Raw genomic sequence first — 57,671 nt, 5'->3', positions numbered from 1 at the left:
TTGGTACTGCCGGACCAGGGCGTTGCGGGGCTCGGTCAGGATCCGGACCAGCGCCTCGCGGTTGAGGCTGCGGACGTTCGTGATCACCGGCAACCGGCCGATGAACTCGGGGATCAGGCCGAACTTGAGCATGTCCTCCGGCATGACCCGACCGAAGATGTCGTCGGTGGAACGCTCCGAGACCGATCGCAGGTGTGCGCCGAAGCCCAGCCCGCCCTGACCGGTCCGCGCCTCGATGATCTGGTCCAGCCCGGCGAACGCGCCCCCGCAGATGAACAGCACGTTTGTGGTGTCGATCTGGATGAACTCCTGGTGCGGGTGCTTACGACCGCCCTGCGGCGGCACGTTCGCCACCGTGCCTTCCAGGATCTTGAGCAGCGCCTGCTGCACGCCCTCGCCCGAGACGTCCCGGGTGATCGACGGGTTCTCCGACTTGCGGGCGATCTTGTCGACCTCGTCGATGTAGATGATGCCGGTCTCGGCCCGCTTGATGTCGTAGTCGGCGGCCTGGATCAGCTTGAGGAGGATGTTCTCGACGTCCTCGCCGACGTAGCCGGCCTCCGTCAACGCCGTCGCGTCGGCGATGGCGAACGGCACGTTCAGCATCCGGGCCAGCGTCTGGGCCAGGTGTGTCTTGCCGCACCCGGTGGGCCCGATCAGCAGGATGTTGGACTTGGCCAGTTCCACCGCGTCGCCCGAGCCGGGCCCGGCGGCGCCGTCGGCCTGGATCCGCTTGTAGTGGTTGTAGACCGCGACCGCGAGTGCCTTCTTCGCCTGGTCCTGGCCGACCACGTACGAGTCGAGGAACTGGCAGATCTCCATCGGCTTGGGAAGCTCTTCCCACTTCACCTCGCCGGACTCGGCCAACTCCTCTTCGATGATCTCGTTGCAGAGGTCTATGCACTCGTCACAGATGTAGACCCCGGGCCCCGCAATGAGCTTCTTGACCTGCTTCTGCGACTTACCACAGAAGGAGCACTTGAGTAGGTCGCCACCGTCGCCGATCCGTGCCACCTACGTTCTCCCTGCGCTCATCGGCCAGCCCTGGAAGGTCAACTGGCCTGCGGACGGTACACCCCGTCGATCTTCGTGCCGGCCGGTCCCGACCGGCGGTGGCGGTGCAGAACCGACGTTACCCGCTGCGCGAGGTTTCTCCGACCCCCAAAACGGGTGTGTCAGAGGCCGACCGCCGTATCGCCGCCCGGCCGGCCTCTGACCCGAGTTGATCAGCTCGAGGCGTTGGCCGCGAGAAGACCCTTCTTTCGGCTGGTCAGGATGGTGTCGACCAGCCCGTACTCGCGCGACTCCTCGGCCGTCATGAACTTGTCACGATCGATATCACGACGGACCCGCTCAACCGGCTGGTTGGAGTGTCGGGAGAGCATCTCCTCCAGCTGCGTCCGCATCCGCAGGATCTCCCGGGCCTGGATCTCGATGTCCGAGCCCTGCCCGTACCCGCCCTCGGTGGCCGGCTGGTGAATGATGATCCGCGAGTTCGGCAGCGCCATCCGCTTGCCGGGCGTACCGGCGGCGAGCAGCACCGCGGCGGCACTGGCCGCCTGCCCGAGGCAGACGGTCTGGATGTCCGGCCGGACGTACTGCATCGTGTCGTAGATCGCCGTCATGGCCGTGAACGAGCCACCGGGCGAGTTGATGTACATGATGATGTCGCGGTCCGGGTCGGTGCCCTCCAGGGTCAGCAGCTGGGCCATCACGTCGTTGGCCGACGCGTCGTCCACCTGGACCCCGAGGAAGATGATCCGGTCCTCGAAGAGCTTGTTGTAGGGGTTCGACTCCTTCACGCCGTACGACGTGCGCTCGACGAAGGAGGGCAGGACGTACCGGTTGTGCACCGGTTCGAAACCGCCGGACAGCAGGTTCGGGTCAGTCATCGTCAAGCTCCTCAGCTCAGGGTCCCGGCGCCTTCCGGAACCTGGGTGGCTCCGGAAATCACCTTGTCGATGAAGCCGTAGTCCTTGGCCTCGGTCGCGGTGAACCAGCGGTCGCGGTCCGAGTCGGCCTCGATCTGTGCCTGCTCCTGGCCGGTGTGGTGGGAAACCCGCTCCTGGAACATCCGCTTGGTGTAGAGCATCTGCTCGGCCTGGATGGCGATGTCGGATGCCGTGCCACCCATGCCGCCGGACGGCTGGTGCATCATGATCCGCGCGTGCGGCAGGGCGTACCGCTTGCCCTTGGTGCCGGCGCAGAGCAGGAGCTGGCCCATCGACGCGGCCATGCCCATGGCGACGGTCGAGACGTCGTTGTCGATGAATTGCATGGTGTCGTAGATCGCCATGCCGGAGTAGACCGAGCCACCCGGCGAGTTGATCCACAGGTTGATGTCGCGCTCCGGGTCCTCCGCGGCGAGCAGCAGCAACTGGGCGCAGATGCGGTTGGCGACCTGGTCCGTCACCTCGCTGCCCAGGAAGATGATCCGCTCTTTGAGCAGCCGGTTGTAGACCGAGTCGTCGAGGTTGCCAATTGCGTCCCCACCGCGGGCTTCGATCACCCGCAGGGGCATAGCTGAGAAGTCTGAACCAGTCATGGCAGCCCTTCGCTCTCCGTGCCGTCTTACGCCCGACACTAACCGCTGACCGGGGTCGTAACGCCCCTGTCCGGGCACTGTTCGCTATCAGCGCAGTTGCCGCCGGAGGCGTACGCCCAGGGGTTTTGTCCGATCGGGCCCGGCCCGGAAAGGCCCGGGCCCGACGGTCGACCCCCGCGCGGCTCAGTGCTCGTGATCGTGGTCGTGTTCGTGGTCTTGATCTTCACCGCTCGCGGCGCGAAGCTCCTCCAGGTTGACCGGATTGCCCGCCGAGTCGGAGATCTTGATGCGCTCCATCACCATCGCGAGGGCCTTGCCCCGGCGGACGTCGCCGAAGACGGCTCCGGCCGCGCCGGAGCGGACGAGCTGGTCGTAGTACTGCTGAGGAGCCAACCCGGCACGCTGCGCCCGGTGCACGATCTCGTGACCGAACTCGTCGTCGGAGACCTGCACCTCCTCGGCGTCGGCCAGGGTGTCCAGGAGCAGCTGGATCTTGACGCCCTCGGTGGCCGCCTCGGTCAGCTCGGCGTCGATCTGCTCCTCGGTCTTCTCCTCGGAGGTCAGGTACTCCTCCAGGGAGGCGCCGATCCGCTCCAACTGGTCGACCATCGCCTGCTTGCGGTGCTCGACCTCCTCGCGGACGACGCCCTCGGGGGCGGGTACGTCGGCGGCGGCGACCATCTGCTCCAGGGCGCGGTCGCGGGCGGCGTAGATCTGCTCGACCTTCTTCGACTTGCTGACCCGCTCGCGGACGTCGCCACGGAGCTCGTCGAGGGTGTCGAACTCGCTGGCCAGCTGCGCGAACTCGTCGTCCAGGGCGGGAAGTTCCTTCTCCTTGACGGTACGGACCGTCACCGCGACGTCGGCGTCCCGGCCGGCGAAGTCGCCGCCAACGAGCTGCGTCACGAAGGTCTTCGACTCGCCGGCCGAGACGCCGACCAGGACCTCGTCCAGGCCCGGCAGGAGTTGCTTGCTGCCGACCTCGTGCGAGATGTTGGTCGCCGAGCCGCCCGGCACCTCCTCGCCGTCGACGGTCGCCGCGAGGTCGATCTGCACGTAGTCGCCGTCCTGGGCGGGCCGCTCGACGGTCTTCAGCGTGGCGAACCGCTCCCGCAGGCTGGCGACCTGCTTGTCGATCTCGTCCTCGTCGATCTGCAGCTCGTCCACGGTCACCTCGACCGTGGCGAGGTCGGGCAGCGTGATCTGCGGGCGGACGTCGACCTCGGCGGTGAACTTCAGCGAGTCACCGTCGTTGAACTCGGTGATCTCCACCTCGGGCCGGCCCAACGTCTTCACGTCGTGCTCGCGGACCGCGGCGAGAATGTTGTCCGGGATCGCATCCTGGACAGCCTCGTTGAGCACCGTGCCCCGACCGACCCGCTGGTCGATCACCGAGGCCGGTACCTTGCCGCGCCGGAAGCCCGGCACAGTGACCTGCGACCCGATCTCCCGGTACGCCTTCTTGAGGCTCGGCTCGAGCTCGACGAACGGCACCTCGATGGCGAGCCGCACGCGCGTCGGGCTCAGAGTCTCGACGGTGCTCTTCACAGGCGTACTCCTTGACGGATCTCGATCTTTATTCTGGGCCGGATTCAGCCCATCGAGTGTAGGCGAGCCGGCATGGCTGTCCGGCGGCGCGGGGTGACAGGAGCGCCCCGCGACGGCGGACGACAGTCGGGGTGGCGGGATTTGAACCCACGGCCCCTCGCTCCCAAAGCGAGTGCGCTACCAAGCTGCGCCACACCCCGTGGCGTGAAAGAGTGTATGCCGTCCCCTCGGGGTCCCGCCCGCCCGGTCTCCGCACACCGGCGCCGTGTCGTCCCAATCCAGCTTGATCTTGGCGTACGGCGACAGCCGATCTTGCCGTTGGACGGGCGCCCGGAAGTCGGGGTGGTGGCCGGATGAGGCGTCTGGTGGCCGCTCGACGGGATACCGGTATCCACCCGCCGGGGCGACGCGTTAGGCTGTCGGTCGCGTCGCGGGAGACCGGGACGAGCGCGGGCGTAGCTCAATGGCAGAGCTTCAGTCTTCCAAACTGACGGTGCGAGTTCGATTCTCGTCGCCCGCTCCACAGGTACCGGCCCAGGTCAACGGCACTATCGCCGAGCCGGGGCCGTTCTGTTTCCAGCTCCTATCGATCTTGCGGGACATTCACGTGCCAGTAGCGCGCTTCGTGCCGTCCGGCGCCGCCTTCTTCGCTCTCGTAGGGCGCTCCACCTTGTCCCCGTCCGGGGAGGCTGGACGGTCCTACGACTGCCCGACGAGGAGATCCGCTCTCATGGAACCGACGGGCCACGCACTAGCACGCACTAGCTAGCATCCGTTCGCATGACCACGGGGAGTTGCACGACGGAGGTGACCCGGCGACGAATGCCCACCCTCGTCGTCGTCGGGTCCAGCCTGCTGCTGGCGCTGAGCGGCCTGGCACGGTTGGGGCAGGTGGCCGCGGAGGCGGTCAGCCAGGACGCGTACATGGCGGCGCACGAGCGGGTAGGCGCGCCGAGTTCGTTCGCCGCGCTGCCGATGATGTTCCTGATGGGCGTCGGCCTGGTCGTGTCGCTGGTCGCACTCGTCATCCTGCTGCTGGCGCTCGTCAACCTCGTCGGCAGGAACTGGACCCGGATCGTCACCTGGAGCATCGGCGGCGTGACACTGGCGGTGGCGGGGTGCTGGCGGGCCCTGGCCCTGATCCCGGCCCCTTCAGGAGAGGTCCCGGAGGTGACCGATTGGGACAGCGTCGAAGCGGTCGCCGGTCAGCTGATACCCGCGTGGGTTGACCCCGTGGCCGCCGTTACGGGGTTCGTGGCGTCGCCCTCGCTGCTGGTCGCCCTCGTCCTGCTCGCCCTGCCGCCCGCCAACGCCTTTTACCGGCGGCGCCACGTGGTCACCGACTGACCGAGGCTGCCCTTTCAACGGCGGCTAGACACCGGCGGCGCTGGTCCCATCGCCTTCGTTGCGGACCAGGTCGCGGGCAAGTTCGCCGACCAGCACCTTGGGCCGGCGCCGCAGCCACCATGGGTCAGCCGCACCGAACGGCCAAAAGTCCGCACCGTCGTCGACGGTTACCTCGCGGAACTTCTCGTCCAACTGATCCACAATGACTTGCCAGTTCGCCCGCACGGGCTCGGTGAGCAAGGGCAGCGCCTGATCAAGCCAGTCGCGGCAGGTCAGGTCACTCCTGTACTCGTCGACACACCAGTCATAGCCTTCACGGATTTCCTCGATCAGTCCGGACCACCCTTCCACCATCTGAGGAAGGCTGGAGGCCCGTCGCCAACCCCGTTCGCGCAGCACTTCCCCTACGCGTAAGGCAGATTGGTAATCCTCGCGGCTGAGGTTCTGGCCCACCATCGTCCCATCATGCATCCACGGGTCACCTGACCCCAGCCTGACCCAGCGGCACGCGCAGCGGCCATCCCTACCAGAAGCAGCGACTCGTCCACAGCGCGAGGTGAACAGCTACCGGGATCGCGCCACCCGTTCTTCCGGACCAGGGTGACGTGTCAGGCACGTGCCAGTAGCCAGTACCCCGAATGGGCACGAGCGGGCACAACCTGTGACCAGCCCCACGTCCACGAGCAGGCGTTTCGGACATCCGGGCCGGTGATCTTCGTCCTTCCAAATTGACGGTGCGAGTTCGATTCTCGTCGCCCGCTCCACAGGTACCGGCCCAGGTCAACGGCATGATCGCCGAGCCTGGGCCGTTCTGTCTCCAGCTCTTATCGATCTTGCGGGCCATTCACGAGCCATTAGCCGATCCGGGCCGGTACGCCGGCTGGCCCGTCGTCCGGGTCGACATCCTTCCGCCGCTTCCGCATCGCCTTCCTGCTCTTGGGTTGGGCCTTGGCGATCCGGCGGTCCATGCCGGCGGCGATCTCCCGGTCCCGCTCGCTGTTCGCGTGCTGGTAGATGAGCGCGGCCCGCATGCTGGCGTGACCCATCCGGTGCATCAGGTCACGAGTGCTGGCCCCGGTCGACGCCGCCAGGTTGTTGCCGGCGTCCCGGAGGTCGCCCGTTCGGCCTGCTTGTGTCCTAGGTTGCGGTGACGGGCGAGACCTGCCGGGCTGTGGCGACATATGGAATGGTTCTGTCATGCCGATAGATCAGCACCTGCTCGTGGCCTTCACCCTTACCACGATCATCGCGATGGTCAGTCCCGGGCCGGACATGTTGTTCGTCTTAGGGTGTGGGATGCGCGGCGGTCCGCGTGCGGGCCTGCTCGCCACGGCAGGGGTGGCGACGAGCGAGGCCGTTCACGTCGCCGTGGCGGCCGCTGGGCTGGCCGCTCTCTTCGCGGCAGTGCCGACCGCCTTCACGGTGGTGCGGATCGTCGGAGGCGCCTATTTGATCTACCTTGGTGTGCAGATGATTCGGCACCGCAAGAGCGAGCAGAGCGAGTTGCCAGTTGTCGGCGGAGGCATTTCGGGCCGCCGGGCTTATCTCAGTGGAATGTTAACCAACCTACTTAACCCGAAGATGGTCACCTTCACGATTGCGTTCCTCCCACAGTTCATCAACCCACAACTGGGTCAGGTCTGGGCGCAGTTCGCGATCCTCGGCACCATTCTGATCGTCCTGGAGTTTATCGTCGACGGCACGGTGGGCGTGCTCGCAGGGCGGATCGGGGGATGGCTCCGTCGCCGGCAGGCCGCTCGCCGCCGAATCGACACAGCGACGGGAGGCGTATTCATAGGACTGGGCGTGCGACTGGCCGTCGAGCGATGATGCCCCTTCCAAGTCAGACAGGGTTGAGGGACGTCATCCGGCCCGAGTGGACGGAACGCCCGGGGGCCAGTAGCCGATGCCGCCAGCGATCACGAGCGGGCATGAACGCTCAGGGGCGACAGTCGCCGGGAGCAGGCGTTCCGGGCATCACAGCCCGTTGAGCGCGCTCTTCCAAACTGACGGTGCGAGTTCGATTCTCGTCGCCCGCTCCAGAGGTTCCGGCCCAGGTCAGCGACACTTCCGCCGAACCTGGGCCGTTCTGTTTCCAGCTCTCTTTGATCTTGCGTGCATTCGCATGTCAGTGGCGCGCTTCGTGCCGTCCGTTGCCGCCTTCTTCCCCCTCGGCGTTGAGAATCGCCCGCAGCAGCAAGGCGCCAGCGCGAGCGCGGCGCGCCGGCCAAGCACGCTCGGCCTGCTGGCGGCCTCCGGCCGGCGCGGCAACCGGCCACTGGGCCTCCTCGCTCTTCGCCTACGAGTCCCCAGCCCCCGACTACGAAGGTGTGTACTACAGATCGAGCTCAGTGATAAACGCCTCGATGGTTGGTGCCACTTCGACCCACCGCATCTTGCTGTCGAGGTACACCACCGACGGCGTGTCCACCGAACGGCGGAAGTCCAGTGCGAACGGCTGGTCCGAACCGAGGTCACCGAGCAGCAGCGACATTTGTGGATCGATGTCCCCGGTGGGCTGGCGGGATCTGGTGTGCCGATGTAGAGCTGCCGAAACTCGTCGCCGTAATCGATGTCATCGATCCAGCGGGCGTTCCGCCTCATCTGGTCGACAGCCAGGAAGACGGGTCCGTACGCGGGCTCGCCGAACATCCTGACGTAGATGTCGCTGCCGGCAGGCGCAGTCCACCTGCCTTGTCGCGCCACATCGACCAGCGCGGGCGGGACGGGCAGGCCGTCGGCGTGCACCGGCCGATGCTGGTAGCCGAGGCAGGCCGTGACGATTGCTCGGGTGGGAACTGGCGACCGTTCGGAAGTCACGTCGACAGGCTGAGGGCGGGTTTCCAGACCGGTGGGGTACTCACGGCAAGAAACTCCGACACCGCAGCGCATGGACGTACCCAGTATCTTCCCCTCGTGCATGAGGAACCGACGCCGGCAGGGTTCAGCAAGCGCGGGGCAACGTTCGATGACCTCGCTGCTTTCCTCCAACAGCCTGATCCCGGTGGGTACCCAGTCCAGGCCGTACGCGAGTGTGTCTGCCGCTCGTGCGGGGGCCGGTCGTTCGAGGTGGCCCTCATGGAAGAGGAGAGGGCTGCCCGGCGGACGTGCCTCACATGCGGGGAGAGCGAGTTCATCGCCGACAGCGAGGAGTACTGGGACGACGACACCGAGGTCGATCACTACTGTGCCTGCTCGTGCGGCGGTGAAGAGTTCGCGGGTGCCGTCGGGTACTCGCTGCGGGAGGACGGGGATGTCCGGTGGGTCTTCGTTGGCCTCCGCTGTCTGGCCTGTGGTGGGCTTGGCATCTACGAGGACTGGAAGATCAGCTATGGCCCAAGCGCGTTCCTGCTTGACCGGGCCTGAGACTCTTCCGCCTATTGCGAAATCTGTTAGCGCGAAACTTGTTTGCGGCTGGCCCCCCAGAGGCGCATGGATCATCCTCCTGCGAGGCTGAGGAGGTGGAACAGTCTGCGTGGTCCGATATTTCGGCGCTGGTGGCAGCAGCTCCGTATCCGGTGCAGGTGCTGCCGGCCGATCCTCAGCAGGCGGCGGCCTGCCTAGCGGCCTTGGAAATCACGACCAGGTCGTGGCTCGGGGCGGTGGTCGCCAACAGTGGCGGGCTGGTGATCGATCACGGTTGGCTTCGGGTGCTCGGGGGTGGGCACGACGGGCTGCCGGACGTGGTGGCCGAGATGACCCCTGGGGTTGGTCGCCTGGTCGTCGCTTTCGATGTGATGGGCGGGCAGTTCGCGTGGCTGCAAGCGGAGCCGGATGTGAGGCCGACGGTGCATTACTTCGGCCCGGAGGACCTGGCTTGGCAGGATCTTGAGCTTGGGTACGGCGACTGGCTGGAGGCGATGCTCGCCGGCGCCATCACTCAGTTCTATGAGGGCCTGCGGTGGCCAGAGTGGGAAGCCGAGGTGGCCAGCATCGCACTGGATCAGGGGATCAGCGCGTTGCCACCGCCCTGGACCAGGGAGGGCAAGGATCTTTCCGCGGTATCCCGCAAGCCGATCCGGCTTGCTGAACTCGTTTCGGTTCACCAGGATGCGGCGTGTCAGCTCGGCCTCCTCTAGCTTCCGGAACGCCAGGGCATCGGCGAAGGCGAGACATGCTGCCCGGCGGCCACACCTTTCAGATCCTCATCCTGATACCAGCCGCTACTGGTTCCAGAGGTCCTGGCCTTCGCGGCCGGAGGGGTCAAGGGCGAGGAGATCTTCGTAGAGGCCGTTGAGATGTCGTCTGGTGGTGTGGCCAGCAGGGCTGGTCTCGGCCAGTGTCCAGGACGGGAGCTCGGCAGTGGCCTGCGCGTCGTCGTCGAGGTGGTAGAGCATCGCGAACACCGCTCCGTAGGCCACCGCTCGGGCTAGCTGCGTGAGGTCGGTTTGGCTCGCTCCCGCTGCGAGGGCCCGCCTGGCGGCGGGGATGTTCGCGACGCCGTCGTGCCAGTTGTCGATCATCTCAGCCAGAATGACTCCGCCGACAATGTCCATCTGCCACAACCTCATCGGCACCGCCCGCTGCCACAGCCGCGCAATTGTCCGGTGCTACCCGGCCTGCCCCTGGACGGGTCAGGCCGGGTAGTCAGCCGCGCACTTCGACTGTTGGCGGATCTTCCCCGGTGTCATCAGCCGTTCCTCGTTGCTGCCCGCCTGATAGACGTACTCGACATCCTCGGGATTCGCGGTGGCGGGATAGGCCGGAACCTCCGCCACCGCGAACACGTCCTCCACCACGTGGTCGCCGCCGCTGTCGACGTGCAGGGTGACACCGACGAGCTCCGGCAGCCCGATGTTCGACCCGGCCGGCACCGTGGTGACCTGGTAAGCGCTGTCGTCGCCCAGCACGATCCGGCCCTCGGCCACCGACGCGTCGACCGGCTGCTCCACCTTCCAGTAGGTGAACCGGGTCGAGGCCGGATCGGGACTGGACTCCCTACCGAGCGCGTCGTTGTCGTACGCCTCGACCCCGACGATCCGCTCACCGTCGCAGAGCGGCGCGACGATGTGGATCTCCTCCCCGATCCGGGCCACACCGAAGCTGTAGTAGTCATGGCTCGGCAGCACGAACTGACAACCGGAGACCAGCAGCAGGATCGTTCCGGAAACCAGCCACCGGGTCAGGAGAAACAGTGGTATTCCCCGCCCCCGTCGCTGGCGAGTTCCGCCGACATCTCGAACCGGTTGCACTTCTGCCTCAGGATCCACTTGTCCGTCACCTCAGCTCCCAGGTACATGGGCCCGAAGAGCGGCCCGAACCGCTTCCACTGGGCGTCGCGGTGGAACTTCTCGTGCATGGCAAGCTCGGTGCCGACGCTCTGCGGGTTCTTCGACGTCACGAACGTCGTACCGTACATGGTGCCGCCCCTGGCCTTCATCGGAAGCCAGCCCTGCTGACAGACCCACAACTCGTGCCGATACGCGCATTCCCCGCCGGTCAGAATCGCGGCGCCGCGGAACTGCGCACCGGTCTGCTCGGCCTGCCAACCAGCTACGCCCAGCCAGGCCCCCTTGAGGGCGCCCAGCAGCGAATTCCTCTTCCCTCCGTCGCCCTTGTCCTTCGGTTTCGGCCTCGCCGGCGGGTGCGGCGCGGTCGGGGACCGTCCCGCGCTGGGGGACGGAGTCCTCGCCCGCTTCGGTCGCGAGGTCACCGTCCACTTGTTGTTCCTCAACACGAGCCGCTGGTTGTTCTTCCGCCAGTAGGCGTCCTCCTGGGCGCCACCGCCCTCGGTGGCCAGCGGAATGAGACCCGTGGGGTCGCTCAGGGTCACCGGGGAGTTGTTGGCGTAGGAATAGCCGTTCCACTGCTGGGGCTGGTCGGTGTCCTGCAACGGATCGACGGAGACGAACGCACCCAGGTTCGGGTCGTAGAACCGGGCACCCAGCAGAGCCAACCCGTTCGGGTCCTCGACACCACCGACGAAGCCCCGCTGCCCGGCCGACCAACTGCCTCCGGTGCCGCCGGCCCGCCGGGCGCCGTACGGGTCCGCGTACCGGACGGTCTCCACCCGGGTCACGGAGTTGACCGCCCACAGTGCCGTCTCGTGATGGTCGGCGGCGAGCCAGACGACGTCCTTCGTCGCCGTTCCGGTCGACGCCGTACGCGACGCCACCGTGTCACCCCCGTGCTCGTAGTAGCGGGTGGCGGTGGTGGCCCCGCCGGTGACAGTCAACTCGTGACCGAAGACGAACAGCGTCGCCCGGCCGCCCGGGTCGATCCGGGCGATCCGCTGCCCGTCGACGTCGTAGACCATCCGGGTGGTACCGCCGGGGCCGGTGATCTTGGTGAGCTTGCCCTGCGGGTTCCAGTCGAGGTTCTCGGTGACCCCGCCGTACGTCCGGCGCTCCAGGTTCCCGACGGCGTCCCAGTCGTACTTGTCGACCCGACTGCCGCTGGTGACCGTACGCACCGCGTGCGGCCGGGCGCCGTCAGCCGGGCCGTAGCCGTACGAGGAGACCGCTCCGGTACGTCGGTCGGTGACCGTGTCCCGGGACCCGGACCGGTGGTAGGTGTACGACGCCCAGTACGGCGACACGCCGCCCACGTCACCTGCCTTCGGCTCGGCGGCACAGGTGCTCACCGGCTGCGTCCAGGCCTGCGTCAGCCGGCGCAACCCGTCGTACTGGAAACACTGCACGTCGCTGGCGCCGGCCCGCGGCGCACCGTCGTTCTGTTGGGGCACGTTGGCCTGCGACAGCACGTTGCCGACCCGGTCGTACCCGTAGTGCACCGCGGCGACGTTGGTGACCGTGGCGTCACGGTCGAAGTAGAAGTCCGTCAACCGCCTGGTCGGATCGTCGTACACGTACGTCTGGTACGCCTGCGGCTTGTCCTCGACCCCGAGGGTGCGCTTCAGCACCTCCCCGTACGGCGACCAGGTGGCGTCGTCGACGTAGACGGTGTTCGTGCCCGACGGGTAGGCGGTGCCGACCACCCGGGTCGCCCTGCCGAGGTCGTCGTAGGTGTACGAGATCACCTCCCGCTCCAGCCCACCGATCTTGGGCAGGCTCCCACGGTCCGGCGAACCGTCCGGCCGGAAGGTGTAGGTGGCGACATAGGTGCCCGCCACCCCCTCCAGGCCCGGCATGGCCGGGATCACCGTCTCCTCGTCGGCGACCTGGTAGGAGTCGTCGTACTCGGCCACCTCCCGGGTGAACCGGTGTCCGTCGACGATCGTCACCCGCTTGGTCAGCTGCCCCTTGGCGACGGTGTCGTAACTCCACTCGGCGGCGAGTTGACCGTCGACCAGGCGCTTCGCCTCCCGCCCGAGATCGTCGTACTCGGTGCTGACCACCTCACCGAGCGGGTTGGTCGAGGAGATGAGCTGGTCCGCGTTGTTGTAGTCCAGCTTTGTGACGCCCTTGTCCGGGTCGGTGTTCGCTGTCTCCCGGCCGCGCAGGTCGTAGTCGTAACGCCAGATCTCGCCCTGCGCGCCGGTCACGGTGTCCAGGTCGCCCCTGGGCGTGTAGGTGTAGGTGGTCTTGTCGTAGTCGCCGGTCGGGGTGGCGCCGTGGTACTGCCGCAGCTCGATCTTCTGGTCGTGCACGTCGCTGATCGTGCTCGTCGCGGTACCGCCCAGCGGCGGGGTGACGGTGACCTGCCAGCCCCCGGTGGAACCGCCGTAGCCGGTCACGGTCTCCCACAGCAGCTTGTTCGCCGACCAGGTGCCCTCGTTGGTCACCCGGCCGACGCCGTCGTGGCTGAACGTCGTCCGGACCCGGTCGGCGCCCGGGTCGTCCCCGATCAGGTCGGTTCCGGGCGCGCCCGTCCGGTGGTTGGGGCCGGCGCGGTACGCCTCCAGACCACGGTCGTTGTAGCCGGTGGAGGTAACCAGCCGCTTGCCGCCCGCGGCGTCCGTCTGGGTCTGCACGGACCGGTGCAACGAGTCGAGCAGACTGACCTCGGTCCGGTAGCCACCGTTGGGGGTGAGCTGCTTCGTGGTGACCGCCAGCGGCCCGTCGGTACGGAGCAGGTAGCCGAACTCCATGTTCGGGGTCGCGGTCGCCGACCGGCCGGGCAGCCACACCTTGGCCAGCCGGCCGAGCGGATCGCGGGTCAGGACGGTCCGCTTGTCGTTGGCGTCGACGACGGCGGTCGGCTCGGCCCAGGCCGGCTGCAACGTGGTGGTCGTCTGGTGGCCGAGCGGATTGGTGCTGACCGTCTGGGTCACCGGTCCCGGTCCGGCCGGCGTGTAGGCGGTGGTGGTCACCTCACCCCGGGCGTCGGTCTCACTGGTCACCCGGCCCAGGTCGTCGTGGCCCCGCTGCACGGTGATGGCGTAGCTCGGCCCGCCCTCCCAGGTGTCGAGTTCCTCCTCCCGGGTGACGAGTCCCTCGGTCGGCTTGGCGCCGTGCACCTGCGACCCGTCGTGGTACGTCCGGACGTCCGAGACCACGTCGTCCGGCCGGGCCGTTGTCTGGCCGCAGTCCTTGGCCACCGTCTCCACCCGGGAGACGGCTTCCCGGATCCACCTGTCGTCGTTGGGAACGTAGGTGGTGCGGGTGCAGGTCTCGTCCCCCGGACGGCCGGTGTCGCCGAGTTTGGCGACGGTCTCCGGCAGTCCGTCGTTGTTGTAGCCGGTGCGGGTCTCGGTCCGGGCCCAGGTGCCCGGCGCGATCAGCTTGCGGGTCTTCTGCACGGCGGGGCCGGTCAGGTACGCCCGGTCCGTGCCGCCGGAGTGGGCGCGCGTGGCCGTCTCCCGGGTCCAGTACTGGCTGGTCGAGGCCTCGACGACAGTGTTCCCGTCGAGCTTCGCCTCCTCGAGCACGGAACCGGCCAACGCCCGGTGGTCGGGGTAGCTGTTGTTCTCCGAGTCACTCACCCGCACGCTGCGGGTGGAGCCGTCCGGCATCGGCTCGCCGTCCAGCCCACGGTAGAACCGCTTGCGGGTGGTCAGCGGCACGCCCCGGCCGGGCTCTCCCACCAGCGTGGTGACCTGCGGATAGCCGCGCCACTCCTGGTAGGTGCGGTGCTTCTTCTTGGTGAACTCGCTGTCGTCGTAAGCCCACAGCGCCGTGCTGCCGCCCCCGTCGGTGGAGTACTGGTACCGGGTGGTGATCGCGGGCTGGTCGGCGGTGCGGTCGATCTCGGACACCTCGGTGACGACGTACTTGTGGAACCAGTCCAGTTTCGGTTCCAGGTAGCCCGCCGGGGTCCAGTACACCGGATAGCAGCGTCGGGAGTTGTTCTCCAGCTTCGCCGGCACGTCGTTCGTGTCGCAGTCCGGCTCCGAGTAGGTGACATGGATGTCGGCACCCGCCGAGGTACGGATGTTCTGGATCCGCCAGCGGGAGAACAGCGCCGCGCCGGCCAGGGCGTTTGCCCGGTTGACCAGTTCCACCCCGGTGAACCGGATCGGCGGCTCGGTGGTCGTGTCGCCGACGTGTCCGGCGTGGACGACCTCCTTGAGCCACAGGGAGGCCGAACCGGCCACCTTCGGGGCCTTGAACTCGTGGTCCAGGCTCCACGACTCCACATTGGAAAACGACCCGCCGGACCGCACCTGGGTGGTGATCTTCGTGAGCCGCTTGGTGCTGAAGAAGACCGGCGACTGCTTGTTCGTGCACGGTGCCGCGGCACAGTCCCGGTCCCACGGGACGTCCGGCCAGTTCGCGTTCACCGGCTTGCCGTCCCGGTGGCACTCGGACACCAGGCAGCGGTTCCCGGTGCTGAACACCACCTTCGCGCTGGCCGGCACGCTCGGGTAGTCGGCGTGCAGCCCGTACTCGATTGTCGTCAGCTGGCCGCCCCGGGTGTACGACAGCCGGTTGTTCGCGTCGCCGGCCGCGCCGTAGTGCCCGAGCTCACTCGCGTAGGTGTACCGCACCGTGTTGCCGTGCACGTCCACGGCCTTGTCCAACCACCACCGCCACGCCTGCTGGCACGCCGACCCCTTGAAGGTGCTGGCGTGACAGGCCTCGCCCGAGTGGTTGCCGAAGACCGGAACGGTCCACCGCGAGTTGGCGGCGGCCTCGCCCGCGAAGAAGTACCGCGTTCCGTCCGGGGTGGTGACCGTCCAGCGCTCGGTGGTCGCCGCGCCGGCGGACGCCGGGCTGCCGGCCAGCTCGATCTTCCAGTTGTCGTCGTTCCGGGCCCGCCAGACACCCTTGGTGTCGTCCTTGAGCAGCGCCGTGCTGGTGCCGTTCAGCGAGATGCTGATGCTGGCGGACGTACCCTTCCAGCACTGGTCTCCGGTGGAGAGGTCCTTGTTGTTCGGGTCCCGGTCGTCGACCTTCGACCGGTCGTCGGCGCAGGCCGTGTAGGAGCGCTCGATGAAGCCTGGCGCGTAACCCCAGCCGTCGCCGGCCCAGGACGCCTGGTTGTTGGCCCCGGCCATCCGGCCGTCCACCACCTGGGACGAGTAGCCCAACGACACCGTGGGCAGCGGGCCCTCCGCCGGCGGCAGACGCACCGGGATCGAGTACGAGAAGCCGCCGGAACCGGACCCGCCCGTCCACGACCCCGCCGCCTTGAGGTCGGTCGCCGTGTAGTCGCCCTCCTCGGAGGACTCGTCGGCGGTGACCGCGAACACCGCGGACTCGCCGCCCGACATGGCGACCTGGGTCGACAGGGTGCTGGTCACGGTGTTGTTGGTCGCCTCTACCCGCTCCGTACGGCGGCACTGCGCCCGCTCCGGGCTGGTCACCGCACAGGCCGGCAGCCGCAGCAGGTTCAGCCGCTCGCCCCAGCCCGCGCCGTAGAACTGCCGGAACCCGGCGTAGTCGAGGGTGGTCCGCACCGTCCCGGCGTCACCGTCGATCACCACGACCGGGCCGCTCACGCCGAGCCGGCCGGCGTGCTGCTCGTCGAGCACCCGCACCCCGGTCCGCTCGGGGGCACGGGTGCCGGCGACGGCCGAGACCGTCACCGGCAGTCGCCCGGCGACCCCGCGGGCCGGGCGGCGCGGGTCGTCGTCGACGGCCAGACTGACCTGGCCGGCCGTGGGCCAACCCAGGTCTTTCGGTGGAATCCACCGGCCACCGTCGTCGGGCAACGGCGTCCGGTCGACCGGCACCGGCCGGCCCGGCTTCGCCGCGGCCGATTGGATCTTGCGGTCACCGTCGGGTACTTCGGCGGCCTGGGCCAGCCCGGGCGCGGAAAGGGTCGAGGCAGCCATCACCACGGTCGTGCTCAGGGCGATCAGCCAGCGGGGGCGGGAGAGGACAGGGTTCAGCTGCGACATGGCGTCTGCCTCACACGGGTAGGAGCAAGGGGCCGAGCAGGGGGTTCGGCGCGGGCCGGGCACACCGGCCCGCGCCGGAAATGATCTGGTCAGCCGGCGGCGAGGTCGGCGATCCGGTCGGGGTCGACGGTCGAGGTCCAGAAACGTACGTCGTCGACGACGCCACCCAGCGGCGACCATCGACCGCCGGCGGTGTCGCCGTTACAGCCGATCAGCGTCGGCCCGGGTGCCATCCAGGGGCTGGCGGGGCCGTTGGCCTCGCCCTCCAGTACGCCGTTGACGTAGAGCCGCACCTTGCCGGCGGCCAGGTCGTACACCCCGGCCAGATGCGTCCACTGGCCGAGGGCCGGGGGTTGCTTCGACCCGGCGACGTGCCAGGTGGGCGTTCCGCTCGCCGCGCTCGGCATGCCGAAGTGCCACCGGTTCGCGTCCGAGTTGTAGCCGAGGAAGAAGCCGGGGTACGGCCCCGCCGCCTGCGTCGCCACCGAGCGGTGCCCGGTCGTCTGGTCGATCACCACCCAGGTACTGACCGTGAACGAGGCGTTGGTACGTACCGCCGGTCCCGTCGTCTGGGCGCAGGAGCCGGCGGCCAGTTCCAGACCCAGCGCGCCGTCGCGTCCGAAGCCCCGGTCCCGGGTCCAGGCGTACGGCCCGTTGATGGTCAGGTTGCGGCCGTTTCCGGACACGTCGGTGAGGTACGTCGGGGTGTCGCTGGCCGGCCCGTCCAGCGGCCAGAGCGCCTCCAGCCGTACTCCCGGGTTACCGCCGTGCACGTTGGCGACCTGCGCGTCGGTCAGCGCGCCCCGCCAGGCCTTGACGCCGGACACCGTCCCGTTGACCCGGTCGACATGGTTTCCGGCGTACCAGGCACAGCCGACGGTCATCGCCCCACCGGCCCGCCACGGGGTCTGGTTGGCGGCCACCGATCCCGCCCGTACGCCGTTGACGTAGAGAACCATCTGGCGCGAGGTGGCGTCGTAGACGCCCGCCAGGTGCGTCCACCTGCCCACGTCGGCGGTGGCCGCCTGGGAAGACAGGATCATCTGGGCGTGGGTGGTCTCGCTGTCGCCCGCCATCATCATCAGCGACCAGTACGGCACGCCGCCGGAGTAGCGGGTTCCCAGGAACCAGCCGCTGACCCGGACGCCGTCCTGCCCGAGCACGGTCTGGTTACCGGTGCCGATCGCGGTCAACCTGACCCAGGTGGCAATCGTGAACGACTCGTCGGTACGCAGCACCGACGCCTCCGACGTCGCGCACTTCGTACCGTCCAGCACCATCGCGGACTCCGTCCGGCCGTACTGGTCATCGGCCCAGCCGCCGCCCGCCGGCAGCACGAGGTCGGTGGAGCGACCGGTCTCCTCTGCGCCGTTGGTGTGCAACTGCCAGTCGCCGACCAGCCCGGCGGGAAGTTCGGTCGCGGCGCGGGCGATCTGCGCGTCGGAGAGCAGTCCCTGCCAGACCCCGACGTGATCGATCCCGCCGATCAGCTGGTGCCAGACCGAGCCGATGACGCCCGCACAGCCGACCAGGAGCGGGCCCTGGGCGTTCCAGGGCGTGAACGGAATGGCACCCTCCGCGGCGAGCCGGCCGTCGAGGTACAGCCGCATCACCTTGGCGACCGGGTCCATGGTCGCCGCGACGTGTTGCCACGCTCCGAGCGGCGTCGCGGTGGACGCCGTGATCGTGGCAAACGTCGCGGCCTCGGCGTCGGAGCCGCTCAGCGTGAACTGCCACCGGTCACTCGGGCCGTTGTACCGCAGGTAGAACGACGACCGGGCCACCCCGGCCTGGGCGGCCAGGCTGCGGTAGTCGGACTTGTCGGTCAGCCTCGCCCAGCCGGCGACGGTGTACTCGGCGTCGGTGCGTACCCCCGACCCGGTCTGCGCGCAGCCCGTGCCGTTCAGGGCCAGTGCGGCGCCGGCATTGCCCCGGCGGTCGGTCCCGTAGCCGAGCCCGCTGCCGATCGTCAGATTCCGCCCTCGGCCCGAGTCGTCGAGCCCGTCACCGTCGAACCGCCAGGCGCCGTGGGACTGGGCCTCGGTGATCCGACCGGTGAAGAAGTCGAACGCCGTACGCGCCGAGTAGTTGCCGGCGTTGTCCTGCGCCCACACGTAGACGACGGTACGGCCGGCGGCCGGCGTGAACGTGATCGTCGTCGTACCGGTGGAGGCCTTGAAGGTCTGCTGTACGTCCACACCGATGCCGTAGGCGAACTGCTTCATCCCGGAACGGGCGTCCGACGAGGTGAACGAGAGCGTCACCGGCTGGCCGACGACCGGGGTGCCGGACGTCCGGGCGACCACGGGTGTCTCGGGGCCGGTGTGGTCGAGCCGGAAGTAGCAGTACCCGGTCCAGCCGGTCTCGTCGCCTTCGTCGACGCCCTTCACCCGCCAGTTGTAGTCGCCCTCGGTCAACGTGGGGGTGGTCCACCCCCGCTCGGCACCCGAGGTCGTCCCGGCGGAGAGGTGGTCGGCGGGGTTCGTCGGCCCGTTGATGTCGAACCCGACCTTCACCGTGCCGTCGCCGTCACTGGCCTTGCCGTAGAGCGTCGGCGTACGGCTGGTGATCCACGGTCCGGGGGAAGCGGCGCAGCCGCCGCCGGGTGCGGTCCGGATGGCCACCGGCGAGGTCGGCCTCGACTGGTACGTCGCCTTCAGTGTGACGCTCGCCGGGTCGAACTTCGCCCAGTGGCCTCCGCTCTCGCTCGCCATCCGGAATCCGAAGGTGATCGACGTGGCGCCGTTGTTCGCGTGCCGCTGGACGTGACCGCCGATGCCGGCGTGGTCGAACTTGAGCCAGTTGGCCGACTGGCCACATTTCGCGTTGGCCTTGCCCGTCTTGGTCTGCACCGGGCCGTCGTGCAACCAGTGGCTGGCCATTCCGTTCCAGGTGGGGGTGTTGCTCGCGATCGAACTCGTCTGCCAGATGCCGATGGACTCGCCGGCGCACCAGCCGGTGTGCACCAGATAGGCATCCACGCTGGTCGTGTAGACCAGCCGCTTGCCCACCAGAGCCGAAACGTCGAAGTAGAAGATCGACCGCCAGAGGTCGCCGTGGTCGTCGTAGTTCGACCCCACCCGGGCCACCTCCCGTGGCCACGAACTGCCGGAGGTCCACCGGGTGTCCGGGTTGGAGTCGTTCACCGGGGCCCACCTGGCCCACTTCTTGTCGTAGGTGGGGTCGATGAAGATCGGGAAGTTCCCGCTGTCCAGCACCGCCGGGTCGGCCGCCACGGTGAGTACGTCCCCGCTGACCCGCACCTCGACCGGCGCGACCCGGGCCGCCTCGCCCGGTCCCCGTACCGTCGAACTCTCGCCATCGGCCGATTCCTGGCCGGTCCGACCGAACGCGTCGACGTCCCGCGCCCCGACCGGGTCGGTTCCCGAGTCCCAGGCCGACGCCGGCGGCGCCGCGGCCAGCAGACCGTCGGGTCCGGTGACGGTCACCCCGCCTTCGGTCACCGTCACCTCGGCCGATCCGCCCAGCACGTAGGTCGTCTCCCGTACGGCGGGGTTCTGCGCCGCCTCGGCGGTCCCGACCACCAGCAGGTGCGAGAAACCGCCGCGTTCGGCGCGGACCACCAGGTCGACGTCCGGATACACATCTGGATAGGTGATGGTGTCGCCCTGGACGACGCCCTGCGGAAGCGGAGTCGGCCAACCGAGCGAGAACTCGGCACCGGCACCCCGCATCGTCGCGAAGGGCCCCGCTCCGCCGGACGAGAAGACCACGTCCGCCGTCGAGGCGACCGGCCGGACCCGACCGTCGGCACCGACCACCAGGGTGGTGTCCACATCCACCCAGGAACCGCCCTGTTGCGCCCACTGCGGCTCGGACGAGGACTCGAACACGAACTCACCGGACGGCTGGGCAAGGACCTTCGTCGTCTCCGACGCCTTGGCCAGCACCTCGACTTCGACGCCGCACGTCACGGCGAGGCTCCTGGCGGCGGCCTCGGAGCCGGCGGACGGAACGCGGTCATCGTCGGCCGGGGCCGGACAGTTGTCGGTGCCCTGGGCCGACGCCGCAGGTGGTGCCCAGATCACGGAGATCGAGGGCACGACGAGTAGAGCCAGCAAGGCGACCAGAACACGCGCAGCATGGAACGGCACAGCCACGATCACGACCCCCGTATATCGCAACCAGTGATGAGATTGACCGGGAGAGTATCGGGAAGATCGTCTGGTGCCGATTGAAGATCGTCGGTCGGCACGCGGATCGTGATTTCCGACATGACACTCGAAAGTAGATGGTCGTAGCCCTACCACGACGAGTCGACCACGGGTCCGGACCGCCGTCCCGCCACCACGTTTCAGCCGCCGGAGCCGGCGAGCTCAGCCCCTCCGGCGGCCCGCAGTCATTACCGGCCGCCCCCTGTCGGAAGGTGGTGGGCGGCACAGCTCTCGCGGAGCTTCGCCTTGTCGATCTTGCCGTTCGGCGTCATCGGCAGCTCCGAAACCGCCACGCATATCTCAGGGGTCTTGACCTGCTCGAGGTGCCGCCTCATCGCCGACAGAACCGACGGTGGATCGACGGAGTCGCCGGTGACCACGAGGACCATCGGCTCGTCGTCACCGGACGGAATGAGCAGAGCGGCCAGCTCGACACCGGGAACCTGCTGGGCCGCCGACTCGATCTCCAGGCTGTTCATCCGCGCGCCGTTGTGCTTGAAAATGTCGTCCCGGCGCCCTTCGAAATAGAGGTACCCGTCCTGATCGAGGTACCCGAAGTCGCCGGTGCGCAGCATCCGCTCCGACGTCCCGGCACACGGGACGAATCGCGACTCGGTCTGCTCTTCGTCCCGCCAGTAGCCGGCCATCACGGAGGGGCCCCGGACGTAGAGTTCCCCCACCGCCATCGGCGGTAGGGAATTGCCGTCCGCGTCCTTCACCTGGACGTCGAGCCCGTCGAGCGGCCGGCCGGCGGACCGGGGCCGGACCAGGTCTCCGTCCGGATCCATGATGGTGACCCGTTTGCATTCGGTGATCCCGTACATCAGCGACAGGCGGGCCGACGGGAAGATCTCGCGCAGGCTCGTCCGGAGACGCTCCGGCATCGCCGCTCCGGTGTTGGTGATCAGTCGCACGCCGGTTATCGGCCCGGAGCGCCGGCGTAGCCGTTCGATCATGCTGCCGAGCGTGGGCAACAGGGGCAGGACGGTGGCCCCGGAGTCACCGATCCGTCGAAGCAGTATCGTGTCGTTCCCCGGGCCGGCCAGCACCAGGCACGCTCCCGCACGGGCCGCCAGCAGAGCCTGGTACAGGCCGTAGTCGAACGACAGTGGAAGCCGGTTGAAGATGATGTCCTCGGCGGTGTAGCGGAGTCGCTGCCAGATGGCCTCGACCGCGAAGCGCACGCTCCGGTGCGGGCACATGACGCCCTTCGGGACCGCCGTCGTGCCCGAGGTGTAGAGCAACATGCAGAGGTCGTCAGAGTGCGGGGCCGGGGTTTCCGGCGGCCAGGTGGAGCGTGCCGTCCCGGCTGCGGCACCCTCGATTTCCGGCCAGTCCACCCAGCGCGCGGCTGTCGATCCGGAGATCGTCTCGGGCCCGCCGACGATCATGGACGGCTCGGCGTCCGTGATCATCGCCTTCAGCGCGGCAGCTGGTGCGGCCGGATTCAGCGGTACGAAGACGGCACCGATCCGGATCGTGGCCCACAGCAACAGGACGGTGGCGGACCGGCTGTGCGCGACCACCGCCAGACGTGCTCCCGGCCCCACCCCCTGGTCTCGGAGCCAGTGCTCGGTCGCGGTCACCCGGTGCAGCAGTTGACGGTAGGTGACCGTGCCGGACTCGGGGTCCCGGACGGCGGGGGCGTCGGGCCATCGAGCCACGGCGAGCGCGAGCAACTCGCCGGCATCGCCGGAGACCCGGGCTGTCGGAGTCACGACGAATCGCGGCTTCCCGGATCCTGCTCGGCTTTGACCGCCTGGACGAGCGTCCAGATGTCACCCGGCGTGCGGAACGCCTCCGCCGTCAGCATCTCGTCGGGAATGCTGATGTCGAGCGTCTCCTCCAGCGCGATGAGCAACTGGACGCTTCGCATCGAGTCCAGCCCGAGGTCGTACAGGTTGGTGGCGGGCGTGAGTTCCCCCTCCGCGGGCAGCAGCGGAAGTTGTTGCCGCAGCGTTTCCAGGAACGTGTCGTTCCACAGGTCCGTCATTGATCCTCCAGCACCGTTTGCGTCACCAATCGAATCCGGGTCGCGCCACGAGCTGCACGTTCGTGTCCACGAGTCCGAGCACACCGGAGGCGACCAGGACGCGATCGTTCGAGAAGTTCAGGCTCGCCGACCGAAGGTCACGCAGAAGTGACTCCAACCGCAGATCGCTGTCGCGCCGGTAGCCATGGTTGAGGCCGACGAGCTGCACACACTCGTCGATGGCCTGGTAGGTGAGCGTCGAGGCGAGCACCTTGAGCGTGTTCAGGTGGATCTGCGTCGCCGGTGCGTCCGGCCGCCGCCCGAGCGACCGCAGCTCCTCGACCTCTGCCACCACCTGCCACAGGTACGCGCTGACCGCCTCGAGTTTGCTGCGCACCTCGGCCAGCCTGGCCTGCGCCAGATCCGACTGGGCGGCGGGCACGCTCGACCTCTCCCGGCTGCGCATACTGGACGCCACGCGGGCCAGTCCGCCGCGGGCGGCGCCGAGCCAGGCAGCGGCCCAGCCGATGTGCCCGACCGGCACGAAGCTCTCCAACGCGATGGCCCGGAAGTCCCCCTCGTCGCCGATCACCGCGGATCTGGGGACGAAACCGCGCAGGTTGAGGCCGACGCTCTCGGTGCCCCGCATGCCCAGGGTGTCCCACGGGCGCAGCCGCTCGACAGCCATTGCCGCACGGTCGGCCCAGACCAGGGTGACCCGGTTCGGCGGTGCCTCCGGTGCGGACCGCATGGTCACCAGGTACGCGTCGGCATGCAGGCCACCGGTCACGATCGGCGCGTCGCGTTCCAGCCAGAGGCGGTCGCCGTGGTCGACCAGGCCCTCGGCACTGGTGAGAAGATCTCCGCCCTTCGCGCGCTCCGACGTCACCGAGGCGATGTAGCACTCACCCCTGGCGATTTCCGGCAACACCCGCTCCCGCAGCTCGGCTGGACCGAAGCGGACCACGGCATCGACCTGCTGGCAGTGCATCGCCCAGATCATCGCGGTGGAGACGCAGCCGGCGCCGAGGATCGTCGCGACCTCTGCCATGTCGCGGAGGCTCCCACCGAGCCCACCGTGGGACTTCGGCACGAGCAGCCCGAACAGCCCGCTCCCCCGCAACGCCGTCAGCGACGCCTCGGAAACCTCGGCGGACGCGTCGGCAGCCGGGGCATGCTGGGCGAGGAGTGGCTGAAGGCGACGGGCGACGTCCTGCGCGGAGACGCTCTGCCCGGCCGTCTGCTCATCCTCCCGGCTGAGCCGCAACCGGCCCACCGTCACGACCTCGCCGGCCCGCATCGCCACTTCCGTCGGCGCGTCGTGACCGAGGAATCCGACCAGGCTCGCGGTCAACCCGTACGCACCCACGTTCGGGACTCGCAGGACGTCGCCGATCCGGGGCCTGGGCATGGCGCTCTGCGCGGACAGGATGTCGACCGGCGTGCACAGCGGACCGACCAGGGTCACCGGCTCCGGTTCTCCCTGCGGCGGCGTCAGATTCTCGAAGACGGCGGACGCCGGTGGGAGCCGTCGCAGCCCGGACATCCCGCCCAGGTGGTTGATGCCGCTCGCCAGGACGACGTAGGTCTTCGACCGGCTCTGCTTGACGTCGACGACCTCGGTGAGCAGTGAGCCACTGCCGCCCACCAGGAAGCGACCGGACTCGAAGGCCAGCGTGGTGCCGGTCAGACCCAGGCGGGCAGCCTCCGCCTCTACCGCCGGGCGCAGGGCCCGGTAGTCCGGGCGCGATCCCGGACGTGCGTAGGGTGAGGCGAACCCGCCGCCGAGGTCCAGCAGGTCGAGTGGAATTCCGAACTCGCCGGCCAACCGGTGTGCGGCGCCGAGGTTGAACAGGTGCTCGTTCACCAACGCCTGCGCGTCCTGGGCGTTGGAGATCGTGTAGAAGTGCATCCCGACGACGCGCACCGTCCTGGCCTGGGCGAGGGCACGTTCGATGTCGTCCGGCGTCAGGCCGAACTGGGACGAGGTGTTGGCCATGCGGAGCCCGCTCGCATTGCCCGTGTCCAGCCCGTTGATCCGGAGGAGAACCCGGGGCGGTTCACCGGCCTGAAACGCCTGTCCCTCCAGTCTGCGCAGGTCGTTTACCGACTCGCAGGAAAAGGTCCGCACCCCACGGGTAATCGCACTGCGCAGGTCTTGTTCCGTCTTTCCGGGGCCGGTGAAAATTGCCTCGGCAGCCGAGAATCCCGCACGGCGGGCCTGGTCCAGCTCGCCGACCGAGCTTACCTCGGCCCGGAAGCCGCACTCGGCGAGCACACCGGCCACAGCCGGATGAGGATTCGCTTTCAATGAATAGTAGAGCTGCGATCCCGAGGGCACCGCAGAACGAAGTTCTCCCGCTGCGGCCAGCACATCGTCAAGGTCGTAGACGTAGCACGAAGCACCGCCCATGATCTTGACAAGCGTCGACGCCTGAGATGTCAGATCCAACAGCTACTCCCCCGTGATGGGGCGGGCGACCTCGGCAGGCTCTGCTGCTGGATGGCTTCACCGCGCCCATAGGACGGTGTGCCGCTCGGCTGGCGGTCGCTGCCCTTTGTGTCACGGTACCCCATCGCCCTGTTCCCTGCTGACACGCATTGGCGGGGCGCTATGGCCCGCGGCCGACCGTTCATCAGTGATCGGACCGCGCCGCTGTCACCACCCATTCCTCGAGTGCCCGGGCCGATGCCTCGACATCGGCCAGGGACAGCATCCGCGTATCGATCATGTAATGCAGGGTGATCGCCTTCCGGGACGGCGACGCAAAGAGGAAATACAGGCTGTCGCTGTCGTGCTCGTGGCTGGGCACGCTGCTGAACGTGCTCTCCGGCACCGGGCCGTCGTCGTCCTCCGGCGGCATCGTCGCGGTGTTCGCGCCGTCGAAGTAGTTGAGGAATATCTGCGGCATGAAGCGATGGTCCGGCGGACAGCGCTCGCCCGACAGCGTCTCGAACAGTTCGTAGATGTCGTACCGGGCAGCGGCCGACGCGCGCAGCGTCTCCCGGAATGCCGAGCGCACCACGTCCTGGGCCGTGCCCCGTACGTCGACGATGGTCAGGCCCCACTGCATCAGCGTCTCGATCCCCAGGTCGAGCGGGTCGGTGCGGTTGCTGTAGGCGATCCGGGCGGCCACCCTCGGGACGCCGAAGAGGTCACCCAGCACGCTGCTCACCGCCGCCAGCAGAACCACCGCCGACGAGGCCCCCAACCGGGACGACGCGGCGGGCATCGCCCGACGCAGGGTGGGCGAGACCAGCGTGCCGGTGTGGAACCGGGGAGTGAGGCCGGGCAGGGTGGGCGCGGGCGTGCTGGCCACGCCGTCCTCGTGGAGCCGTTGCCAACGACCGATGTTCCGGCGCGACAGCGCCCGGCCGGCCGGCGACCCTTCGAACCGGGTCCGGTCCACCGGATGGCCCACCGGGTCCGGCAGCACGCCGAGGTCGTCGGGCCCGCACAGCCGGCGCAGCTCGTCGGCGAGACTGTCCCCGGCGAACGCGTCGATCGCCAGGTGGGACGCCGCGATCAGCAGGGTGGCCGAACCATCGGCTCTGTTCAGCACACCGAACCGCACCGGCAGGGCGTCGAAGTCGAAGGAACGCTGGTACAGGTCGGTGTGGATGCGATGCGCCTCGTCGTCCGACCCCGCCGCGGCAATCGGCACCGACAACTCGACGTGCGGCTGTACCCGCTGACGCCGGTCCGCCGAGAAGAGGGTACGCAGGCTCTCGTGGCGCTCGAGCACGCTCTGCACCGCCGTCGCGATCCGCTGCGGCGGCACTCCCGGAGGCAGTTCGACCGATCGCTTCTGGGTCTGCCGGTACGACTCCTCCGCCGTGAGGTCGTAGATGGCCTGCTGGGTGAGCTGACCCCAGGTCATCGGAGCCTCTCGGTCCACCCCGTGCCGTACCCGGACGTACAGTGATTCCACGGCAGGTCTCCGTTCCGCTGCTCGCCCTGCGACCCACATAGGGTCTGGGCACTCGTCGGGAACGTCAAGGGTTTTCGTACTACTATGTTGGGGTTCGGGCAACCGGTGCTGGTTGGTACCAGTTCATCCGTCCTCACCCCGATGCCTTGCCCAGATCGACGTAGTCAACTATTTTTCCCTCACGATGCCCCACTTGGCGTCAAGCCGGGCCGGACCCGCGCGCCGGGTTGGCCCACGGCGGACGCCTGATCGTCGAACCACGGGGGAAATTTGCCGAACGGTGCCAACGATGGGCGACGCGCGATGCTCTACGCGTCCCGCCTGTCCTACGTCCTGGGTGAGCCGGTGCCGATCGGCGACACCACGGACCCGGAGGTCCGCGACGAGTTGGACAACCTGTGCGAGCAGGGGATCCGGCACCACCTGGTCGACGAGCGGCCGGTGGCGGAGCTCGCGGTCGCGGCCGCCCGGCCGGTGGTCGAGGGCCTCTCCGGCTCACCCGTCGACATGTTGGTCTACTGCACCGACACGCCGACCACCGAGCCGGTGGCGCGACAGATGCGGCAGGTGCAGAGCGAGCTCGGGCTCGTCGACACGCCCGCCGTGCTGATCAGTAGCGGTGGCTGCGGCAACCTGGGCGCGGGGCTGAAAGTGGCCCGGGCGCTGATGGCGACCGAGGGCCTCGGCACCGTACTGTTCATCACGGCCGACCGCGTCGCCGATACCACCGGCCGGTTCCTGACCCACGGCACGACCGTCCTCAGTGACTCGGCCGCCGCATGCGTCCTCACCGCCGAGCCGGTCGCCGAGGGGTTCCGCATACTCGGGATGTCCACCGAGGTGAAGGCAGATCTCGGTGTCACGTCGAGCCAGTTGGCGCTGGGTCGGGCCATCATGCAGAAGATCGGGCGGGCGCTGAACCGGGTGTCCGCGGAATCCGGCGTACCGCCGGCCGAGTGCCGGTACTTCCTCACCGGCAACTTCGGGCGTACGTCGAGAGCCTTTCTCACCACGGCAGCACGCTGCACCCCGGAACAGGCCTACGCACCCTGGGTCGCCGACCTGGGGCACTGCTTCTCGGCCGACCTCCTGATCAGTCTGTCCACCCTGATGGAGCGCGGCGACCTCGACCCGGCGGACCGCCTGCTGCTGCTCAGCTCCACCCCGCAGTCGTGGTCGCTGATCGTCGCGGAATACGTCGCCGCCTGATCGTGGTGCAGGTCGTCCGGACGCAACCGACAAGGAGGATCATGATGACCCGCCCCGCACTGCCGCCGGCAGAGCGCGCCGAACTGTTGGACGCGGTGCTGCCGGTGCTGCGCCAGCACGCCCGCGAGGTCGACCTGACGGCAGCCTTCCCCACCGACAACCTGGCCGCGCTGCGCAAGAGTGGACTGCTGGGCCTGCTGGTCCCACAGCGGTACGGCGGTCTCGGCGGTGACCTGGCCGACCTGGTGGAGATCGCCGGCGAGCTGGCCGCCGAGTGCCTCTCCACCGCCATGATCTGGGCGATGCACTGCCAGCAGGTCGACGTGCTGTTGCACCACGCGTCCGCGCCGCTGCGGGACCGGCTGCTCCCCCGGATCGCCGCCGGCGACGTGTACCTGGCCTCGGTGACCACCGAGGCCGGCAAGGGTGGACATCTGCTCAGTGCGGACGCCGCGATCACCCGTCAGGACGACGACCTGCTCATCGACCGGATGGCGCCGGTCGTCACCGGCGGCGAGTACGCGGACGGCTTCCTGATCACCATGCGGACCTCACCGGACGCGACGGCGCACGAGGTCAGCCTGGTCTACGCCGACCGGGACCAGCTCACCCTGGCCGGCCGGGGCAACTGGGATCCGCTGGGCATGCGCGGCACGCACAGCCTGGGGTTCTCCATCACCGGTCGGGTCGGCGCCGACCAGTTGCTCGGCGAGCCCGGCGGCTTCCGGGCGATCACCATCGAGTCCATGGTGCCGGCCGGTCACCTCGGCTGGGCGGCCTGCTGGCTGGGCGGGGCGCGGGCAGCGTACGCGGGACTGCTCCGGATGCTGCGGTCGCCGGACCGGCCTTCCTCGATCGACCTGGGGTCACCGCTGGTCGCCGAGCGGCTGGCGCGGATCCGGCTCGATCTGGAGGCGGTGAGCGCCTACCTGCACGCCGCCCTCGCCGAGGTCGTGACGGCCCGCCGCGCGGGCGAGCCGCTGAGCGGCACCGCCACCCAGTTGCACCTGAACTCGCTCAAGGTGCTGGCCGCGGAGCTGACCTTCCAGGCCGTCGACCGGATGGTGCAGGTCGGCGGCCTCGGGTTGGCCTACCGGCGGGACTCACCGCTGCCGCTGGAACGGGTATTCCGGGACCTCCGATCGGCGAGCCTGAACTACGCCAACGATCGTCTGCTGGTGACCAATGGCGCCCTGTGCATGATGGACACCGCGGTCACTCTGCTGCGCTGAACCGGCGCGGGCCCGACGATGCAACGGACTGATCAACAAGTACCAGCGGGTAGCCTGACCCGGTCCTCATAACGCCAGGTCGTGGCTTCCCGACGAGTTGGCGCGGTACGCCGGTGCCGCCGATCGGCCGTGGCGGCGCCGTGGGTCCGGGAACACCGCCGGAGGCAGCCGATATGATTGACCGTCGGCGCGGGCGCCGCAGCTTTAGAGAACTCTGAATGGTAGGCGTGACACACAGCAGGCACTCCTCGTGCTTTCCTAAGCACATGTAGTCCGCGTGACGTAAGGGGTCGGGAACGGTGGAGGACAGTTACAACCCTCAGGCCATCATCGAGAAATGGCTGGAGTTCTGGGAGGACCGGGGCACGTTCGAGGCCGAGGGACCGACCGATAACGGGTCCCCAGGGCGACCCCGTTCCTACGTTGTCAGCATGTTCCCGTACCCCTCCGGTGATCTTCACATGGGGCACGCAGAGGTTTATTCGATCGGCGACAGCATCGCACGGTTCACCCGCATGCGCGGGGCGAACGTGCTGAACCCGATCGGCTGGGATTCTTTCGGCCTGCCGGCCGAGAATGCCGCATTGAAGCGGGACATGGATCCGAAGGAATGGACGTACCGCAATATCGACGTCCAGGCCGAGTCATTCCACCGGCTCGGAATATCGTTCGACTGGCGTAGCCGTTTCCACACGTCGGACCCGGAATACTACCGCTGGAACCAGTGGCTGTTCCTGCGCATGTTCGAACGCGATCTGGCATTCCGGCGCTCCGCCCCGGTGAACTGGTGCCCGGTGGACAGCACGGTGCTGGCGAACGAGCAGGTGATCGGGGGCCAGTGCGAACGGTGCGGCTCGGTGGTCCAGCAACGCGACCTGACGCAGTGGTTCTTCCGCACCACGGCGTACGCCCAGCGCCTGCTCGACGACATGGCCCAACTGGAAGGCAAGTGGCCGGACGACGTACTGGCGATGCAGCGCAACTGGATCGGCCGGTCCGAGGGCGCGCACATCGACTTCGTGGTCGAGGGCCGCGAGGCGCCGATACGGGTCTTCACCACCCGCCCGGACACCCTGTTCGGGGCGACCTTCTTCGTCGTGGCGGCGGACTCCCCGCTCGCCGACGAGCTGTGCGTCGCCGAGCGGCGGGACGAGTTCGAGGCGTACCGGGCCGAGGTACGCACGGCCAACGAGATCGACCGGCTGGCCAAGGATCGGCCGAAGACGGGAGTCTTCCTCGGCCGGCATGCCGTCAACCCGGTCAACGGCGAGCGGATCCCGGTCTACGCCTCCGACTACGTCCTCTCCGGGTACGGCACCAGCGCGGTGATGGCGGTGCCCGCGCACGACCAGCGGGACCTGGACTTCGCGAAGGCGTTCGGCCTGCCGGTGCGCACGGTGGTGGACACCGGCGAACCCGACCCGGAAACAACCGGGGTGGCGACCGCCGGGCCGGGAACCCTTGTGCAGTCCGGCCCCTACGACAACCTGCCGCACACCGAGGGCGGTGGGAAGATCGTCGCCGCGCTGGCCGAGCGGGGTGTCGCCGAGAAGGCGGTGACCTACCGGCTGCGGGACTGGCTGCTGTCGCGGCAGCGCTACTGGGGTACCCCGATCCCGATCGTGCACTGCCCGGACTGCGGCGAGGTTCCGGTGCCGGACGACGAGCTGCCTGTCGTGCTGCCCGACTCCGGATACCAACTGCGCCCGAAAGACGGCAGGTCACCGCTGGCGAGCGCCGAGGCGTGGGCGGCCGTTCCGTGCCCCCGCTGCGGGACCCAGGCCCGCCGGGACACCGACACCATGGACACCTTCGTCGACTCGTCGTGGTACTTCATGCGCTACCCCAACGCCGGGTACGACGAGGGGCCGTTCGACCCGGCCGGCATCGAGCGATGGCTGCCGGTGGACGAGTACGTCGGCGGGCGTGAGCACTCGACCGGCCACCTGATCTACGCGCGGTTCATGACCAAGGTCCTGCACGACATGGGCTACCTGCCCTTCGTCGAGCCGTTCCGGCGCCTGATCAACCAGGGCCAGGTCGTGATGAACGGCAAGGCGATGAGCAAGACCCTGGGCAACCTGGTGAACCTCCAGGAGCAGATCAGCGCGCACGGCCCCGACGCGGTGCGGGTCACGATGCTCTTCGCCGGGCCTCCGGAGGACGACATCGACTGGGCGGACGTGTCGCCGACCGGTGCGGTCAAGTGGCTGGCCCGGGTGTGGCGACTGGCCGGCGAGGTGGGCGCGGTACCGGTCGACGCCGCGCCGGCCGACGGCGACTCGGCGCTGCGCAAGGAGGTACACCACCTGGTCGCCGAGACCACCACCCTGATGGAGGGCCGACGGCTCAACGTCGCCATCGCGCGCCTGATGCAGCTGACCTCGTCGCTGCGCCGGGCGGTGGACGGCAAGCCCGGGCCGAAGGATCCCGGGGTACGGGAAGGCACCGAGGCGCTGGTGCGGATGCTGTCGTGCTTCGCCCCCTTCACCGCCGAGGAGTGCTGGGAGCGGCTGGGCCGTCCCGCGTCGGTCTGCGAGGCCGGCTGGCCGGAGGCGGATCCGGCGCTGCTGGTCACCGAGACCGTCACCTGCGTGGTCCAGGTCAACGGCAAGGTGCGGGCGCGTCTCGAGGTTCCGGCGACGGTGGAGGACGCGGCCCTGGAGGAGCTGGTCCGGGCCGCCGACCCCGTGCGGCAGGCGCTGCGTGGGGCCGCCGTCAAGAAGGTGATCGTCCGTGCTCCCCGGCTGGTCAACCTGGTCGTGTGAGGCCGCCGGTCCGGGCGGGGGTCCGCCGTCGTGGTTCCCCGCCCGGCCGGCGTGGTATCAACCGAGGTACTCGGCCAGCGTCACGGTCCAGCCGCGTGATCCGGTGGTCAGCAGCAGCAGCCGGTCACCGGGGTCCAGTTCGCCGTCGACCCGGAGCGTCTCGAGGTTCATCAGGACGTCGGCCGAGAAACAGTGCCCCATCGCCTCGCGCAGCGGGGCGCGCACCACGGTCTGCGGAAGTCCCACGGCGGCCGCGAAGAGCGACTGGATGGCCGTGCCGTAGTTGCCCGTGACGAGGTAGCGGCAATCCTCCGGCGTGACTGACGCATCGGCGAAGAGTCGGCGTACGGCTCTGCTGATCCCGCTGAGCGTGGTGCGGGCCGTCTGCATCCCGATGCCCGCCGCAACGGCATCGGCCTGCACGCTGACGGCCATCCGGTGTACCGCGAAGCCGCCGGCCGGTGGCTCCGCGGTGACCAGACAGGCGGCGGCTCCGTCGCTCAGCACGGTCAGACCGTCCGGCAGATAGCGGGTGTCCCCGACGGAACGGTCGGCGGTGACCAGGAGCACGCTGCCCAACCCCTCGGCCATCACCATGGCGCGGGCCACCCGCAGGCCCAGGCCGAGGTTGCCGCACTCGCCTCCCGCGACGCGCAGGACCGGCACCCGGGGCAGACCCAGCCCGGTGTTGAGCCGCCACACCTCGGGTCCCGGCGGCACCGGGGTCGGCGTGTCGGAGCAGTAGATCGCCGTGTCCGGTTCCGTCCGACGGTCCGGCGAACCCAGCGCTGTCGAGGCCGCGGCGCCGGCCAGGTCGGGGACGGAGGCGTCCGTCACCCGGCACTGCACCAGACCCTCGTCGGCGAGCGTCGCCATGGCCTTGCGCACCTCGGTGTCCTCGAGGGCATCGAGCGCGACCGGATCTCCCACGACGTGCGAGATGTTGGAAAGGTAGACGGCCGGCGCGTCAGGCATCGGCGCTCCCCGGCAGGACCGACGTGCCGCTGCCGCTGCCGCTCTGCTCCGCGACACTCTGCTCCGCGACACTCTGCTCCGCGACACTCTGCTCCGCGATCATTTCGGCGAGCCGGGCGAGGGGTACCGGTTCGAACATCAGGACGATGTCCAGGTCGCCGCCGAGCGACTCACCGAGCTTGTGGTACACCCGGATCACCTCCACCGAGCTGAGGCCCAGCTCGGCGAAGGAGCTTCCGAGCGCGACCTCCTCGCTGCCGGTGACCCGCGTGATGGCGTGTTGCAGCGCCCGAGCCACGTCCACCTCGGACGTTGGCCGGGTGACGTCCACATCGCTCGTCGGCGCGGGCCCTGCGGCGTCCATCTCCTGCGTGGGCGCGAGTCGGGCGGCCATCATCTCGCCGAGGGCTTCCTTGTCCACCTTGCCACTGGGCGTACGCGGCAGATCGACCAGCACCATCACGTGGCTCGGCACCTGGTACGGGGCCAGACGGTCGGCGGCGTGTCGACGCAGACCCTCCGGTTCGACGGCCCGGGCCGCCTGTACCGCAGCCCCCAGGTCCTCGCCGAGGATCGGATCGCTGACCGGGAACACCGCCGCCTCCCGGACGCCCGGGAAGGATTCGAGGACCCGCTCCACCTCCGGACAGGAGACCTTCTGCCCGCTTATGTTGACGAACTCCCGGGTCCGCGCCACCAGGTGCAGGCACCCTCGCTCGTCGAGCTGGCCCAGGTCGGCCATGCGCACCCAGTCGCCCCGGAAGGTGGCCGCCGTGGCCTGCGGATCGTCGAGGTAGAACCGGGCCGGCAGGTTGGGCGGGATCCGCAACTCGACCACGCCGACCTCGCCCGGCGCAAGGATCCGCTCGTCCTCCCCGACCACCCGGACGGCCGACCCCGGGTTGGCGAAGCCGACGGCGCCGGGCTCGTAGCCTGGGCCGTATTCGAGCATGGTGCCGGCCCAACCGGATTCGGTACTCGAATAGTCGATCACCACGGTGGCGGCGGGGAACAGGGCACGCAGCGCCTCCAGCGCCGGAACGGGGCAGCGCGCCGATCCGATCGTCAGGCGGCGCAGGGACGAGGTGTCCGGACGGTCCCCGTCGAGCAGTCCGGCCATCGCCGCAGCCGTGGCCGGCACCATCGCGCTCTCGGTCACCCGGTACTTCTCCACCAGGCGCAGGAAGGTGGCCGGGTCGAACTCGGACGCGCGGATTCCGGTGACGCCACGGAGCAGCGGTACCTGGGTCGCCCACTGACCTACCGGCACGAACAGCGGGAAGGCGTGCAGCAGCACCTCGTCCGCCGGGCCGGCGGTGATCGCCGACGGGCGGGCGGCGTACATGATGTCGCGATGCGTCATGGCGACCGCCTTCGGCGTACCGGTGGTCCCGGAGGTGAAGACCACCGTGGCGACGGCGTCCGGTTCGGCGGCCGGTTGGGGAGCGTCACCGGTCCGGGCCTCTTCGTCGACGCCGTCCAGCAACTCCTTGACGACGAGCATCCGCACCCCTGGGTAGTCCTCGGCGGCATCCTCAGGGCTGATCAGGAACTCGCAGTTCACGGCCGCTGTCAGGACGCGTCGTCGGGAGGTACGGTCATCCGGCGACACGAGGACCGCCACGGCGCCCAGCCGGTGGACCGCGGCCAGGCAGACGGCGAAGTCCAGGGCGGCCTCGCGCGGAAAGGCCAGCGCGACCCGGGCACCAGCCCGCACACCGTGGTCCGACAGCCGGGCGGCGACCGCCCGTGCCCGGGCAGACCACTGCCCGTAGGTCAGCCGGTCCGCGTCGTGCACCAGGTGTGCGACCCGGTCCGGGTGATGGTCACCCCACCGGTCCAGCAGCCGGTCGATGGTTGATGGGTACGTTGCCCTCACAGCCCTTCCTCACTGGATCCCGTCGGCCGACAGTCGTCCTCAGCCGGCTGGGCGACCCGCCGGAGGATCAGCCGGGCCATCGGCCGGCAGGGTGTCCAGCGGAAGGCCCGTCACCTGGCGCACGAGGTAATCGTCGAACGCGGGACCGCCCCCGTTGTGACCGTTTCCGCTCGCCCCGAACGCGGCGTACGGCGCGTCGGGTCCGTACGGCAGGCCGTCGTTGATCGTCACGGCGGCGGCCCGCAGCCGGTTGGCGAACCGCCGGCCGCGCTCGAGCGAGCCGGAGGTCACTGCTGCCGCCAGACCGTACTCGGTGCCGTTGGCGAGCGCCAGTGCCTCAGTTTCCGTGTCGTACGGGAAGACCGTCAGCAGTGGGCCGGGGATGTCCTGGCGAGCCAGTGGCGAGTCTGGCCGGGCCCCGGTGACGAGGGTCGGCTCGGCGAAGTAGCCGCCGTCCAGCCCGGGCGGGATGCCACCGCCGCAGACGATCTCGGCGCCGGACCGGCCGGCGGCCGCGACCGCCGTCAGGAACCGTTGGCGGGCCGCCTCGCTCACCAACGGTCCCACGACCACCTCGGGGTCGTCCGGGCGCCCGAGCGGCACGGCGGCCATGGCCTCGCGGAGCGCCTCGACGCCGTTGGCGAACAGTCGGCGCGGGATCACCAGTCGGGAGAAGAGGGTGCAGGCCTGACCCGCGTGGAAGCAGGCCCGCACCGCCGCGTACGGCAGCACGTCCGGGTCGGCGTCGGGCAGTACGACGTGTGCGGCCTTGCCGCTGAGGTAGAGCACCACCCGCTTGAGTCCGGCACCCGCGATCGCGGCGACCCGACGGCCGACCGCCGACGATCCGGTCAGGCTGACGAGGTCGACGCCATCGCTGCCGCAGAGTGTCTCGCCGAGGGTGTGGTCGGCCGCCGTGACGACGTTGAGCACCCCCGGCGGCAGCCCCGCCTCGTTGGCGAGCCCGGCGATCCGCAGGGCGGTCAGGGAGGTGTACGGCGACGGCTTGACCACCACCGTGTTGCCGGTGGCCAGCGCGGTGAAGACCCGCCGCAGCAGCAGGGCGGCGGGAAAGTTTGCCGGCGTCAGCACCGCGGCCACCCCGACCGGAAGCCGGCGGACGATCCGCGCGCTGCCGAACCCGTGGAAGTCGCGGGTACCCAGATCCTCGTCCGCCATGTGGTCCACGAGGTGGTCGCAGACCCAGTCGAGGTCGCCGAGGACCGCGTCGAGCTGGATGGACCGGGTCAGCCGGACCGGTACGCCGCCCTCGGCGACGACGTCGTCGCGCAGTGTCTCGCGCTGCCGGTCGAGCAGGTCGACGACGCCGCGCAGCCGTTCCGCGCGGAACTTGGGGTCGTGTGCCCAGTCGCCGGCGTCGGCCGCCCGGCGGGCCGCGCCGACGGCCGCCTCCACGTCCGTGCCCGACGCGTCGGGCACGGTGCCGACCGGCTCGCCCGTGGACGGGTTCAAGCTGGCGAAACGCCTGCCGTCGGCGGCCTCGGTAAACGCTCCGCCGACCAGCATGCGCTCGTGTCTCATCTGCCCGCCCGGTCGCCGGACGGCGGTGCGTGCCGATCCTGGGCGTCGGCGCCTGGGCGGCCGTCGTCGCGGACGACCTTGCCCTGGCGTACGACCAGGCACACGTCGGGAAGGACGTCGATGTCGGCGACCGGGTCACCGCGCACCGCGATCAGGTCGGCGTCCATTCCGGCCCGCAGAGCCCCCTTGCGGTCCTCGAGGCCGCAGGCCCGAGCCGCGAGCGAGGTGGCCGAGCGCAGCGCCTCGACGTTCGTCAACCCCAGCCCGGCAAGGGTACGGACCGCGTGCGGGAGTACGTCGTGCGGCTTGCCCGGCAGCGACCCGGCGTCCGGGCCGGCGACCAGCAGCACCCCGCTCTTGTGCATCGACTCCACGACGGGCTCGAAGACGTCGAGGAAGGTCCGGAACCCGGGCGGAACGGTCCAGTCGGGACTGAGACCGAGAGTCGGGCCGACGATGATCCCACCTTCCGCGATGGCGCCGATGACCGCCGGATCCGGGGCCAGCCCACCCGCCACGCTGAAGAAGCAGTGCTCGATCCCGTCGACTCCGGCCGCCACCGCCTGGGCGATCGCCTCGGGTGGATAGGCGTGGACGGTCAGCGGCAGCCCCTGGCGGTGCGCCTCCTCCACCGCGGCCCGCAGCTCGAGCGTGGTGTACTGCGGAAGCGAGGTGTTCGACCGGGGGGTCAGCCGGCCGCCCGAGGCCATCACCTTGATGACGTCCACCCGGCGCTTGGTGAGCGTACGGACGGCCTTGCGCACCTCGAGCTCGCCGTCGGCCTCCAACCCCAGGAAGTGCCCGTGTCCGCCGGTGATCGTCACCGGGGTACCGGCGCAGACCAGCTCCGGCCCGGTCTCCGGTCCGGTGGCGAACCAGTCCCGCAGGTGCAGGCTCAGCAGTTTGTGGTCGCCCAGGTCGCGGATCGTCGTGATGCCGGCGTGCAGGGCCCGCAGGGCGGCGTGCCGCATCGACAGCAGGAGCCGCTCCGTCGGGGTCGTCGCGATCACGTCCGCCGCGTCCGGTCGCCCGTCCAGGCAGAGGTGTGAGTGGGTGTCGATGAGCCCGGGCAGGACCGTGGCATCGCCCACGTCGACCACGTCGTACCCGTCCGGCACGGGATTGCCGTCGGTGTCGACGGCCGTGATCCGGCCGTCCTTGATCAGGACCATCGCGCGTTCGACGCCGCGGTCGGCGAGGCCGTCGTAGAGGCGGGTGGAGAGTACGGCGAGGTTCAAACCCGCGCCCTCCCTGCCGGTGACCGCTCCGCGAGCGATCCGACGGTCCCGCGTACGTCGAAGAGCAGGTGCCGGGGCACGGTGTCGAGCAGTTCGGCGAGCTCCTCCACATCGGCCGGTACGCCGATGCAACGGGTGACCGACTCGTTGTCCCGCGGCGTGCGTACGTCCGAGCAGAGCCGGCACGCCTCGGGCAGCAGCGACCCGCCCGCGACGTGCGCGGCGCGGAGCGCGCGGGCCTTCTCGCCGTTCCAGATCTGGGCCAGTGTCTGCTCGTGCAGCGAGCCGAGGACCAGGCGGCCGGCGAAGTCGGCGCAGCACGGCACCACCGAACCGTCGGCCCGCACCACGACGTTCAGCCACGGGTCGAGGCAGCGGCTGCCGGGCGGCGCGGAGTCCCGCCGGCCGGCGGGCCGGCTGAGCTGTCCGGCGCGGGTGGAGTACCGCTTGAGGTGCACGGTGTCGACGCCCTCGTCCGCCCAGAGCTGGATGAACTCGCAGATCTCCTCGAGGGGCTGGTCCGAGATGACGAGCTGTGCCTGGGTGACCGGCTTGGTGCGGTCGCCGCGCAGCGCGATGAACCGCCGCACGTTGCGCTGGACCTCGTCGAAGTCGCCACCGATGCGGATTCGCTCGTACGTCTGGCGCCGCGCGGCGTCCAGGGAGAACACCAGGAGACCGAGCCCCGCCTCGAGAAGCATGGCGCAGCGCCGGTCATCCAGCCGGGAGGCGTTCGTCGAGAGCATCATGCGTACGCCACGCTCGCGCAACGTACGCATGATCTCGTCGAGCCGGGGATGGAGCAGCGACTCCCCGGAGAAGTGCACCCACACCGGCGCGGCCTGGAAGGCGTCGCGCTCCCGCTCGACCCAGGCGGTCAGCTCCGCCGCGTCCAGCAGGTGCGGCTTGCCCTCCGGCCGGGGGCACGAGGTGCAGGCGAAGTTGCACCCGTTCGTCGGCTCGACGCAGAGCACCCGGGGCAGGTAGTCGAGCTGCTCCTGCCCCTGGTCGTACGCTGCCACGACCTGTTCCCAGGTCCCGGCGAGGTGAATGTCAGGCGGCATTTCGCTGTCCGAACATGGTGGTACCGAAGACGTCGTTCAACATGACCGGGAACTCGTCGCCGGAACGCGTCCAATCTACGACATCCCAGAGCATACGCTCGAGCAACTGCCGCTGGAAGTCGCATTCGCGCAGGTCCTGGAAGCGGTCGAAGCGCATCTGGGCGTCCCAGTAGCAGCCGCCGCCGCAGATCCCGATCGCCGAGCACGACCGGCAGTCCTGCTGGAAGAACGGGAGGGAGTCGTAGATGTCCTGGGGCGTGACCACCCGGGTCTTCGGGTGGCTGTCCAGCTTCGTGCAGAGCGTGCGCTTGCCGTTCGGGTAGAACGTCACCTCGGGACCGATGACGGTGCAGCCGATGGCCTTGAACCGCTTCCGGGCGATGTACGCGACCCGCTTCATGATCTGCGCGACGTAGACGTGGTTGCGCTTGGCGTCCTCGTAGATCTCCATCAGCGCCGCGGTGTACGCGTTCATGTCGAGCCCGTCCGCGACCGTGCTGTTCACGGTGGTGTGCGGGATCGAGTAGTTGACGTGCCGGATACCCAGTTCCTGCACGAAGTAGTGGTGGATGTCGACCAGGTCCGGGAGGTTGTTCGGCGTCACCGTACAGTTGACGCCCACGTTCGCGCCGAGCCGTTGCATCGCGGCGAGCCGGTCGAGCACCTGGGCGTACAGGGTCTCCCCGGCGAAGTTCACCCGCTGCCGGTGGTGCCGCTCGAAGCCGTCGAGGGAGAGCCGGATCTCCACGTTCAGGTCGCGCAGCCAGGCGATGTCCTTGTCGCTGAGCAGGATGCCGTTGGTGTAGAGCTCCTTGCCCGCGTCCAGTGGCACGCCCTCCAGGAAGATCTTGCAGACGTCCCAGTTCAGCGTGGGCTCGCCGCCGATGAGCATCACCGTGCCGCCCATCATGTTGTCGCGGTACCACTGCAGCAGGTTGCGCGCCGTGTCTGCGGACATGTGCTCGTAGAGCTGGGCCAGGTTGTTCTCGAAGACGATGCAGTAGGAGCACTGGAAGTTGCAGGTCTGCGTCACCTCGACCCGCATGAGGTGCGGATCGCTGAGCATGTCCATCGGCGTGAACGACCAGTCCACCTCGCTGAGCGAGTCGAGTTCGGCCTGGGTGGGCTCCGGGTCGGCGGCCTTGCGCAGCAGGTGGTTGTGGGTGAAGGCGTTGTAGTGCACCACCTCGTCGCCGCGCTGGAAGCGGTGGATGACCGGCGCCTGGGGCAGATGGTCACGTGATGTCTGCGGGATGGTCAGCGGAACGAACACTTTCTGTCCCATGGTTCACATCTCCCCTTGAGATCGGTCGACCGATAGGTCCAGCCATTCGTTCAGGACGGGAAACATTCGGGAAACGGCGTCGTCGAGGTCCCCGTCGGTCAGTGGTACCTGCCAGAACGGACGCACGGCGGGCTTGTCGGTGACCAGGGCCCAGGCCGCCGAGGCCGCGACCGCCGTGCCGCGCGCGGCGCGGTAGAAGAAGTGTGTCTCCAGGTCGACCACCTGGGCGCGACCGGGCGAGGCCGGCCCGACCGGCGCCGCTTCCAACATGCCGTCGACCGTCAGCGCGGTCACCGCGCCGGCCGGCAGCCCTCCGATGGCCCGCTCCGCCGGCTCGCCGTGGCGCAGCGCCACGTCGATGCCGACGACGTCACCGATCTCGACGCTGTCGTCGAGGCCGCCGACCAGGCCGAGGAAGGCCGCACGCGATCCGGGTCCGGCCAGCGCGTAGAGCACGTCGACCACGCGACTGCCCTCGAAGTGCTGCACCACCCCGTACCGGCGCCCGTCCAGCGTCACGGCGGCCATCCGCCACCAGCCCCGGTACTCGACGACGTCGGACGCCCGGGACACCAGGGCGGAATAGAACGCCGGAATCGGTGTGCAGACGAGGTCGGCCGGGACGTCGTCCGGCTTGCACCCGAAGAAGGTCTGAAGAACGGCCTCGGCGTCGAAGTCCTGGCGTACCCGTGCCGGCTCGGGCCGGCGACCGTTTCCGGTCATATCGCCCGGCCCTCCCCGGTCCGCTTCACGCCGCGGAAGAAGTCGCCGTCGCTGGACACACCCACCCGGACCGGCTCGCGCCGGGGGCCTCGCGGCGGGTCGGGACGCAGCAGACCGATCCCCTCCAGGACCTCGGCGCACTCGTCCGGTTCCAGGCCCGCCCGCCGCCGCCACGCCCCGGCCACGAGGTCGTCGAGCCGGGTCGCCGCCGTCCGGCCGCGCACCTCCTGGATCAGCGGTTCGTACCGGCGGGAGAGCAGGAAGGTCTCCGCCGTCGACAGCCGGCGGACGGCGATGTCCGCGCTGTCCACGGCGGCGGTGTAGACCAGGGGTTCGCGGCTGACCCACAGTTCCTCGGCGAGCCGCAGATCCGAGGCGGCACGCTCGGCCCGGCGGGCGGAGTTGCGGCCGTTCAGCTGCCGGTAGTACGCCTCGACCCGGGCCCGCTCCTCCGGGCTCATCGACTCCCGCGAGCTGAACGGCACCTGCGTCGGCGAGGTGGGCCGAGGCGAGCCGTTGGTGCTGGTCGGCAGGATCGTCAGCCCGAAGTCGTCCGGACGGTCGAACATGGCCGAGTTGCGGCCGAGCGCGAACCGGAGTACCTCGAAGTGCAGGCTGTCGATCTTCTCGGTCGCCGCGGCGAGGAACCGGGCCGCCTCCATCGCCCGCTCGTACGTCAGACCCGGGTAGTCGACGATGACGTTGACCAGGAGCTGGATCGACGTACCCTCGAAGGCCCGCAGGAACGCCGCGATGTCGTCCCGGGTGTAGCCCTTGTCCATCCGCTGCAACGCGGCGTCGTCGGCGGACTCGAGTCCGATGTCCAACCGGCGGCATCCGGACGCCTCCAGCATCCGCACGTCGTCGGCGGTCATCTCGCCGTAGACCCGCTGGAATCCCCGCCACTGGATGCCCAGGTCCGCCTCGACCAGGGCCCGCACGAGCTTGCGCTCGTAGCGCACCGACATGACCTCGTAGACGAAGTGCAGCATCCCGTTACGGCTCTGCGCCGCCGCGAGCCGGACCGACTCCACCACGTCGGTGGCGGAACGGAAGTTGATCCGTTCGTAGAGCTGGATGTAGTCGCAGAAGGCACAGGTGTAGAAGCAGCCCCGCCCCACCATGACGGGCAGCTCCACGCCCTCCGCGACGTACTCCGGATCCAACGGGTACGGCGCGGTGTCGGTCAGCCGGACGAGGAACTCGCCGGGGCGTTTCACCGTGACCGCCGTGCCGTCGCGGTAGGAGAGCGAGGGGATGCCGGAGATCCCCGCCGGGGAGAGGTCGTCGGCCTCGTGCAGCAGCCGGAACGCCTCCTCGCCCTCGTGCCGGACCACGGCCGAGACCGCCGAGTTGCGCAGCAGGCGTTCGACCTGCTCGTCGTTGAGCAGGCTGGGCAGCGGTCCGCCGAGCACGACGAAGACGTCGTCGGCGAGTTCCCGCAGCACCTCGGCCAGGACCAGTGCCGGGGCGAGCTGGGTGGCGAACGGCACGCTGACACCGACCAGCCGGGGCACGCCCCGCGCCCGGTAGCGGTCGGTGAAGAACGTCCGCATGTCCCCGAGCAGGGGCACCATCGCGAAGGCCGCGTCGAGGTCCTCCGGGCTCTCGCTCTCGGCCAGGCCGACCCGGGTGAACAGCCACTCCCGCATTCCCGGGTCGCGGGCGGCCGCGGCCAGCAGCTCCACGTCGTCGGGTACCCGCTCGATCGCGGCCAGGATCGCGGCGACGATGGCGTCGTCGACCGCGCCGCCCAGGCTCTCCGGGCCGGCCGAGGACGGAAGCTCGGCCGGGTCGGCGCTGCGCAGCAGGTGCCCCACGTACGCCTGGTTGAGGTCGGTCTGCCGGATCCCGGTACTGCCGCGCTGCTGTGCGTAGGCCGCGAGATGGGGTATCGCGGCGTACGGCCGGCCCACGAGTACCGGGCTCAGCGGCGGCAGGACCAGCTCACTGCTTGGCATCGGAGCGGGCATCGGTGCTCCGTGGCACGTGTGTGATCCGCTTCTGCCGCGACCGCACGCTCTCCAGGCTGAGCAGCGGCAGCGTCGTCGCCTCCTCGGCGGGCTCGGGTTCGTCGCCGGCGGTCGGGTAGTTGCCGGAATTGCGCTCGCGGATCGCCAGCCCGAAGTACCGGCCCCGGTCGGCAAAGAGGATCTTGAGGTCGTGCAGTTCCTCCAGCATCTCGACGACCTCCCGCTCCGGGATCTTGGGTACGGCGGCGGTGATCTCCGGAAGCGTTCGCGACGAGTGGTTGCAGGCCAGATAGACGGCCCGGTACTCGTCGGGCAACTGCATCACGATGTCGTTGCCGTTGCCGCCGGACCGGATGGTCACGTTGAGGAAGTCGCCTCCGTCGGCGTACACCAGACCGGGGCGACCGAGGTTGGCGTGGTACTGCTTCTTCCAGCCGCCCACCGCGGCCAGGAAGGGGGCCCAGTCCGCGCCGGTCTCCTTCGCCGGGATCGGCTTGATCGTCAGGGCGAGGAGCTGCGCGAGTTCGGTCGCGTAGGGCTCGGGGAAGCAGGCGCCGACCTCGTCGGGGACGTAGAAACCGGCGATGTTGTAGCTCTCCCGGTCGTTCCACGCGGGGCTGTCGATCGTGAAGCTGTAGTCGTGCACCGACGGGTACATGAAGTACCGCGCGTAGTCGACGACCTTGACCGAGGCCTCGACGTCCTCGGGCACCTCGGCCGGGAAGTTGATGATGACGTTGTAGTAGATCTCGACGTCGTACTCCGCCGTCCACTTGAGCAGTTCCAGGCTGCGCATGAGGCGGTGGTTGCGCTGGTAGAGCCGGAGGACGCGGTCACTGAACGACTCGATGCCGGCCTGGATGGTCCGTACGCCGGCCCGGCGCAGTGCCCGGACCCCGGCCCGGTTGACGTTCGGTGACACCTCGGCCAGGATCCGGTAGTCGTAGGGGTCCTTGGCGAGCTGCTCGAACAGCGGGATCTTGTCCTCGACGTTCGTGTCGCAGAAGGTGAAGTACGGGCTCTTGTACTTGCTCCTGAGCGTGGCCATCTCCTCGATCACCCGGCTGTGGCTCTTGCGCCGGTAGAGGTTGCGCCACTGGAGGTTGAGGTTGCAGTAGGTGCACTTGCCCCACACGCACGCCCGGGACGCCTCGAGCGTCAGCTTCGGGATCACGTCACCCGCACCGGGCCGCAGCGCGTGCCGGAAGTAGTCGTCGTAGTCCGGCGGTGGCAGCTTGTCCAGGTCGTCCATGGCGTGTCGGGACAGGTTGCGGGCGATCTCGCCGTCCGGCCGCCGCCAGACGATGCCGGACACGTCCTTCAGGGTCCGCTCCGGATCCCGGCCGGTGAGCACGGCCATCAGGTCGCTACAGGTCGCCTCGCCCTCGCCCTCGACGACGACGTCGAAGCATTCGAACAGCCCCAACACCGTCTTCGGCAGGTCCTGCGTCATCAGCGCGCCACCCATGATGATCGGGGTGTCCGGCAGGATCTGCTTGATCCGGCGCGCCAGCAGCACGGTGGGGATCAACTGCTGGTGGCTGGTGGTGAAGCCGATGACCTTGTAGTCCTGCCAGGGGACCGCGGCGTAGACGTCGTCGAGGAAGGTCGAGAGCGTGGCCACGAGGGCGTCGAAGTCCAGCGCCGGCACCGTCGGCTCGCTCTGCGTCTCGTGGCTGCGCGCCAGTTGCTCACGCTCGGCCAGCGACAGGTTCGCGTTCAACTGCGGGTGCTTGACGACCCCGGCCGCGGGAGCGACGGAGAGGTCGAAGTCCACGCACGACACCACGGCGTTCTTGATGCTGTCGTACCGCTCCGGCCACATGAGGGCGGCGAATGCCGACTCGCCCATGTAGGCCTCGAACACCCGCATGTAGGTCGACGGCGCCATGTAGTTGATCAGGTCTTTGTAGTAATGCCGGGTGTCGACCTCGTAACCGCCCTCCCGCAACCACGATTGGAGCGCGCCCAGCTGGATGGCCGTGGTGTCGTAGCGCTGCCACGGCAGGGCCGTGAGGATCAGGTCTTTACGGTCGCCCGCCATCATGCCTCCACTCGCACGGCTTGGAGACACATGTTGCAGTGACGGTCCAGCCGCTCGTCGGAATCGAGGTAGTCCTGCCGCGCCGCCACCGCGTCGGGGTGGTTGAGCGCGTCCTCCACGCTGCCGGCCGGCCAGGCGTCCGGCATGAAGAAGCAGAACCGGAGCCGCTCCTGCTCGTCGAGTACGACCTCGCGGAACGGCAGTGCGCATCGACGGCGTTCCGCTCGCGGCACTCCCCGCTGGAACGCTTCGAAGTAGTCCGCGAAGTCGTCCAGCATGCCGATGGAACCGCACATCAGATTGGGGTGACGGTCCGCCGCGGCGTAGACCGCCGGGATAACCTCGTCACGTAGTTCGGCGACCTCGTCGAGGGTGAGCGCCACCTGGTCGACGCGCGACCGTGGCACCGGCTCGAGGTGGCCGAATGCCCCGCCACGGTCCATCGGGGCGGCCATTCCCGCGACGTCCGGCACCAGGAAGGAGACCTGGTCCACACCGATCTCGGCGGCCATCTCGACGAACGCCGGCAACCTGCGGAAATTCAGTCGCTGGGTGAGAATGCAGAGCGTCAGGTGGGTCTCCGGCGACTGCTCGCGCATCAGCGAGGGCAGCTGCACGAGATGGTCAAAGGCCCCGGCGCCCCGAATCGCGGAATAGCCCTCGGCGTCGTCGGAGTCCAACGAGATGATCAGCCGGTAGAGCTTGCCCCCCAGCCGCGACATCTTGCGCCGGATGTAGGTGCCGTTGGTGACCAGCACGATCTTGAGGTCCCGTGCGTGGATGTCGTCGACGATGTCGTCGAACTCCGGGTGCATGCACGGCTCGCCGCCGGTGAGCATGACCCGGGTAAGGCCCGCAGCCTCCAGGCTGGGCAGCAACCGGGAGATGGTCTCCCGTCGCACGAATCGGAAGGGACGCTGGTCCGGATACGAACACGAGATGCAATGGAGGTTGCACCGGTTCGTCAGAATGACGTTGAACTGGTCTACCTTGTTAACTCGCGCCGTCAGGGATGACACAGTCAACGGAATACGCGAGTCTCTTCGAACGGCAACGATGGCTCTTCCCCGTTCATCTCGCCTTGCAGGACGCTTCTCGCTTTCGGCGCTTGACCTCTCGGCGCTCGGCGGCCTTGCCTGCTCGAGATCCCCGAGCAGGCAAGACCGCCTACTGCTCTCGGATCACAACGGCTCAGATGAGCAGATCTGAGCGGGAGTACTGGAGTACGCGAACACGCTGACGCGGTTCCTTCTGCTCGTTCTCCGGCGTGGCTCCCGCGCCGTTTTCCGTGACGTCCTCGATCGCGGACGTCATGTCGCCGGTCACGACTTTCTCCTGCTGACTTCTGCCGTTGGGCGGCATGGGTCCCTCCTCCACTGACGACACAGGGCGAGCCTTCAGAATGACTTCAGCACGGGCCTTGGTCAAGACCGGGCCGGATGTTCGGAAGGTCGTTTGAACACCGTTCGCGGGGATGCGCAACAGCTTAACTTACATCGAGGTCCATCGATGAACAAGTTGCCGGGGATAGCTGATCGTGCCGCCGGATCGGCGGTGCACGGGTCACCTCTTCGGTGACCTGTGAAGTCACCGCCGACGAGCATGTCGCGGACGACTGGCAGCCACCGGCCCGGCGCACGGAGATCCAGAGCGAACAGGCGGGACGCTTTCACAGCAGCCAATGGCAGCCTTCCACTGCCGGCAGACGGCAGTCAATGCCCCTCGGACCTTGCGCCATGCACGGCGGCCGGGTTGGCGATAGCATCACGACAGCATCAACCAGAGCCGATCCGTCCCGTCCTGACGCGGTCTGCGAGGAGGTTCGTCACGGCACGATCCGTCCTCGTGCCGTCCGCCACTACGCCCCCTGGGGCGCCACGTCCTCTGCCGGCGAATCCGGTCATCTCGGGCAGCACCGCCAAGCTGATCAGCTGGAAGTTCTCAACGGGGGGAACCGCCACGTGAGTAGTGGAAACCACGAAGGCGAGCGCAAGAGTCCGCCCCTGCCGCGAGGAGGCCCCGGCAGCGAGGGCAGGAGGCACATCGCACTGGTCGCCGTCTCCGACCTGCTCCCGGCCGACTCACCGCGGCTGGCGGGGGAAGACCTGGAACACGTCCGCGTGCTCGCCGAGTCGAAGGACGCTCTCCCGCCGATCGTCGTGCACCGGCCGACGATGCGGGTGGTCGACGGAATGCACCGGCTCCGCGCTGCGGCGCTGCGCGGCGCGGCCCGGGTGCGCGTCGTATTCATCGACGGCGTGGACGAGGCGGACCTGTTCGTGCTCGCCGTCAAGGCGAACATCGCCCACGGCCTGCCGCTCACGCTTGCCGAGCGGCGCGCGGCGGCGGCGCGCATCGTGAAGTCTCATCCGCAGATGTCGGACCGCACGATAGCGCGCGTCACGGGTCTGTCCGACAAGACGGTGCGCACGATCCGCAGCCGCGCCCCGGAGGTGCCCCGACTGGGCGCCAGAATCGGGCAGGACGGCAAACGCCGGCCGTTGAGCAGCGCGGACGGGCGTCGACTGGCCGGCGAGATCCTGCGGACCAACCCGCGCGCGTCGTTGCGGCAGGTCGCCAAGGCTGCGGGAATTTCCGTGGGGACCGCACACGACGTACGGCGGCGGATGATGCGCGGCGAGGATCCGGTCGCGGCGCGGCGCGACGTGCCGTCCGGTCGGCCGGTCAGCTTACCGGTGCCGACGGCGAAGCAGATCGCCGACGAGGGTGGCCGGATCGACCGGCGAGGACGGGAGGCCGGATCGACCGAGTCGGCTGCCCTCCAGGACCCCGGAGCGGTCCTGGAGATGCTGATGCGGGACCCGGTCCTGCGCTACACCGACTCGGGGCGGGCCCTGCTGCGTTGGCTGAGCATCCGCCAGATCCATCTCGAGGAGCAGGCCGGCATGCTGGAGCGAGTGCCGCCGCACTGCATGGGGACGGTCGCCACGTACGCACGCCGGCTGGCCGAGTCGTGGGCGCAGTTCGCGAGCCAGCTCGAGCAGCGCGAGCAACGCGAGCAGGCGACGGCCTGACCTACCGGACGGCGCCGTCGAGCCTCGGCACGCCGCCTTCGGCGGGCAGCAGCGCCCGAATCCGAGCCCACCCGACCGACGGCGCCTGGTACGGCACGGTGCTGAGCGTTCAACCTGGGCCGTTCCGCAGTTGAACATCCCGCTTGCGCAGTTGAACGGCAAGCCCCGCCATTGCTGTCCCGACGACGGATGGCGACGGCAGGACCAGCCGATGGCAACGGAGAGCGTGGTACGCAGGCACGGGCCAGCGACAAGGGTCGACCGGCTGCCGGGTTCACACCTTGACGTACCACTCCTCGGCAAGCAGCCCGTAAGTCACGTTAACCACCCAGACGCCCTTCGTCCACCGGACCCCGACGCCCCGGCGCCCCGGCGCCACGACGCCGGACAGCCACGCCCAACACCCAGGCGCAGGCGGCCACGTGCCAGAGCCCGTGCCGTAGACGGTCACCAGCGGGCCGGGCCGGGCACCGCTACGACCCCATCACCAAACCCCCCAGGTAACCGCCGTTGGACGAACCCGCACCCCCGGCGGAACCGTTGATCATCAATGTCGGCGACCTGTCGTACACCCCACGTTCACGTCCAGTTCTGACGTAGTTCAAAGCTGGCTCTGAGGTTCACCTGGTTACGTCCCCTTCGTCCCCTACCGCAATCAGATGGGCTACGAGGATGCGACTGCCGTTCCGACGACGTGCCGTTCCGGCGGATCGCCCCGGCGGCGGTGAGCCGCCAGACTCCGACCGTTCGACGCCGCCGGCCAGCCCGGATCCTGGCCGTAGCGATGATCACGCTGGTCATGCGCTGCGGGGGCCGAGCACGCTGCACGCCTTCAACCGTTACGAGATCAAGTACCTGATGCCGAGCACCGCCGTGCCCGCGCTGCGCAGGGAACTCGCCAGCCGGTTGGATGTGGACAGTCACGGCCTCGACGGCGGATACGGCGTCTGGAGCGTCTACTACGACACCCGTGATCTTCGATTCTACTGGGAGAAGATCGAGGGTTTGCGGTTCCGGCGCAAGTTGCGGGTGCGGCACTACGGCGACCGGTTGACCGTCAACGACGACAGCACGGTGTTCGTGGAGATCAAGCAGCGGGTCAACCGGGTCACTCAGAAGCGCCGGGTCGCGTTGCCGTATCACCTCGCTCGCGATCTGTGCGACCGGCGGCTGATGGTCGAGCACGAGCCGGGCCAACAGGCGTTCCTCGAAGAGGTGTTGGATCTGCTCTGTCGGCTGGACCTGCGCCCGGTGGCGATGACCGGGTATCAGCGTGAGGCGTTCATCGGACGCGGCGCCGAGGCTGGTCTGCGGGTCACCGTCGATCACCGGGTCCGTGGCCGCGACCGCGACTTCCACCTCGGAGCCGATGCCGAGAACCGACTCATCGTCCCGGCTCGGCTGGCGGTGGTGGAGCTCAAGGCGAACGAGCGGGTGCCGTACTGGCTTACCGACCTCGCGGCCGGCTTGAGCATGTCGGTGGTGCGAATTTCGAAGTACTGCCAGAGCGTCGAGGCGTTCGGCCGTGCCCCCCGATCGGTTTTCCATGTTTGCGACGACGACCCCGCCGACGCCCCGGTGTCGGCTGCTGCCCGAAGTGAGGCCTGAACCATGCCATTCGACGTCCAGGATCTGTCCGGAACGTTCAGCGTCGGTGACATCGCGATCGCACTGTCGCTGTCGTTCGTGCTCAGCGCGATGATCGGCTGGGTCTACCGGTTCACCCACCGCAACGTGTCCTACAGCCAGTCCTACGTGCAGACCCTCGTCATCCTCGGCATGCTCATCGCGCTGATCATGCTGGTGGTCGGGTCGAACATCGCCCGCGCCTTCGCCCTGGTCGGGGCGCTGTCGGTGGTGCGGTTCCGCAACGCCATCAAGGAGACCCGCGACGTCGGTTTCATCTTCCTGGTGATGGGCGTCGGCATGGCCGCCGGCACCAGGTTCTACACCCTCGCGATCGTCGCGGCGGTGGCGATCTGCCTCATCATCCTGGTGATGTACCGGTTCAACTGGTTCGCCTCCAGCATCCAGCGGCAGGTCGTGAAGGTACAGGTTCCACCGGACGGCGACTACACCGCACACATTCAGGACGTGCTCATCGCGCACACCGGTGAGTTCGAGCTGGTGAGCATGGAGTCGATCCGCGGTGGTGCCCTGACCGAGATGATGTACACCGTCCGGCTCAAGAAGGGCCACGGACCTGGCGACCTGATCACGGCCCTCGGCGAGCGTACCGGCGGACAGCGGGTGACCGTGCTGACCGGTTACGACCAGACGGACCTGTGATGACCCCGCCAGAAACGTCCACGGCACCTCCGCGCGTTGCGGTACGGCGGAGGCTGGCGCACCGGGTTCCGGTGCGGGTGCGGCACTACTGGAAGCTCCTCGCCGCCTGCGTGGTGTTCCCCGTCGTCTGCGCGGTGGCGTTCGGCACCGTGCGGGTCACCCCTCTGGTGACCAGCAGCAGCGGCAACAGCGCCGACCAGGTCACCCAGAACATCGTCGGGACGACGGACCTGTTCGACGCGACCGTGGCGCATCGGATCACGGTGACCTTCCGCGACGAGGACTACCAGCGGCTGCTCGACGATTTCTGGGAGGACGACGAGAAAAGCTTCCTCGAGGCCGACCTGACGGTCGACGACACCCGCATTGCCAGCGTCGGTATTCGCCTGAAAGGCAACTCCACCCTCGGTGGGCTGACCCGTAACGGCGAAGCCCGGCAGCGGGGGTTCGGCCGGCCCCCGGGCGCCGGACAGGGACCCCAGCCGCGCGGCAACAGCCCCGGCGGCGGCTTCCCCGAAGGTGGCCTGCCCGACGGCGTCCCGCCGGGCGGTGCTGGCCCGGGCGGTGCTGGCCCAGGCGGGTTCGGCCGGGCATCGCTCAAGGCCGAGGAGCCGGAGAACCTACCGTGGCTCATCCGTTTCGACGAGTTCGTCGAGGGCCGCCGCTACCAGGGTCACCGTGAGATCGCCGTGCGGGTCTCCGGCATGGGCGGCGGCACCACGGTCCTGAACGAGGCGGTGTCGCTGCACGTGTTGGCCGCCGCCGGAGAGACCGCCCAGCGGTACGCGTACTCGAGCTTCACCGTCAACGACCGGCCCACGACCGCCCGGCTCGTCGTCGAGCACCCGGACGAGGGCTTCGCCGACACGCTGGGCGGCGACGGTGTGCTGTACAAGAGCCTGGCCAGCGGCCAGTTCACCGACCAGGGCGACGATCCGACCAGCTACGCCGACGACTTCAAACAGATCACGATGCAGGGCAGCCAGGACCTCCAACCCGTCATCAACCTCACCAGGTGGGTCAACACCAGCAGCGATGCCGACTTCGCCGCCCACCTGGACGACCATGTCGACGTGCAGGCTCTCGCCCGTTACCTGGCCGTGCAGAACCTGCTGCTCAACTTCGACGACATGGCCGGGCCGGGCCGCAACTACTACCTTTGGTACGACCTGGGCACGAGGAGGTTTACCGTCGTCGGCTGGGACTACAACCTCACCCTCACCGGCGACGCCGCCCAGGGTCCGCACGACACCGTTCGGATGGGCGGCCGTCTCCCGCAAGGCGGAGGCATCCCACTCGACGCCATGCAACTGCCTGAGGGCATGCAGCTGCCTGAGGGCATGCCACGTCCGGACGGCGACGCCGTGGATGAGCGGGATCGGCCGGGCGGCTTCGGCGGCAACAAGCTCAAGGAACGCTTCCTCGCCACCGCCGCTTTCAAGATGGTGTACGAGAACGCCTACCGCGACCTCTACCGCAAGATCTACGCGGACGGCACCGCGTTGAACGCCGTGGAGAGCATCACCAAGGTCCTGTCCACCGTCACGGGACACGACGAGCAGAAAACCACGGCGGACGTCGAACAGCTGAAGACGCTCGTTCGGCAACGGGCCGCACACCTCGCCACCGACAGCGTCATCACCGGCGGGTGACGCGGTAGTCGGCGACGAGGCGCAGGAGTCTGCGGCAACCCTCGACTTCCCTGCCGACGAGGCGGTCGGCACCGCCGATGGTGACCTGGTGCGCTACGGCGTCGTATTCGCCTTCGAGAAGGTCCCGGCGGACCTTCTCGTGGGCAGAGCGCGACCGAAATCACGAGCGGCCTCATCGAAGGCGACGAGATTGTCACAGCCGGCGTCGAGGAAGGTCCCAGCTAACTCTGAGGTACCTCCGATAGAAAAAGGCGTGGCTGGACGGTTGACCCGAGTGCTCGTCGTCGACGACGAGCCCAATATCTGTGCCCTGCTGTCGGCGACGCTGCGGCTCATCGACTTCGACGTGCGCGTCGCCAGCGGCGGGCACGAAGCGTTGGCGGCGGCGGCCGAGTTCGCGCCCGACCTGGTGGTACTCGACGTGATGCTGCCCGACCTCGACGGCTTCCAGGTCGCGCAGCGCCTGCGCTCCGGGCCGGGGCCGCACGTCCCGGTGCTGTTCCTGACCGCACGCCACACGGTCGAGGACCGCATCTCCGGCCTGACCGTCGGCGCCGACGACTACGTCACCAAGCCGTTCAGCCTGGAGGAGGTCGTGCTCCGCATCCGGGCGATCCTGCGCCGCAGCCGCATCGAGCCGAACGGCGACACTGCCGTCCTGCGTTACGCCGACGTCGAACTCGACGAGGACGCGCACGAGGTCCGCCGCGGCGGCCGGCGAGTCGACCTGTCGCCGACCGAGTTCAACCTGCTCCGTTACCTCCTGGTCAACGCGGGCCGGGTGGTGAGCAAGGCGCAGATCCTGGACCGGGTCTGGAACTACGACTTCGGCGGCGACGGTCGGATCGTCGAGTCGTACGTCTACTACCTCCGCAAGAAGATCGACCGCTGGGAGCCGCCGTTGATCCACACGGTCCGTGGTGTGGGTTACGCGCTGCGCCGGCCCCCGGACGAATGAGACTGCCGAAGTGGCGGCACTGGACGCTACGGTCCCGCCTCGTCGTCGCCGTGGCCGCGCTCAGCGCGGTCGCCCTGATCGTGTCCAACGCGGCCGGCATCGTACTGCTGCGTCAGTACCTCACCGACCAGATCGACGACCAGCTTGCCGGGATGCGCCACGTCGTGGCCAGTCCGTTCCCGCCTGACCCGGCCGGCGACAATCCCTTTCCCCGGGGCCGTTTCGACATGTACCGCACCATCCTCGTCTTCGACTCCGAGGGCCGCCAGCTGCCGTTCCCCTCGACCGACGAGATCTCGCCACCGCGGGTGGGGGCGCTCGACGGGCTGCGGGACAGGGCGGACGGCAAGCCGTTCACCGTGAAGTCCGTCGACGGCGAGGACCACTGGCGGGTGGCGGTGGCCACCCAACCCGACGGCGCCGTGACCGTACCCGCCATCTCGCTTCGCCAGGTCGAAGCCACGACGGACCTGCTGCTCGCCATCGACCTGGTCGTGATGCTCGTCGTGCTGTTCCTGCTCGCGCTGGTCGCCGCAGCGGTGGTCCGGATCGGCCTGCGTCCGCTGATCCGGATGGAGAGCACCTCTACCGCGATCACCGCCGGCGACCTGACCCACCGCGTCGACGACGCCGATCCGCACACCGAGTCGGGCCGGCTGGGTATCGCGCTGAACTCGATGCTCGACCGGATCGAGTCGGAGGTCGCCGCGCGGACCGCGTCCGAGCAACGGCTCCGGCAGTTCGTCGCGGACGCGTCGCACGAGCTGCGCACCCCGCTCACGTCGATCCGTGGCTTCGCCGAACTGTACCGGCGCGGCGGAGCCCCGCCCGGGCGGCTGCTGGACGAGACGATGTCCCGGATCGAGGCGGAGGCCGCGCGGATGGGGCTGCTGGTCGAGGACATGCTGTTGCTGGCCCGGCTGGACCGTCAGCGGGAGCCGCAGCGGCGACCGGTCGACCTGCTCGCGATCGCCGCCGACGCGATCCGCGACGCGCACGCCCGCCGCCCCGACCGCCCGGTCCGGTTGGCCGCCTACGGTGGCGACCAGTGCGCCTTCGACCCGGTGACGGTACTCGGCGACGAACACGGGCTGCGCCAGGTCGCCACCAACCTGGTCGCCAACGCACTACAGCACACGCCGCCGCACACCGACATCACCGTACGGGTCGGCCGGCTGGCGGCCTACCGCCCCGGGCGTCACACGGCCGCGACGGTCGGCGAAGGCCTGCCCCGGCATACGCCGATCGCGGTACTGGAGGTCGCCGACAACGGCCCCGGCCTACGCCCGGAACACGCCGGGCGGATCTTCGAGCGGCTCTACCGGGCGGATCCGAGCCGAGCCCGGAGCAACGGCGGATCCGGGCTCGGCCTGTCGATCGTCGCGGCGATCGTGAGCGGTCACGGCGGCCGGGTCGAACTGGAGACGAGCCCCGGCCGGGGTGCCGCGTTCCGGGTGCTGCTGCCCACCGGTTCCCAGCCGGCTTTGAGCTAGCGCGAGGGTTACCTGCAGACAGAGTCAGGCGAGCTCATCACGATTCGCACCAACGGCGACACGACCGTACAGGCCCCCGGCGAATTGAAGGGTCTCAAGGCTGGCGACAAGGGTCAGCGTGGCCGGCGACGGTGACGCCGAGGGCTCGGTGACCTTGTCGTCGCTGACGAACCGACTGAGGCGACGTGGCGTCACGGTCCCGGATCTGGGACCGGTTGGCTCGCTTCCCCAGGTCCGATGTCTGGTGCCTGCCGCGCCACCTAGCCGCCGGTCGGGTCGGCGCGATCACGTTGCGATGCCAGCGCGACGACGTGGCCGGGTGACGACCACCGCCCGGAGCTCGGAGGTGCCGCCATCGAGGCGCCGCGCAAGCGCGGCACGCCGGTCGCCCGTGAGTCCCCCAGCCTGCGGTTACGGGACGTACGCGCTACAGCCCGAGTTCAACGATGAACGCATCGATGGTCGGTGCGACTTCAACCCACCGCATCGTGCTGTCGAGGTACACCACCGACGGTGCTTCCATCGAACGGCGGAAGTCCAGTGCGAACGGCTGGTCCGAACCGAGGTCACCGAGGAGCAACGACATCTGTGGGTCGATGTCCCCTGGTGGGTTGGCGGGGTCCGGCTCGCCGATGTAGAGCTGTCGGAACTCGTCGTCGTAGTCGATCTCGTCGATCCATCGGGCGTTCCGCCTCATCTGATCGACCTTCAGGAAGACGGGTCCGTATGCGGGTTCGCCGAAAATCCTGATGTAGTTGCCCCCGGCAGGCGCAGTCCATCTGCCTTGTTGCGCCACATCGATCAGCGCGGGTGGGAGGGGGAGCCCATCGGCGTGCACCTGGCCAGGCTAGTGCTGCTCCGCGCTAATTAGTGGAGGGTGCAGGTCGCTTCCTTGAGTTGGACGATCCAGGTGTCCATCTTGTCGATCGGTCGTCGCGGCTGCTGAGGTCGCCGTTGCGGAGGACGGCGTGGGTCAGTGCGGCGAAGACAGGTTCGACCTGGTTGAGCCAGGAAGCGTGGGGTGGTCCAGTGGACGTGCCAGCGCGGGTGGGCGGCCAGCCACGCCCTGGTGTGCCTGGCGGTGTGCGAGGAGCCGTTGTTGAGAACCTCACCCACCGACGTGGACCCCGACGGGGCGGACGCTCGGATCTTCGAGGATCGTGACCGCAGGATCGTCGCCCGGCTCGCCGCCGGACGCAGCGCAGTCGCGGAGTCAACGAACGTCACGCCGCAGGCGCGCGCTCGACTCATCGCCATCGCCAGAGGGGTGGCTCGACTCGTCGCCATCGCCAGAGGGGTGGCCACGGTCGTGGCCGGAAGAGGCCGTGTCGATTGCTTTGACGGCCACCAGCAGCTCCGGGCCCGCCGGAAACGGACGAGGGTGTTCGGCTCGGACGGCGGAAGGATAGCTGGGGTGCGGTCAAGTAAACGCAGCTCAGAATTTCGTAAGTGTTTGCCGTCAGTTGCCTGTCACCTGTGGAAGCAGTCCGGATTCTGGCGCTCCAGGTCTATTGATCCATGCGGATTCTCATTTACGATCGTCGATGTAACACCTCGTTCATCGACTGTTCGCGACCCCGACAAGCGATCTTCGAGGTATCCACGCCTCGGGCTCAGACCAGCCCGCCCCCACAGGCCAAGCCCCGCCCGCATGGAGGAACAAAACCGCCATGAAAGCAACCGCCCGCAGAACCGCCGTCCTCGTCGGACTCACGACCGCGCTACTGACCGGCCCGCTCGCCGTCGCGGCCGTCGCCGCTCCGACCGCCACGATCACCCTCAACGGCTCCAGCGCGAGCGCCTCCGGCAGCAACGTCACCGTCTCCGGCAGCGCCGTCACCATCACCGCCCCCGGCTCGTACGAGATCAGGGGCACGCTGAACAACGGCTACGTCGCGGTGGACACCGCCGCCACCGGCACCGTGGAACTCATCCTCGCCGGTGCCTCGATCACCAACACGACCTCCTCCCCGCTGTACGTGCTCAACGCCGGCGCGGTCACCGTCACGCTGGCCGCCGGCACCAGCAACAGCCTCACCGACGCGACGACGTACACCAGCACCGGCGAGCCGGACTCCGCTCTGTTCAGCGCCGCCGACCTGACCATCGCCGGCACCGGTTCGCTGACCGTCCGCGCCAACGCCGCCGACGGCATCGTCAGCAAGGACGACCTGGTCATCCAGTCCGGCACCATCACCGTGACCGCGGTGGACGACGCGATCCGCGGCAAGGACTCGCTCACCATCAACGGCGGCACGATCAACGTGACCTCGTCCGGCGGGGACGGGATCAAGTCGAACGAGACCGAGGCCGGGAAGGGCGTCCTCACCATCACCAACGGCACGATCACGGCCTCGGTCGCCGACGATGCCATCAAGGGCGAGAATGTGCTCAACATTTCCGGCGGCACCATCAACGTTCCCCGGTCGTACGAGGCACTGGAAGGGCTGCAGACCACGATCAGCGGCGGCAACATCAACGTCGTGGCCAGCGACGACGCGGTCAACGCCGCGGAGGAGGGCCTGGGTCACATGCAGCCCTCGTCGATCGCCTTCATCAGGGTCACCGGTGGCACGGTGGTGGCCACCGGCGGCACGGACGGCTTCGACTCCAACGGGTCGCTCACCTTCGCCGGCGGCACGGTGGCGGCCAAGGGCTCCAGCACCCGAGGCGGCGGCGAGGGCGCGATCGACGCCGACGGACCGATCACCTTCACCAGTGGCACGGTGGTGGGTGCCGCGCTGACCTCGTTGGCCGTGTTCCGAGCGGTGCCGAACACCGGCCAGGGCTGGGTGGCACCCCGGTTCAACTCCAACCTGGCCGCCAACACCATCGTGCACGTCGTGTCCGGCAGCACGGTGCTGGCCTCGTACCGGGCGTCGGCCACCACCCGGGAGGTCGTCTTCTCGTCGAACAGGATCACCAACGGCCAGCGCTACGACATCTACACCGGCGGCAGCGTGAGCGGCACCAGCACCGGTGGCCTTTACACCAGCGGCAGCATCACCGGCGCCACCCGGGTACTGACCGGCGTCACCGCCGGCCAGTACGGCCGCTTCTGAGCCTGGCGAGTTTTCGGAGCCTGCTGAGTTTTCGGAGCCTGGTCGGGGCCGCCCAGCCCCGGCCAGGCTCCCCTGCGACGGAAGGCCGTGACGAGGCCAGACGGCACGGCCGCGCCGAGCCCGAGCGAGGTGGTGCCACACCGATCGACCATCCCTCTGCCCGGACAGCCGGGGCCTGACCACCGACAGGAGGTCAGGCCCCACCCGATCTTGCACGCCGAAGCGATTCGAATCCCAACCTCTAACTCGTCGTACAGGTGAGGGACGGCGCCGAGGCTGTACCGGATCCAAGGAACCCGAAGGTCGTCGAGCCGGATGCGGGAAGAGAGCCGTTGTGCGAGGCGTTGGTGACCGACGCCGTCGAGCCGCTGGTGCTCAGCGTGCCGTTCCATACCTGGCTGATGCTCTGGCCGCTGCCCAGAGTCCATCGGACGGTCCAGCCGTTGATCGCCGACGTGCCGGCCGTAACCGCGACCTCGCCCTGGAAGCCACCGGACCAGGAGTTGACGGTCCGGTACGTCGCGCTACATGCGCTGCCGCTCGGCG

The 57,671-nt window shown here is 68.9% G+C and carries 42 protein-coding genes and 2 tRNA genes (1 of these 44 running past the window's edge); 15 read left to right on the top strand and 29 right to left on the bottom strand.

All coding sequences use genetic code 11. The features are described 5' to 3' along the window. The 5 genes from clpX to I0C86_RS06075 form a co-directional block, all read right to left on the bottom strand. Positions 1-1,014, bottom strand: partial view of an ATP-dependent Clp protease ATP-binding subunit ClpX gene (gene clpX / locus I0C86_RS06095; protein ID WP_196200209.1) — the 5' portion only. It extends 279 nt beyond the left edge of the window; only the first 1,014 of its 1,293 coding nucleotides appear in the window; the start codon lies at positions 1,012-1,014; the stop codon falls past the left edge of the window. Between the two features lie 212 nt (positions 1,015-1,226). Continuing rightward, the gene (locus I0C86_RS06090; protein WP_192764740.1) at positions 1,227-1,892 is read right to left on the bottom strand and encodes an ATP-dependent Clp protease proteolytic subunit; all 666 of its coding nucleotides are present in this window, start codon (positions 1,890-1,892) and stop codon (positions 1,227-1,229) included. A gap of 11 nt (positions 1,893-1,903) precedes the next feature. After that, positions 1,904-2,545 carry an ATP-dependent Clp protease proteolytic subunit gene (locus I0C86_RS06085; RefSeq protein WP_407676270.1) on the bottom strand — a complete coding sequence of 214 codons (642 nt, stop codon included), beginning with the start codon at positions 2,543-2,545 and terminating at the stop codon, positions 1,904-1,906. Between the two features lie 183 nt (positions 2,546-2,728). Then, a complete protein-coding gene (gene tig, locus I0C86_RS06080; RefSeq protein WP_196200207.1) occupies positions 2,729-4,093 on the bottom strand; it encodes a trigger factor in 1,365 nt (454 codons plus the stop codon). A 126-nt stretch (positions 4,094-4,219) separates the two neighbouring features. After that, positions 4,220-4,293, bottom strand: a tRNA-Pro gene (locus tag I0C86_RS06075). A 249-nt stretch (positions 4,294-4,542) separates the two neighbouring features. On the opposite strand from I0C86_RS06075, the gene I0C86_RS06070 reads away from it, so the two are divergent. Continuing rightward, a tRNA-Gly gene (locus I0C86_RS06070) sits at positions 4,543-4,616 on the top strand. A gap of 257 nt (positions 4,617-4,873) precedes the next feature. Further along, positions 4,874-5,440, top strand: a complete 567-nt coding sequence (locus tag I0C86_RS06065) for a hypothetical protein (protein WP_196200206.1) — start codon at positions 4,874-4,876, stop codon at positions 5,438-5,440. A gap of 24 nt (positions 5,441-5,464) precedes the next feature. On the opposite strand, the gene I0C86_RS06060 is transcribed toward I0C86_RS06065, so the two are convergent. Then, a complete protein-coding gene (locus I0C86_RS06060) occupies positions 5,465-5,896 on the bottom strand; it encodes a hypothetical protein (protein WP_196200205.1) in 432 nt (143 codons plus the stop codon). Between the two features lie 398 nt (positions 5,897-6,294). Next, positions 6,295-6,486, bottom strand: a complete 192-nt coding sequence (locus I0C86_RS42970) for a hypothetical protein (protein WP_230393637.1) — start codon at positions 6,484-6,486, stop codon at positions 6,295-6,297. A 151-nt stretch (positions 6,487-6,637) separates the two neighbouring features. Here I0C86_RS42970 and I0C86_RS06050 point away from each other — a divergent pair, with 151 nt between their 5' ends. Next, on the top strand, positions 6,638-7,270 hold the full coding sequence (locus tag I0C86_RS06050; RefSeq protein ID WP_196200204.1) for a LysE family translocator: 633 nt from the start codon (positions 6,638-6,640) through the stop codon (positions 7,268-7,270). 505 nt (positions 7,271-7,775) lie between these two features. Here the strand turns inward: I0C86_RS06050 and I0C86_RS06045 are convergent. Then, a complete protein-coding gene (locus tag I0C86_RS06045) occupies positions 7,776-7,934 on the bottom strand; it encodes a hypothetical protein (protein WP_196200203.1) in 159 nt (52 codons plus the stop codon). Between the two features lie 422 nt (positions 7,935-8,356). Between I0C86_RS06045 and I0C86_RS06040 the strand changes: the two genes are divergently transcribed. Beyond that, positions 8,357-8,806 (top strand): hypothetical protein, encoded by a 450-nt coding sequence (locus I0C86_RS06040; RefSeq protein ID WP_196200202.1) that lies wholly within the window; start codon positions 8,357-8,359, stop codon positions 8,804-8,806. A gap of 95 nt (positions 8,807-8,901) precedes the next feature. Further along, positions 8,902-9,519 (top strand): DUF2625 family protein, encoded by a 618-nt coding sequence (locus I0C86_RS06035; RefSeq protein WP_196200201.1) that lies wholly within the window; start codon positions 8,902-8,904, stop codon positions 9,517-9,519. An 84-nt stretch (positions 9,520-9,603) separates the two neighbouring features. Here I0C86_RS06035 and I0C86_RS06030 read toward each other — a convergent pair whose 3' ends face one another. The 8 genes from I0C86_RS06030 to I0C86_RS05995 all read right to left on the bottom strand — a co-directional run bounded on the left by I0C86_RS06030 (position 9,604) and on the right by I0C86_RS05995 (position 26,704). Then, complete coding sequence (locus I0C86_RS06030; RefSeq protein WP_196200200.1) at positions 9,604-9,936, bottom strand: hypothetical protein; 333 nt, start codon at positions 9,934-9,936, stop codon at positions 9,604-9,606. Positions 9,937-10,014: 78 nt separating this feature from the next. Next, positions 10,015-10,509, bottom strand: a complete 495-nt coding sequence (locus I0C86_RS06025) for a hypothetical protein (RefSeq protein ID WP_323373486.1) — start codon at positions 10,507-10,509, stop codon at positions 10,015-10,017. A gap of 53 nt (positions 10,510-10,562) precedes the next feature. Beyond that, positions 10,563-16,625, bottom strand: a complete 6,063-nt coding sequence (locus I0C86_RS06020) for an RHS repeat domain-containing protein (protein ID WP_196200199.1) — start codon at positions 16,623-16,625, stop codon at positions 10,563-10,565. Positions 16,626-16,714: 89 nt separating this feature from the next. Next, positions 16,715-20,707: a LamG domain-containing protein gene (locus I0C86_RS06015; protein ID WP_196200198.1), complete on the bottom strand. Its 3,993-nt coding sequence runs from the start codon at positions 20,705-20,707 to the stop codon at positions 16,715-16,717. A gap of 281 nt (positions 20,708-20,988) precedes the next feature. Continuing rightward, positions 20,989-22,518: a class I adenylate-forming enzyme family protein gene (locus tag I0C86_RS06010; protein ID WP_196200197.1), complete on the bottom strand. Its 1,530-nt coding sequence runs from the start codon at positions 22,516-22,518 to the stop codon at positions 20,989-20,991. Continuing rightward, positions 22,515-22,793, bottom strand: a complete 279-nt coding sequence (locus I0C86_RS06005; protein ID WP_196200196.1) for a phosphopantetheine-binding protein — start codon at positions 22,791-22,793, stop codon at positions 22,515-22,517. Before I0C86_RS06005 ends, I0C86_RS06010 begins: the two co-directional genes overlap by 4 nt. A gap of 22 nt (positions 22,794-22,815) precedes the next feature. Next, positions 22,816-25,224, bottom strand: a complete 2,409-nt coding sequence (locus I0C86_RS06000; protein ID WP_230393636.1) for an acyl-CoA dehydrogenase family protein — start codon at positions 25,222-25,224, stop codon at positions 22,816-22,818. A 184-nt stretch (positions 25,225-25,408) separates the two neighbouring features. Then, on the bottom strand, positions 25,409-26,704 hold the full coding sequence (locus I0C86_RS05995) for a condensation domain-containing protein (RefSeq protein ID WP_196200195.1): 1,296 nt from the start codon (positions 26,702-26,704) through the stop codon (positions 25,409-25,411). 303 nt (positions 26,705-27,007) lie between these two features. On the opposite strand from I0C86_RS05995, the gene I0C86_RS05990 reads away from it, so the two are divergent. From I0C86_RS05990 to leuS, 3 genes are all read left to right on the top strand, one after another. Beyond that, the gene (locus I0C86_RS05990) at positions 27,008-27,913 is read left to right on the top strand and encodes a beta-ketoacyl-[acyl-carrier-protein] synthase family protein (RefSeq protein WP_196200194.1); all 906 of its coding nucleotides are present in this window, start codon (positions 27,008-27,010) and stop codon (positions 27,911-27,913) included. A 41-nt stretch (positions 27,914-27,954) separates the two neighbouring features. Continuing rightward, a complete protein-coding gene (locus tag I0C86_RS05985) occupies positions 27,955-29,145 on the top strand; it encodes an acyl-CoA dehydrogenase family protein (RefSeq protein WP_230393635.1) in 1,191 nt (396 codons plus the stop codon). A 299-nt stretch (positions 29,146-29,444) separates the two neighbouring features. Then, a complete protein-coding gene (gene leuS / locus I0C86_RS05980) occupies positions 29,445-31,913 on the top strand; it encodes a leucine--tRNA ligase (protein WP_196200193.1) in 2,469 nt (822 codons plus the stop codon). Positions 31,914-31,970: 57 nt separating this feature from the next. Here the strand turns inward: leuS and I0C86_RS05975 are convergent, their stop codons facing one another. From I0C86_RS05975 to I0C86_RS05925, 11 genes are all read right to left on the bottom strand, one after another. Next, positions 31,971-32,888, bottom strand: a complete 918-nt coding sequence (locus I0C86_RS05975) for a 3-oxoacyl-[acyl-carrier-protein] synthase III C-terminal domain-containing protein (protein WP_196200192.1) — start codon at positions 32,886-32,888, stop codon at positions 31,971-31,973. Next, entirely contained in the window at positions 32,881-34,767 is a 1,887-nt protein-coding gene (locus I0C86_RS05970; RefSeq protein WP_196200191.1) for a class I adenylate-forming enzyme family protein, read from the bottom strand. Before I0C86_RS05970 ends, I0C86_RS05975 begins: the two co-directional genes overlap by 8 nt. Before the next feature lie 39 nt (positions 34,768-34,806). After that, positions 34,807-36,309, bottom strand: a complete 1,503-nt coding sequence (locus I0C86_RS05965) for an aldehyde dehydrogenase family protein (RefSeq protein ID WP_196200190.1) — start codon at positions 36,307-36,309, stop codon at positions 34,807-34,809. Further along, positions 36,306-37,547: an amidohydrolase family protein gene (locus I0C86_RS05960; protein ID WP_196200189.1), complete on the bottom strand. Its 1,242-nt coding sequence runs from the start codon at positions 37,545-37,547 to the stop codon at positions 36,306-36,308. Before I0C86_RS05960 ends, I0C86_RS05965 begins: the two co-directional genes overlap by 4 nt. Continuing rightward, entirely contained in the window at positions 37,544-38,569 is a 1,026-nt protein-coding gene (locus tag I0C86_RS05955) for a radical SAM/SPASM domain-containing protein (RefSeq protein WP_196200188.1), read from the bottom strand. The genes I0C86_RS05960 and I0C86_RS05955 overlap by 4 nt, the downstream gene beginning before the upstream one ends. 31 nt (positions 38,570-38,600) lie before the next feature. Next, a complete protein-coding gene (locus I0C86_RS05950; protein WP_196200187.1) occupies positions 38,601-39,896 on the bottom strand; it encodes a radical SAM protein in 1,296 nt (431 codons plus the stop codon). A 3-nt stretch (positions 39,897-39,899) separates the two neighbouring features. Continuing rightward, a complete protein-coding gene (locus I0C86_RS05945) occupies positions 39,900-40,619 on the bottom strand; it encodes a hypothetical protein (RefSeq protein ID WP_196200186.1) in 720 nt (239 codons plus the stop codon). Beyond that, complete coding sequence (locus I0C86_RS05940) at positions 40,616-42,580, bottom strand: B12-binding domain-containing radical SAM protein (protein ID WP_196200185.1); 1,965 nt, start codon at positions 42,578-42,580, stop codon at positions 40,616-40,618. Before I0C86_RS05940 ends, I0C86_RS05945 begins: the two co-directional genes overlap by 4 nt. Further along, entirely contained in the window at positions 42,567-44,636 is a 2,070-nt protein-coding gene (locus I0C86_RS05935) for a RiPP maturation radical SAM C-methyltransferase (RefSeq protein WP_196200184.1), read from the bottom strand. The genes I0C86_RS05940 and I0C86_RS05935 overlap by 14 nt, the downstream gene beginning before the upstream one ends. Beyond that, on the bottom strand, positions 44,636-45,655 hold the full coding sequence (locus I0C86_RS05930; protein ID WP_323373487.1) for a radical SAM protein: 1,020 nt from the start codon (positions 45,653-45,655) through the stop codon (positions 44,636-44,638). The genes I0C86_RS05935 and I0C86_RS05930 overlap by 1 nt, the downstream gene beginning before the upstream one ends. A 172-nt stretch (positions 45,656-45,827) precedes the next feature. Continuing rightward, positions 45,828-45,998: a hypothetical protein gene (locus I0C86_RS05925; RefSeq protein WP_196200182.1), complete on the bottom strand. Its 171-nt coding sequence runs from the start codon at positions 45,996-45,998 to the stop codon at positions 45,828-45,830. A gap of 599 nt (positions 45,999-46,597) precedes the next feature. Between I0C86_RS05925 and I0C86_RS44350 the strand changes: the two genes are divergently transcribed. From I0C86_RS44350 to I0C86_RS05895, 6 genes are all read left to right on the top strand, one after another. After that, on the top strand, positions 46,598-47,671 hold the full coding sequence (locus I0C86_RS44350) for a ParB N-terminal domain-containing protein (RefSeq protein ID WP_323373485.1): 1,074 nt from the start codon (positions 46,598-46,600) through the stop codon (positions 47,669-47,671). Between the two features lie 672 nt (positions 47,672-48,343). Then, entirely contained in the window at positions 48,344-49,279 is a 936-nt protein-coding gene (locus I0C86_RS05915) for a polyphosphate polymerase domain-containing protein (RefSeq protein ID WP_196200181.1), read from the top strand. Between the two features lie 3 nt (positions 49,280-49,282). Beyond that, a complete protein-coding gene (locus I0C86_RS05910; protein ID WP_196200180.1) occupies positions 49,283-49,960 on the top strand; it encodes a DUF4956 domain-containing protein in 678 nt (225 codons plus the stop codon). Continuing rightward, a complete protein-coding gene (locus I0C86_RS05905) occupies positions 49,960-51,612 on the top strand; it encodes a CotH kinase family protein (protein ID WP_196200179.1) in 1,653 nt (550 codons plus the stop codon). Before I0C86_RS05910 ends, I0C86_RS05905 begins: the two co-directional genes overlap by 1 nt. 253 nt (positions 51,613-51,865) lie before the next feature. Continuing rightward, on the top strand, positions 51,866-52,570 hold the full coding sequence (locus tag I0C86_RS05900) for a response regulator transcription factor (RefSeq protein WP_196200178.1): 705 nt from the start codon (positions 51,866-51,868) through the stop codon (positions 52,568-52,570). Continuing rightward, positions 52,567-54,063, top strand: coding sequence for a sensor histidine kinase (locus I0C86_RS05895; RefSeq protein WP_196200177.1), 1,497 nt, complete (start codon positions 52,567-52,569; stop codon positions 54,061-54,063). The genes I0C86_RS05900 and I0C86_RS05895 overlap by 4 nt, the downstream gene beginning before the upstream one ends. Before the next feature lie 427 nt (positions 54,064-54,490). Here the strand turns inward: I0C86_RS05895 and I0C86_RS05890 are convergent, their stop codons facing one another. Next, the gene (locus I0C86_RS05890) at positions 54,491-54,901 is read right to left on the bottom strand and encodes an SMI1/KNR4 family protein (RefSeq protein ID WP_196200176.1); all 411 of its coding nucleotides are present in this window, start codon (positions 54,899-54,901) and stop codon (positions 54,491-54,493) included. An 832-nt stretch (positions 54,902-55,733) separates the two neighbouring features. Between I0C86_RS05890 and I0C86_RS05885 the strand changes: the two genes are divergently transcribed. Beyond that, on the top strand, positions 55,734-57,125 hold the full coding sequence (locus I0C86_RS05885) for a carbohydrate-binding domain-containing protein (protein WP_196200175.1): 1,392 nt from the start codon (positions 55,734-55,736) through the stop codon (positions 57,123-57,125). 241 nt (positions 57,126-57,366) lie between these two features. On the opposite strand, the gene I0C86_RS05880 is transcribed toward I0C86_RS05885, so the two are convergent. Next, the coding region (locus tag I0C86_RS05880) for a cellulose binding domain-containing protein (RefSeq protein ID WP_196200174.1) at positions 57,367-57,671 on the bottom strand (305 nt) is incomplete at its 5' end.

Source organism: Plantactinospora alkalitolerans (assembly GCF_015690345.1).
GTDB classification, from domain to species: Bacteria; Actinomycetota; Actinomycetes; order Mycobacteriales; family Micromonosporaceae; genus Plantactinospora; species Plantactinospora alkalitolerans.
The sequence above is the reverse complement of the archived record's forward strand: the minus strand, read 5'-3'. Positions and strand labels throughout refer to the sequence as shown.

Coding starts and splice junctions, on each gene's coding strand:
- I0C86_RS06090 (WP_192764740.1), bottom strand. CDS start 1,892: ATGACTGACCCGAACCTGCTGTCCGGCGGTTTCGAACCGGTGCACAAC.
- I0C86_RS06085 (WP_407676270.1), bottom strand. CDS start 2,545: ATGACTGGTTCAGACTTCTCAGCTATGCCCCTGCGGGTGATCGAAGCC.
- I0C86_RS06065 (WP_196200206.1), top strand. CDS start 4,874: ATGACCACGGGGAGTTGCACGACGGAGGTGACCCGGCGACGAATGCCC.
- I0C86_RS06060 (WP_196200205.1), bottom strand. CDS start 5,896: ATGGTGGGCCAGAACCTCAGCCGCGAGGATTACCAATCTGCCTTACGC.
- I0C86_RS42970 (WP_230393637.1), bottom strand. CDS start 6,486: ATGGGTCACGCCAGCATGCGGGCCGCGCTCATCTACCAGCACGCGAAC.
- I0C86_RS06050 (WP_196200204.1), top strand. CDS start 6,638: ATGCCGATAGATCAGCACCTGCTCGTGGCCTTCACCCTTACCACGATC.
- I0C86_RS06045 (WP_196200203.1), bottom strand. CDS start 7,934: ATGTCGCTGCTGCTCGGTGACCTCGGTTCGGACCAGCCGTTCGCACTG.
- I0C86_RS06030 (WP_196200200.1), bottom strand. CDS start 9,936: ATGGACATTGTCGGCGGAGTCATTCTGGCTGAGATGATCGACAACTGG.
- I0C86_RS06020 (WP_196200199.1), bottom strand. CDS start 16,625: ATGTCGCAGCTGAACCCTGTCCTCTCCCGCCCCCGCTGGCTGATCGCC.
- I0C86_RS06005 (WP_196200196.1), bottom strand. CDS start 22,793: ATGACGGACCTGTGGAACGACACGTTCCTGGAAACGCTGCGGCAACAA.
- I0C86_RS05990 (WP_196200194.1), top strand. CDS start 27,008: ATGCTCTACGCGTCCCGCCTGTCCTACGTCCTGGGTGAGCCGGTGCCG.
- I0C86_RS05985 (WP_230393635.1), top strand. CDS start 27,955: ATGATGACCCGCCCCGCACTGCCGCCGGCAGAGCGCGCCGAACTGTTG.
- I0C86_RS05975 (WP_196200192.1), bottom strand. CDS start 32,888: ATGCCTGACGCGCCGGCCGTCTACCTTTCCAACATCTCGCACGTCGTG.
- I0C86_RS05965 (WP_196200190.1), bottom strand. CDS start 36,309: ATGAGACACGAGCGCATGCTGGTCGGCGGAGCGTTTACCGAGGCCGCC.
- I0C86_RS05950 (WP_196200187.1), bottom strand. CDS start 39,896: ATGGGACAGAAAGTGTTCGTTCCGCTGACCATCCCGCAGACATCACGT.
- I0C86_RS05945 (WP_196200186.1), bottom strand. CDS start 40,619: ATGACCGGAAACGGTCGCCGGCCCGAGCCGGCACGGGTACGCCAGGAC.
- I0C86_RS05940 (WP_196200185.1), bottom strand. CDS start 42,580: ATGCCAAGCAGTGAGCTGGTCCTGCCGCCGCTGAGCCCGGTACTCGTG.
- I0C86_RS05935 (WP_196200184.1), bottom strand. CDS start 44,636: ATGGCGGGCGACCGTAAAGACCTGATCCTCACGGCCCTGCCGTGGCAG.
- I0C86_RS05925 (WP_196200182.1), bottom strand. CDS start 45,998: ATGCCGCCCAACGGCAGAAGTCAGCAGGAGAAAGTCGTGACCGGCGAC.
- I0C86_RS05915 (WP_196200181.1), top strand. CDS start 48,344: ATGCGACTGCCGTTCCGACGACGTGCCGTTCCGGCGGATCGCCCCGGC.
- I0C86_RS05910 (WP_196200180.1), top strand. CDS start 49,283: ATGCCATTCGACGTCCAGGATCTGTCCGGAACGTTCAGCGTCGGTGAC.
- I0C86_RS05905 (WP_196200179.1), top strand. CDS start 49,960: ATGACCCCGCCAGAAACGTCCACGGCACCTCCGCGCGTTGCGGTACGG.
- I0C86_RS05895 (WP_196200177.1), top strand. CDS start 52,567: ATGAGACTGCCGAAGTGGCGGCACTGGACGCTACGGTCCCGCCTCGTC.
- I0C86_RS05885 (WP_196200175.1), top strand. CDS start 55,734: ATGAAAGCAACCGCCCGCAGAACCGCCGTCCTCGTCGGACTCACGACC.